General features: G+C 60.9%; 33 protein-coding genes and 1 riboswitch (1 of these 34 running past the window's edge). Of the genes, 21 read left to right on the top strand and 12 right to left on the bottom strand.

From position 1 onward, the window contains the following. A protein-coding gene (locus HK28_RS01150; RefSeq protein ID WP_086642763.1) for a glutathione S-transferase family protein crosses the window boundary here: on the bottom strand, nt 1–334 show its 5' portion. 320 nt of this gene lie to the left of the window's left edge; the window shows 334 of its 654 coding nt (coding positions 1–334); it begins with the start codon at nt 332–334; its stop codon lies off the left edge, out of view. After that, on the bottom strand, nt 327–1070 hold the full coding sequence (locus HK28_RS01155; protein WP_158093347.1) for a Rieske 2Fe-2S domain-containing protein: 744 nt from the start codon (nt 1068–1070) through the stop codon (nt 327–329). The genes HK28_RS01150 and HK28_RS01155 overlap by 8 nt, the downstream gene beginning before the upstream one ends. 464 nt (nt 1071–1534) lie before the next feature. On the opposite strand from HK28_RS01155, the gene HK28_RS01160 reads away from it, so the two are divergent. The 3 genes from HK28_RS01160 to HK28_RS01170 are packed head-to-tail and all read left to right on the top strand — an operon-like array spanning nt 1535 to nt 4125. After that, complete coding sequence (locus HK28_RS01160; protein WP_086642820.1) at nt 1535–2968, top strand: cytochrome ubiquinol oxidase subunit I; 1434 nt, start codon at nt 1535–1537, stop codon at nt 2966–2968. A 4-nt stretch (nt 2969–2972) separates the two neighbouring features. Beyond that, on the top strand, nt 2973–3992 hold the full coding sequence (gene cydB / locus HK28_RS01165) for a cytochrome d ubiquinol oxidase subunit II (protein WP_086642765.1): 1020 nt from the start codon (nt 2973–2975) through the stop codon (nt 3990–3992). Further along, a complete protein-coding gene (locus HK28_RS01170; RefSeq protein ID WP_084440458.1) occupies nt 3979–4125 on the top strand; it encodes a DUF2474 family protein in 147 nt (48 codons plus the stop codon). The genes cydB and HK28_RS01170 overlap by 14 nt, the downstream gene beginning before the upstream one ends. 247 nt (nt 4126–4372) lie before the next feature. Here the strand turns inward: HK28_RS01170 and HK28_RS01175 are convergent, their stop codons facing one another. Then, nucleotides 4373–5278 carry a LysR family transcriptional regulator gene (locus HK28_RS01175; RefSeq protein ID WP_086642766.1) on the bottom strand — a complete coding sequence of 302 codons (906 nt, stop codon included), beginning with the start codon at nt 5276–5278 and terminating at the stop codon, nt 4373–4375. Nucleotides 5279–5561: 283 nt separating this feature from the next. On the opposite strand from HK28_RS01175, the gene HK28_RS01180 reads away from it, so the two are divergent. The 6 genes from HK28_RS01180 to HK28_RS01205 all read left to right on the top strand — a co-directional run bounded on the left by HK28_RS01180 (nt 5562) and on the right by HK28_RS01205 (nt 13889). After that, on the top strand, nt 5562–6719 hold the full coding sequence (locus HK28_RS01180; protein ID WP_086642767.1) for an iron-containing alcohol dehydrogenase: 1158 nt from the start codon (nt 5562–5564) through the stop codon (nt 6717–6719). 24 nt (nt 6720–6743) lie between these two features. Next, nucleotides 6744–8120: an MFS transporter gene (locus HK28_RS01185; protein ID WP_086642768.1), complete on the top strand. Its 1377-nt coding sequence runs from the start codon at nt 6744–6746 to the stop codon at nt 8118–8120. A gap of 202 nt (nt 8121–8322) precedes the next feature. Then, on the top strand, nt 8323–9816 hold the full coding sequence (locus tag HK28_RS01190) for a CoA-acylating methylmalonate-semialdehyde dehydrogenase (RefSeq protein ID WP_086642769.1): 1494 nt from the start codon (nt 8323–8325) through the stop codon (nt 9814–9816). Between the two features lie 105 nt (nt 9817–9921). After that, nucleotides 9922–11268 carry an NAD(P)-dependent oxidoreductase gene (locus tag HK28_RS01195; RefSeq protein ID WP_086642770.1) on the top strand — a complete coding sequence of 449 codons (1347 nt, stop codon included), beginning with the start codon at nt 9922–9924 and terminating at the stop codon, nt 11266–11268. A 2-nt stretch (nt 11269–11270) separates the two neighbouring features. Then, nucleotides 11271–12539 carry an NAD-dependent dihydropyrimidine dehydrogenase subunit PreA gene (gene preA, locus HK28_RS01200; RefSeq protein ID WP_086642771.1) on the top strand — a complete coding sequence of 423 codons (1269 nt, stop codon included), beginning with the start codon at nt 11271–11273 and terminating at the stop codon, nt 12537–12539. A gap of 90 nt (nt 12540–12629) precedes the next feature. Next, complete coding sequence (locus tag HK28_RS01205; protein ID WP_086642772.1) at nt 12630–13889, top strand: Zn-dependent hydrolase; 1260 nt, start codon at nt 12630–12632, stop codon at nt 13887–13889. A gap of 77 nt (nt 13890–13966) precedes the next feature. Here the strand turns inward: HK28_RS01205 and HK28_RS01210 are convergent, their stop codons facing one another. Both HK28_RS01210 and HK28_RS01215 read right to left on the bottom strand, forming a co-directional pair. Then, a complete protein-coding gene (locus tag HK28_RS01210; protein ID WP_086642773.1) occupies nt 13967–15337 on the bottom strand; it encodes an NAD-dependent succinate-semialdehyde dehydrogenase in 1371 nt (456 codons plus the stop codon). A gap of 372 nt (nt 15338–15709) precedes the next feature. Then, nucleotides 15710–17113, bottom strand: a complete 1404-nt coding sequence (locus HK28_RS01215; protein ID WP_086642774.1) for a cytosine permease — start codon at nt 17111–17113, stop codon at nt 15710–15712. A 241-nt stretch (nt 17114–17354) separates the two neighbouring features. Between HK28_RS01215 and hutU the strand changes: the two genes are divergently transcribed. The 4 genes from hutU to HK28_RS01235 all read left to right on the top strand — a co-directional run bounded on the left by hutU (nt 17355) and on the right by HK28_RS01235 (nt 23493). Beyond that, nucleotides 17355–19088 carry a urocanate hydratase gene (hutU, locus tag HK28_RS01220; RefSeq protein WP_086642775.1) on the top strand — a complete coding sequence of 578 codons (1734 nt, stop codon included), beginning with the start codon at nt 17355–17357 and terminating at the stop codon, nt 19086–19088. A 3-nt stretch (nt 19089–19091) separates the two neighbouring features. Further along, the gene (gene hutH, locus HK28_RS01225) at nt 19092–20642 is read left to right on the top strand and encodes a histidine ammonia-lyase (RefSeq protein ID WP_086642776.1); all 1551 of its coding nucleotides are present in this window, start codon (nt 19092–19094) and stop codon (nt 20640–20642) included. A 309-nt stretch (nt 20643–20951) separates the two neighbouring features. Next, complete coding sequence (locus HK28_RS01230; protein ID WP_086642777.1) at nt 20952–22307, top strand: cytochrome P450; 1356 nt, start codon at nt 20952–20954, stop codon at nt 22305–22307. A gap of 37 nt (nt 22308–22344) precedes the next feature. After that, nucleotides 22345–23493, top strand: coding sequence for an alpha-hydroxy acid oxidase (locus HK28_RS01235; protein WP_086642778.1), 1149 nt, complete (start codon nt 22345–22347; stop codon nt 23491–23493). A 354-nt stretch (nt 23494–23847) separates the two neighbouring features. Here HK28_RS01235 and HK28_RS01240 read toward each other — a convergent pair whose 3' ends face one another. The 3 genes from HK28_RS01240 to HK28_RS01250 all read right to left on the bottom strand — a co-directional run bounded on the left by HK28_RS01240 (nt 23848) and on the right by HK28_RS01250 (nt 26510). Then, nucleotides 23848–24708: a hypothetical protein gene (locus HK28_RS01240; RefSeq protein ID WP_086642779.1), complete on the bottom strand. Its 861-nt coding sequence runs from the start codon at nt 24706–24708 to the stop codon at nt 23848–23850. Next, nucleotides 24705–25718, bottom strand: coding sequence for a ferritin-like domain-containing protein (locus HK28_RS01245; RefSeq protein ID WP_086642780.1), 1014 nt, complete (start codon nt 25716–25718; stop codon nt 24705–24707). Before HK28_RS01245 ends, HK28_RS01240 begins: the two co-directional genes overlap by 4 nt. A gap of 105 nt (nt 25719–25823) precedes the next feature. After that, a complete protein-coding gene (locus HK28_RS01250; RefSeq protein WP_086642821.1) occupies nt 25824–26510 on the bottom strand; it encodes an ATP-dependent Clp protease proteolytic subunit in 687 nt (228 codons plus the stop codon). Nucleotides 26511–26544: 34 nt separating this feature from the next. Here HK28_RS01250 and HK28_RS13640 point away from each other — a divergent pair, with 34 nt between their 5' ends. Next, entirely contained in the window at nt 26545–26727 is a 183-nt protein-coding gene (locus HK28_RS13640; protein WP_143217271.1) for a hypothetical protein, read from the top strand. 12 nt (nt 26728–26739) lie between these two features. Continuing rightward, on the top strand, nt 26740–27900 hold the full coding sequence (locus HK28_RS01255) for an OmpA family protein (RefSeq protein ID WP_086642781.1): 1161 nt from the start codon (nt 26740–26742) through the stop codon (nt 27898–27900). Nucleotides 27901–28298: 398 nt separating this feature from the next. Here the strand turns inward: HK28_RS01255 and HK28_RS01260 are convergent, their stop codons facing one another. Beyond that, complete coding sequence (locus HK28_RS01260) at nt 28299–30062, bottom strand: DEAD/DEAH box helicase (RefSeq protein WP_086642782.1); 1764 nt, start codon at nt 30060–30062, stop codon at nt 28299–28301. Between the two features lie 682 nt (nt 30063–30744). Here HK28_RS01260 and dapF point away from each other — a divergent pair. The 3 genes from dapF to ftsY all read left to right on the top strand — a co-directional run bounded on the left by dapF (nt 30745) and on the right by ftsY (nt 33945). Then, nucleotides 30745–31584: a diaminopimelate epimerase gene (gene dapF, locus HK28_RS01265; RefSeq protein ID WP_086642822.1), complete on the top strand. Its 840-nt coding sequence runs from the start codon at nt 30745–30747 to the stop codon at nt 31582–31584. Between the two features lie 149 nt (nt 31585–31733). After that, nucleotides 31734–32987, top strand: a complete 1254-nt coding sequence (mtaB, locus tag HK28_RS01270) for a tRNA (N(6)-L-threonylcarbamoyladenosine(37)-C(2))-methylthiotransferase MtaB (protein ID WP_086642823.1) — start codon at nt 31734–31736, stop codon at nt 32985–32987. A gap of 1 nt (nt 32988) precedes the next feature. Continuing rightward, nucleotides 32989–33945 carry a signal recognition particle-docking protein FtsY gene (ftsY, locus tag HK28_RS01275; RefSeq protein ID WP_086642783.1) on the top strand — a complete coding sequence of 319 codons (957 nt, stop codon included), beginning with the start codon at nt 32989–32991 and terminating at the stop codon, nt 33943–33945. A 33-nt stretch (nt 33946–33978) separates the two neighbouring features. Here the strand turns inward: ftsY and HK28_RS01280 are convergent, their stop codons facing one another. Next, a complete protein-coding gene (locus HK28_RS01280; protein ID WP_086642784.1) occupies nt 33979–35319 on the bottom strand; it encodes a cytosine permease in 1341 nt (446 codons plus the stop codon). A gap of 130 nt (nt 35320–35449) precedes the next feature. After that, the gene (locus HK28_RS01285; RefSeq protein WP_086642785.1) at nt 35450–36283 is read right to left on the bottom strand and encodes an SDR family oxidoreductase; all 834 of its coding nucleotides are present in this window, start codon (nt 36281–36283) and stop codon (nt 35450–35452) included. Between the two features lie 101 nt (nt 36284–36384). On the opposite strand from HK28_RS01285, the gene gmk reads away from it, so the two are divergent. The 3 genes from gmk (at nt 36385) to HK28_RS01300 (ending at nt 41370) form a co-directional block, all read left to right on the top strand. After that, nucleotides 36385–37044: a guanylate kinase gene (gmk, locus tag HK28_RS01290; protein ID WP_086642824.1), complete on the top strand. Its 660-nt coding sequence runs from the start codon at nt 36385–36387 to the stop codon at nt 37042–37044. 292 nt (nt 37045–37336) lie between these two features. Beyond that, nucleotides 37337–38770: a bifunctional D-glycero-beta-D-manno-heptose-7-phosphate kinase/D-glycero-beta-D-manno-heptose 1-phosphate adenylyltransferase HldE gene (gene hldE, locus HK28_RS01295; RefSeq protein WP_086642786.1), complete on the top strand. Its 1434-nt coding sequence runs from the start codon at nt 37337–37339 to the stop codon at nt 38768–38770. 212 nt (nt 38771–38982) lie between these two features. Continuing rightward, the gene (locus tag HK28_RS01300) at nt 38983–41370 is read left to right on the top strand and encodes a bifunctional diguanylate cyclase/phosphodiesterase (protein ID WP_086642787.1); all 2388 of its coding nucleotides are present in this window, start codon (nt 38983–38985) and stop codon (nt 41368–41370) included. Between the two features lie 671 nt (nt 41371–42041). Here HK28_RS01300 and thiC read toward each other — a convergent pair. Further along, on the bottom strand, nt 42042–43880 hold the full coding sequence (gene thiC, locus HK28_RS01305) for a phosphomethylpyrimidine synthase ThiC (protein ID WP_086642788.1): 1839 nt from the start codon (nt 43878–43880) through the stop codon (nt 42042–42044). 70 nt (nt 43881–43950) lie between these two features. Beyond that, nucleotides 43951–44109: riboswitch (TPP riboswitch) on the bottom strand. Nucleotides 44110–44348: the final 239 nt, after the last annotated feature.

Consider the following 44348-nt stretch of genomic DNA (forward strand, 5'->3'; position numbering starts at 1 on the left):
CGTATTCGGCGAAGCTCAGCCAGTGGGCGACGGATGCAGCCTCGCCCGTATCGACCGGAGCCCATCCGGAAGCGGGTCCCGCGAGGACCGCCACGGCTCGCAGCACCGCCATAGCGCCGCATATGGTGGGAAGGTCGTCCGTTCCGGTCACTCCCTGAAGTGCAGGCAAGCGCCCGGCGGGACTCAGCGCCCGAAAGGAGGGAGCGTCCTGCTCCCGCGCCATCGTCACGTCGATGGCGTGAAGCCGCGCGGTAAGGCCGCACAATGCCAGCGCAAGGCGGGCGCGGTAGCAATCCTCGTCCAGTTCGTCGTCGTACAGGACAAGATCAGACATGTTCGATCACGATGGCGTCTTTATGTTCCCGTTCCACGTTGTCGCGTAGTGTGCTTGCCCAGCGAGATGCGCGTTGAATCGTCGTCGTTGGCGCGTCTCCTTCTATCAGGACATAGAGGCGGGTTTCTTCTCGTCCGATAGCGTGCAGCACGACCACCATGGTCGCGGCGCCCGTCGCGTCGTCGTCCGGCGTTTCGGCGATATCGTGGACAGGCAGTTTCACCCAAGCGGTCCGATCGTCTGGGCCTATGCCGAGCGTAAGTGCGACGCTGCGCGTCGGTGCGTCGACGCGGATTGTGCGGACGGGCGTTGTCCGGTGTGCGGGTGACGTCAGGGCGGGTGGTGATTCCGGCGGCTCCACGCCGTCGACCCGGCACCAGATCAGTCCATCGCTTTCAATGGTCGGGAAGGTTGTCGTTCGGATTGTCGCCGCAGGCTTGAGGCCGGGGTGCGCAGGAATGGTCCTGCAGCGACCTTCGGCGTCGAAGCACCAGCCGTGATAGAGGCAGGCCAGCATGTCATCGCGCACGAAGCCGAGGCTGAGTCTCATGCCGCGATGCGGGCACCGATCATCGGAGGCCCTCACGTCGCCATGTGAATTCCGCCAGATCGCCAGTCGTTGCTCGCCGATCCGTGCTCCAGTGACGGAAGCTGGCGGCAGATCGAGCCCCAAAGCCACAGGACGCCAACCATGTGCGTCCACCTCTTCAGGGGCATCTTGTCCTTGCTCCGTCACGGCGGACGACTCCTCGGCCGAATTGTTCCCGTTATCATTCTGACATCGTTTCGCATGTGCGTGGAGGGAGAAAAAAGACTTCAATACTGACTGGCGAGTGTGACGTCTTTTTGTTAGAACATACCTAGTTAATAGTTACAGTTTTTTCGAAGCAGTGGTGATTGGTCAGGTAAGGGTTGGCTTCGTCGGGTCAAGTCTGGTTCGCTGTTTCAGGTGCGGCGGCAGGATAGTGCGTCGTGGTCGGCAAGATGCGTGACACGCGCTGAGAATCGCCAGAAACGCGTTTCTGGCGATTTCACTCAGGTTTTCTTTTGTTCGTTAGGAGTTGGGAGAGTTTCAGCGCCGACAGGACTGCCGATAGCAGCGGTCTTCCGAGCAGTGAAACGTAAGCGGCTGTCTGTGCGTTGAACGCGCAGACAGCTATCCCACGGTATGCGCCTTTGGGACGCGGAGAGTAAGTCATGTTGCAAAGCTCGCACGATCTGGCGCTATTGCTGGCTCGATTTCAATTCGCCTTCACCGTCGGCGTGCATATCGTCTTTCCCGCGTTTTCGATCGGACTGGCGGCTTATCTCGCGGTCCTTGAGGGACTATGGCTGCGAACCGGACGTTCGGTTTATCTTGATCTTTATCGCTATTGGGTAAAGGCGTTTTCCGTCGTTTTCGCCATGGGCGTCGTGTCGGGGCTCGTCATGGCGTACGAATTCGGAACCAACTGGGCGCCATTCTCCCGCAAGGCCGGTCCTATCACCGGCGTTCTTCTGTCTTACGAAGTGATGACGGCGTTCTTCCTGGAGGCCGGGTTCCTTGGCGTCATGCTGTTCGGCATGAACAAGGTCGGGCGGGGATTGCATTTTGCCGCGACGTGTCTGGTCTCCGTTGGCACCTTGATTTCCATGACCTGGATTCTGGCGTCGAACTCCTGGATGCAGACGCCGCAAGGATATGCAATCGACCCGACGACCGGAAGCTTCATGCCTGCTGACTGGCTGGCGATCATTTTCAATCCGTCATTCCCGTTTCGGCTGGCGCATATGGGTCTTGCCGCATTTCTGTCAGTCGCCTTCGTCGTCGGTGCGACGGGCGCCTGGCACATGCTGCGCGCTCGCCGGCAGGGAGAGCCTGTCGCAGAGCCGGTGAAAGTCATGTTCTCCATGGCCATGTGGATGGCCGCCATCGTCGCGCCGGTGCAGATGCTGGTCGGCGATGCGCATGGACTGAACACACTGAAATATCAGCCTGTGAAGATCGCAGCTATGGAGGGCGACTGGGTTTCTGAAGGCCGGGCGCCAGAGTTGCTGTTCGGCATCCCCAACATGAAGACGGAGCACACCGATTATGCGGTGGGGATTCCTCTGGTCGGTTCGCTGATCCTCACCCACAGCATCGACGGCAAGGTGCCAGGCATGAAGGATTTTCCGCGGGACCAGCGTCCGCCGTCTCCTGTCGTTTTCTTCTCGTTTCGCATCATGATCGCGCTGGCGGTGCTGATGGCTGGGCTGGGATTCTGGTCGCTGTTTATGCGTTGGCGCAAGCGTCTGTATGAGAGCGCCGCGCTCCATCGCGCAGCGGTCGCGATGGCCCCGGCAGGATTCATCGCGCTGCTTTGCGGCTGGGTGACGACGGAGGTTGGTCGCCAACCCTGGACGATCTATGGCTTGCTGCGGACCACGGACAGCGTGTCTCCCATAGTCCTGTCCAACATCGAACTGTCTCTGGCCGCTTTCGTGATCGTTTATGTTCTGGTTTTTGGCTCAGGCCTTGGAATTCTGATGCGAATACTCGGTAGGGCCCCGGAAACGGGAGAGCATGACGTCAACGAGACGTCGGCTGGCGAAATTCTGGGTGGACGGGCACAATCGGCGGCTGTCCGCGCCGTTACCGACGACGGAGTGTAAGGTCATGACAGGACTCGCATACTGGCTCCCCGTTGTCTGGGCCTGCATTCTTGGTTCCGCCATCATGATCTACGTGATCCTCGATGGCTTCGATCTAGGGATCGGCATTCTTTTTGCCGTAGAGCGCGACAGGCTGCGACGCGACGTGATGGTGCAGACCATCGCCCCTGTATGGGATGGCAACGAGACGTGGATGGTGCTGGGCGGCGCTGTGCTTTACGGCGTCTTTCCGGGCGCATATGCAACGTTGTTGCCTGCGCTTTACCTGCCGATCGTCCTGATGCTTCTGGCGTTAATTTTTCGAGGCGTTTCCTTCGAGTTTCGTATTTTGACGCGGGACGGGGGACGCGCTGCGCTGTGGGACATCGGCTTCATGGCCGGATCCGGCGTCGCCGCTTTTTGCCAGGGCTGCATACTCGCGGGCGTCATACAGGGCGTCACGGTTTCGGATGGTGCGTTTGCAGGCGGTCCGCTGGATTGGCTGACGCCGTTCAGCGTGCTGTGCGGCCTGTCCGTCGTGTGCGGCTATACCCTGCTCGGCGCAACTTGGCTGATCTGGCGCACCTCGGGGGACCTTGAAGTCTCCGTCCGGAAACTGGCTCCGGCGCTTGCGGCCAGTCTGTTCGTCGCTATCGTGGCGGTCAGCTTCTGGACGCCTATGCTGCACGCGCCATACCTCACACGGTGGACGGCTTGGCCGAATGTTCTTTACGTCGCGCCTGTTCCGGTTCTTGTCGTGGCCCTGGGGGCGCTGTTTCTTCTGGGTCTGCGCCGCGCGCATTCTCGCACGCCGTTTCTGTGCGTGCTCGGCTGGTTTTTTCTCTGCCTTTCCGGCCTCGCTATTACCGTGTGGCCCTACGCCGTGCCGCCGACGCTGACGCTGTGGAGCGTGTCTTCCCCACCGTCCAGTCAATTGTTCCAGCTTGTTGGAACGGCTGTGCTTCTGCCGATTATTCTGATCTATTCGGTTTATTCCTATCATGTGTTCCGTGGAAAGGTGACGGAAGCAGATGTCCATCACTGACTTGCATTACAGGGATGGAGCCGCGCCGCGCGGCTTCATTCGCCGCTTCGGCTGGTTCGTAGCGATCTGGGCTGCGAGCACGGTTGCGTTCATAAGTCTTGCGACGCTGCTGCGCTTGCTGGTGCCCCACTGAACTTCGGGTCAGGGGGAATGCTCTAAGTTATTATTTTATCGAGCATCTTCACCCGTTCAAACGAATTCGTCTGAACGGGATTTGCTTTGGGAGAGGCAAGCGGCGTTGCGGCGGGATACTGCACGGTGTCGCTGCCATTGTTCGACGTCGATGCACCGGCGCATAGTTTGGTCGGGCATAGCTGTTGGAACGAGACAACCCACGGGCAGGGCCGCTTCGCTGAACGCATTCAGAGTAACCACATGGGCTACTCACCGAGAAACACTGCGCGTGCTGCTTCGACTTCCGCGCGCAGGAGCTCGCAAATACGGCGGATGCGGGGAGCCTCCTGCTCGCCTGAGCGAGTAATCAGCCAGTAGGTTCGGGTCAGCGCGGCCTCATCCGGCAAAATTCTGACCAGTGCTGGGCGTTCCGCCGCTATGAAAGCGGGCAGGACGGCCAAGCATATCCCTGAACATGCGGCCTCCATCTGTGCATGAAGGCTGGAATTCTGGATACGCACCGATTTGAGCGGCACGCCGAGTTCCTCAAGGTAGTCCAGCCCGCGCGTGAACAGCAGTTCGTCGACATACCCGGCGAACACGTGCTGTGCGAGGTCCGTCGTCGTGCGGATCGGCGGGTTGCGCGCGAGGTACTCGGGAGAGCCGTAAACAAAGAGCCGGTAATCCGTGAGCGGCGTCGCAGAGAAACGTTCGCCCGGCGGCACATGCAGGGTGATGAGAATGTCGGCCTGATGTCGTGACAGGGTGACGATCTGCTGGATCGTCACCATTTCAACGGTCAGATTGGGATTGCTTTCGATAAGCGTGCCGATTCTGGACGCGAGAAAGAAATTGCCTATCCCCTCTAGCGCGCTGATCCTGACTGTTCCGGACAATCCGCCAGCCGGAGCGTTTTCAGCCAGCCGCCCGGCTTCACGGTTCATCGCTTCGACCGAAGCCAGAAGACGCTCGCCATGGCGCGTCAGCGCGTAGCCGCGTAGATGGCGCTCGAACAGGCTGACGCCCATGGCCTGTTCAAGAGACTGAATGTGTCTTCCAACCGTAGCGTGGTCGACGCCGAGGGTTCTGCCCGCGACAGAAAGCGAACCCGCACGGGCGACCGCATGGAAATACTGAAGGTCTCGCCAGTCCAGACCGCGCTTCATCGTCATCAACGCTCCGCGAGCGCCCCGGTAGCATGCTTCTCCCCGCGACGACGCAAACCGGCGTTCCGCGAAAAGATCAGGGGCGGGTTTTCCGGCTGGTAACGCCGGTTTTCGGCAGACAAAGCCACATCGCTCCCACGACCTTGGGGGCGACCTGTGCAGATTTGCACGGCCTGTGGGCGAAATCGCCTAATTTTACCGAGAGCGCGGCGACGGTAAGCGGGACGCAACAATAACGAGAAGAAAGGGGCGGGTTTCTCCCGCCCCCTTTCCTGAAAGGGAATGCCCGATGACGGCGTTATACCTTCCCTCTTTCACACGCCTCGGCGGCGGAGCGCTGGACGAACTTCCCGCCGCGCTGGCTCTGGCCGGCTTGAAAGCGCCATTTATCGTCACCGACCGCTTCATGGCGTCTTCGGGTTTGCTTGAGCGAGTCAAAGACCTGCTTCTAAAAGCTGGCTTCGACGCACGAGCCTTTGCTGACGCCGTGCCGGACCCCACGGTCGTGTCGGTCAACGCTGCGTTGGCGGCCCTGCGAGAGGGGCGTCACGACTGTGTTATCGGCCTGGGCGGGGGCAGCCCGATAGATACGGCGAAAATGGTGGCGGTTCTCGCTGTTCACGACACGACGCCTGCGGCCCTGAAGGCTCCATACGTCCAGGACGAGCCGGGTCTTCCCATTATCGCGATTCCGACCACCGCAGGAACAGGCTCCGAGGCCACGCGCGTCACCGTTATCACTGACGAGACGACCGATGAGAAGATGCTCTGCATGGGGGCTGCGTATCAGCCCCGCATCGCTATCGTCGATTATGAGCTGACGCTGTCCATGCCGCTGCGCCTGACCGCCGACACGGGTACTGACGCCTTCACGCACGCTCTGGAGGCTTACGTCTCGCGCAGGGCGAACCCCTTCACGGACGCTCTGGCGCTGACCGCCATGACGCGCATATGGGAGCATCTTCCCACCGCCTGCCGGGAGCCTGCGAACAGGGAAGCGCGCGCCGCGGTGATGCAGGGCGCCTTCGAGGCCGGGATGGCGTTCTCCAACGCATCGGTGGCGCTCGTCCACGGAATGAGTCGCCCGATCGGGGCGCATTTTCACGTTGCACACGGACTCTCCAACGCGATGTTGCTGCCGGAGATCACGGCGTGGTCTCTGCCGGGAGCTCCGGCGCGTTACGCGGCCTGCGCACGACTCTTGGGCGTGGCGTCGGCGCGTGCGCCGGATGTCGCGGCGGGCGAAGCTCTTGTCGCGGCGTTGCGTGCGCGAAACGAGGAAATAGGCGTGCCCAGCCCGAAAACGTTCGGTCTGGACGCCGCCCGTTGGGACAACCTGCTGCCGCTGATGGCCGAGCAGGCGCTCGCTTCGGGCTCTCCCGCCAATAATCCGCGCGTCCCGACTGCGAAAGAGATCGTCGATCTCTATCGCGTCGTCTGGGGTTGAAACGGATCGGCGACGGAGGCCGTCATGCAGAATGCAGATCAATCGTCGCGCAGTATGGCCGGACTTGTTCTGGCGTCGAGCGTCGGCACGGTCATCGAATGGTATGATTTCTTTCTTTACGGCAGTCTGGCGATATTTTTCGCAAAACTGTTCTACCCGCCGGGAGAGGGCGTCGCAGCGACGCTGATCAGCGTCGCGACCTTCGCTACGGGGTTTGCGGTCCGACCGCTCGGCAGTCTGGTCTTTGGACATATGGGTGATCGGCTCGGGCGAAAAGCCACGTTCCTCACCACGCTGTTGATTATGGGCTGTTCGACTGCAGCGATAGGGTTTCTCCCTACGTACGCAGTCGCCGGGTATCTGGCGCCTGTTTTGCTGATCCTGCTGCGGATCATTCAGGGGCTGGCGCTTGGCGGCGAATACGGCGGCGCCGCGACATATGTCGCGGAACACGCGCCGCCCGAAGAGCGCGGAAAATGGGCGAGCTATATTCAGGCTATGGCGTCCGGTGGATTCATCCTGTCTCTGGGCATGGTGCTGGCGTTACGGATCGGTCTGGGTGAGGCCGCCTTTGGCGCCTGGGGATGGCGGGTTCCCTTTCTCCTTTCGATCGTTCTGGTGGCGGTTTCCGTCCGCATACGTCTGCGTCTGTCGGAATCTCCGGTATTTGTGGAGATGCAAAAAACGCACAAGTTGTCGAAATCTCCGGTCAAGGACGCATTCACCATTCCCGGAAACGCCAGACGGATCGTTTTCTTTCTTTTCGGAGTGGCCTGCGCGCAGGCGGTGACTTTCTATACGGCGCAGTTTTACGCCCTGTATTTTCTCCAGAGCGCATTGCACGTGGCTTTTCTTCCGGCGACGCTGGCTATTGCTGCTGGTTCATTGCTCGGATTGCCGTTCTTCGTAATTTTCGGTCGTCTGTCCGATCGGGTAGGGCGAAAGAAACTCTCGCTTGCAGGTATGGCTGCGGCAGTTGTGCTGTACATTCCGCTGTTCGCTGGTTTGCGGTCGTCTGTCCTTTCCGACGGCGTCGCTTTCGTGCCTGCTGCGGCATGTGTTTTCGTGCTCGTCGTGATTGCGGCGTTGATCTACGGGCCATACGGAGCGTTCATTGTCGAATGCTTCCCCGCCAACGTGCGCTATACCTCTATTTCGATTCCGTACCATATCGGCAATGGCGTATTTGGCGGATTTCTTCCGTTGATATCGCTGAGTCTCATGAGTCGAACAGGAAATCTTTATGCCGGACTGCTCTATCCGATGGCGGTGTGCGCCATAGGCTTTGTCGTGACGCTTCTGTTCGTGCCGGAGACCTTGCCGCGCGGGGCAGGCGCGCGCAGGGTGGCGGCGCCCATATCAGATGCAGCCGCCTCCGTCCGGCCCGAAGCGTCTTTTTGAACGCCCGCATGATGGCTTCAATGGGAGGCCCCTGTATCGAGCCTGACGCTAAACAGGCGGAACGATATGGCGGACGTAGATGAAATTTCGTCCTGCGCCACGATAATGTTTTGATACGCGCGAAAATTACTGATCTCGAAAACGCCGAACGTCGTCTGCTGCTACGGCGTTCGGGTGTCGATGCAAACACAGGAGAGGCCCTATGAGCATAATTCCCCATGTGATCGCAGGTCGGAAGACCGAAGGAGTTGGCTCGCGGCGGGCCGACGTTTTCAATCCGGCGACGGGCGTCGTCGCGCGGCATGTCGTTCTTGGCGCGCAGGAGGATCTGGAGGCGGCGGTGACGGCGGCGAAGGCCGCCTTCCCGAAATGGGCTGAGACGCCGCCGCTTACGCGCGCTCGCATCCTTTTTCGCGTCCGGGACATGCTGGAAGCTCGTGCGGACGAATTTGCGGCGATCATCACCGCCGAGCATGGGAAGATTCTGTCCGACGCCAAGGGAGAGATCACGCGCGGCCTCGAGGTCGTGGAGTTTGCCACCGGCGCTCCGGAGCTGCTGAAAGGCGAGTTCACTGAGCAGGTCGGACGCGGCATAGACGCACATACCATGCGCCAGCCCTTGGGCGTCGTCGCGGGAATCACGCCGTTCAATTTTCCGGTGATGGTGCCGTTGTGGATGGCGCCGATGGCTATCGCCACAGGCAACTGCTTCATTCTGAAACCATCCGAGCGCGATCCGTCTGCGGCGGTTCTCCTCGCCGACGTTTTCAAGGAAGCCGGTCTTCCTGACGGCGTGTTTCAGGTGGTGCAGGGCGACAAGGATATGGTTAACGCCATCCTCGTTCACCCCGATATTCAGGCCGTCAGCTTTGTAGGATCGACGCCGATCGCGAAGCACGTCTATGCGACCGGAACGACGCACGGCAAGCGGGTGCAGGCGTTGGGCGGCGCGAAAAACCACGCGATCGTCATGCCCGATTGCGATCTCGACAGGACGGTCGATGCGCTGATCGGCGCGGCATACGGGTCTGCGGGCGAACGTTGCATGGCGATTTCCGTCGCGGTGGCGGTCGGACCGGTCGCAGACAGCCTGGTCGCGGGGCTCGCGGACAAGGTGCGGGCGCTTCGGATTGGCGAAGGGACGAATAACGACAACGAAATGGGGCCGCTGGTCACAGCCCAACATCTGGCGCGCGTGAACGGTCTGGTCGCCAGTGGGGCGGAGCAGGGGGCGGCCGTCGTCGTCGATGGGCGGGACCATGCCGTGCATGGCCACGAAAAGGGCTTTTTCATTGGAGGCACTCTCTTCGACAACGTGACAGCCGATATGACGATCTACCAGGAGGAAATCTTCGGCCCGGTTCTCTGCGTTATGCGCGCGCCCGATTTTGAGACGGCGTTGCGTCTGGTGAATGACAGCCCGTTCGGCAACGGCGCCGCCATCTTCACGCGGGACGGCGACACGGCCCGCGCCTTCACCCATCGGGTCAGGGCCGGAATGGTCGGCGTCAATGTGCCTATCCCCGTGCCAATGGCGTTCCATTCCTTCGGCGGGTGGAAGGACTCCCTGTTTGGAGATCATCACATGCACGGGCCGGAGGGCGTGCGCTTTTTCACGCGCATGAAGGCGGTTACGACACGCTGGCCGGATGGAGTGCGTGCGGGCGCCGAGTTCGTCATGCCCACTCACGGCTGACTTCTATGAAAGCGCTCGGCGGTTACTCCCGTCGGGCGTTTCTTTCCTTGCGCGTGCGTGTCGAATTCCTCCATGCTGTCGTTTTACGGATGAAACGGAGAGCGCATGGATCGATGGCCGGATATTGCGGCAGGGCGCGTGTCGCGGGAAATACTGGCGCTAAATTTCGCGGATGCACATCCGCCGCTGACCGACGCTCAGGCGGTTATAGAGGCTGACCGCTGTTACTTCTGTTACGATGCGCCCTGCATAGAAGCGTGTCCGACCGGCATCGACGTGCCAACTTTCATCAAAGGCATCGCGACCGGAAACCTTGCTGGCGCAGCGCGCACAATTCTGGAATCCAATATTCTCGGCGGTTCCTGCGCCAGGGTTTGCCCCACCGAAATTCTCTGTGAACAAAAATGCGTGCGTAACGCACAGGAAGAAAAACCGGTGCAGATCGGCGCCCTGCAACGCCGCGCGACCGACTGGCAAATGGCGAAGGGCGTGCAGCCGTTCACGCGCGCGGCCGCGACGGGGCGTCGTGTCGCGATTGTTGGAGCAGGTCCTGCGGGGCTCGCCTGCGCGCATCGCCTTGCGGTGCACGGGCATGAGGTGACGCTCTTCGATGCGAAGCCGAAGCTGGGCGGACTGAACGAATATGGTGTCGCGGCTTACAAAACGCCGGACGATTTCGCGCAGGACGAGGTGAATTTTGTCCTGTCCATAGGCGGCGTGACGCTGGCGCCGGATCGGGCGCTCGGGCGCGACTTCTCTATCGACACATTGCTGAACGACCATGATGCGGTCTTTCTCAGCCTCGGACAGGCCGGGGCTCGCAAGGCGGGCCTGACAGGCGAGGATTTGTCCGGAGTTATGAACGCCGTCGACTTCATCGAGTCCATTCGTACATCCGGGACAAAGGAGGATGTAGCCGTCGGCCGTCGTGTCGTCGTTATCGGTGGCGGCAACACTGCAATCGACGCGGCGGTGCAGGCGAAACGCCTTGGAGCGGAAGAGGTGACGCTGGTTTATCGCCGCGGACGGGAGACCATGTCGGCGACAGAGGTCGAGCAGGCGTGGGCGCAGACCAATGGGGTGACGATCCGCCACTGGGCGGCTCCAGCGCGGATAGAAGGAGTGGACGGGGCAGCGAGCGCAATTGCGTTCACACGGGGCCGTGTTCTGGACGGGCGCGCTGTTCATGATGGAGAGGAGTTCGTTCTGGAGGCCGACATGATTTTGAAAGCAGTCGGTCAGCACGTGGTGTTCGATCCACTTGAGGGCAGCGGCGTCGAAACGGAGGGCGGGCGGATACGTGTGGATGGATCAGGCCGGACCTCTCGCCCCGGGGTCTACGCTGGCGGCGATTGCACGGCAGGCGAAGATCTGACCGTTGCGGCGGTCAGGGACGGGCGGGACGCGGCGGAAGCCATTCATGCGGACCTTACGCAGAAGAAGGAGGTCTGAAGATGGCCGATCTTCGCAGCAACTTTATCGGAATCCGTTCGCCAAACCCGTTCTGGCTGGCGTCCGCGCCTCCGACCGACAAGGCGTATAACGTTCGTCGCGCCTTCGACGCCGGGTGGGGCGGCGTTGTGTGGAAGACGCTTGGCGAAGATCCGCCGGTCGTCAACGTCAGCAGCCGTTACGGCGCGTTGTCCTACCGGGGCGAGCGCATGTTCGGCCTGAACAATATCGAACTGATCAGCGACAGGCCTCTTGCAGTCAATCTAGCGGAAATAAAGGACGTCAAAAGAGATTACCCTGACCGCGCGGTTATCGTCAGCCTGATGGTGCCTTGTGTCGAGGAGAGCTGGAAAGCGATCTTGCCCCTGGTGGAGGAAACCGGAGCCGACGGATTGGAGCTGAATTTCGGCTGCCCACACGGAATGTCGGAGCGGAATATGGGCTCCGCCGTCGGGCAGGTTCCGGAATATGTCGAGATGGTCACGCGCTGGGTAAAACAGCACAGTCGGATGCCGACCATCGTCAAGCTGACGCCCAACGTAACGTCGATCCTCGCCCCCGCCCGTGCGGCCATGCGTGGGGGCGCGGATGCGGTGTCGCTGATCAACACGATCCAGTCCGTCGTCTCCGTCGATCTTGACGCGATGGCGCCGACTCCGGTCGTGGATGGTATGGGGACGCATGGAGGGTATTGCGGTCCCGCCGTCAAACCGATTGCGTTGCGGATGCTTGGAGAAGTCGCCCGCAGCCCGGATCTGGCAGGATTGCCGATCTCGGGCATCGGCGGAATTTCGACCTGGCGCGACGCAGCCGAATTTCTCGTCATGGGCGCGTCCAATCTGCAGGTCTGCACGGCGGCTATGCATTACGGATTTCGCGTGGTCGACGACATGAAAGACGGTCTGTCGAACTGGATGGACGAGAAAAATTTTACGTCTCTTTCAGAGGTGGTCGGGCGCGCCGTTCCGAATTTCGTCAACTGGAACCAGTTGAATCTGAAATTCAAAACACTGGCGCGTATTGATCAGGATCTGTGCGTTCAATGCGGGCTATGCCACATCGCCTGTGAGGATACTTCGCATCAGGCCATCGCCCGTTTACGCGTCGATGGTTCTCGCCGTTACGAGGTCATCGACGAGGAGTGCGTGGGCTGCAATCTTTGCGCCCATGTGTGCCCGGTCGATGACTGCATCACCATGGCGCCGCAGCCGACCGACGGCGTGTTGACATGGCCGAATCACCCGAACAACCCTATGTCGGGCGCGCACTAGGCTCTAGGGTTTCGGCAGGCGGGTTGGCTGGACTTCGCGCCTCGGGCTAAGCCCGAGGCGTTTTCTTTGTTACTCCATAAGGAGAAAGACGTGAGCGGTTTTGACGGCATTGGCGGCAACGTGACGGTGGATGGCGAAAAATTATGGTCCGACATTCTGGAGACGGCTCGCTTCGGAGCGACCCCGAAGGGCGGCATCCGGCGTTTGACGTTGACAGAGGAAGACCGGCAGGTTCGCGACTGGTTCGTCAGAACGTGCGAGGCTCTGGGCTGTGTCGTGACGTTCGATTCCATGGGCAATCAGTTCGCTCGGCGTCCGGGGACCGATCCTTCTTTGCCGCCTATCACTATGGGCAGCCATCTCGACACGCAGCCGACAGGCGGCAAGTTCGACGGCATTGTCGGCGTGTTGGGCGGCCTGGCCGTATTGCGCGCACTGCACGAGTCTGGGCGGGAGACGCGTCACCCTATCGAATTGATAAACTGGACAAACGAAGAGGGTTCCCGGTTCGCGCCTGCAATGCTCAGTTCAGGCGTGTTCGCTGGCGTTTTCACGGAAGAGGAGGCTTTGGCCAAGACCGACCGGGACGGCGTCCGTTTTGAGGATGCGCTGGTCGGCATCGGCTACCGTGGCGCGGAGCGTTGCGGCGATCATCCGGTCGCCGCGTATTTCGAATTGCATATTGAGCAGGGACCGATTCTCGAAGCGGAACGCAAAACCATAGGCGTCGTGACGGGCGTGCAGGGTATGCGGTGGTACGAGGTCACGGTGATCGGGCGCGACGGGCACGCGGGCGCCACGCCAATGGCGCTGCGGGCGGACGCGCTGGTGGGAACGGCAAAGTTGATCGAGGCGGTGCAATCCATCGCGTTGAAGCATGCTCCGGGCGCTGTGGGGACCGTCGGGCTGCTTGAGAACCGTCCTAACAGCCGTAACGTGGTGCCGGGAGAGGTGTTCTTCTCGGTCGATCTTCGCGATCCCGATGATGCGGTCATCGTGCGTATGGAAGAGGCGTTTCGATCGACTGCGGCTCAAGTCGCATCCGAATCCGGGCTGGAGATTACGATCGAGCTTGTCTGGGATTCTCCGGCGGTGCGTTTCGATCCGACCTGTATCGACGCGGTGCGTCGCGCAGCGGATTCTTTCGCCTATCCGGCGCGGGACATCGTCTCGGGCGCCGGGCACGATGCGGTGTACATGGCGGGTGTCACGCCCACGACCATGATTTTCATCCCCTGCGCGGGTGGCGTAAGCCACAACGAGGAAGAAAGCGCCGAAGCCGACGATGTCATGGCGGGAGCCAACGTTCTTCTTCGTGCGGTGCTGGATGCGGACGAGCGGCTGAACTGACGCCGGACTAGAGGCACCAAGGGGAACTTGGGGCCAAATCGTATGGGAGACGCCCTCTGGGGGGCGTCTCCTGTGCGTCAGGGCGTGCGTATCAGCTTGTGATTGACGAACTCTTCAATGCCGAATTCGGAAAGTTCTCTTCCGTAACCTGAGTTTCCGATGCCGCCGAATGGTAGATCGGGCGCGGTCCCTGTCACGTCGTTGATGAACACCATGCCCGTCTCGATGCGTTCGGCGATCTTTTTGCCGCGCGCGACATCGCTAGTGTGAACCGATCCACCGAGCCCGTAAGGTGAGTCGTTGGCGAGCGCAACGGCTTCGTCGTCGCCGCTTACAGGGTAAATTGAGGCGACCGGTCCGAAAATCTCCTCATAGAAGATTGGGTTGTCCTTGGTGATTCCTTTCAGGATCGCGGCTCCCATATAGAAGCCTTCCTGATCGAGTTGTTTCCCGCCAGTGACCAGTGTGGCGCCGTTTTCTACTGCTTTTTCGACCTGCGAGATCGCGCGTTTCATGGCGTCTTCGCTGCTCATCGGCCCGTGTGTGACGCCCTGTTCCAGTGGATCGCCATAGCGAAACTCTGAAATCGCCTGCTCCAGACGAATGGTGAATTCGTCGACGAGCGTTTCATGTACGAACATCCGTTTGGCGGCGGTGCAGACCTGTCCGTTGTTGCTCATCCGCGCTGCGACGGCGCGAGGGACCACTTCGTCGAGATTGGCGTCGTCGAGCACGATGAAGGCGTCGGAGCCGCCAAGCTCCATGGTGCTTTTCTTCAGCGCGCGCCCGGCTTGTCCTGCAACGGCGCTTCCTGCGCGCTCACTGCCGGTCAGGGCGACGCCACGCACTTCCGGGCGGGCGATAAGCGCTTCGGACTGGTCATTGGTAATGAACAGGTTTGTGTATGCACCCTCGGGCGCGCCCGCTTCGCGGAACAGCGTTTCGAACGCTTCGGCACATTGCGGGACGCCGGGTGCGTGCTTCACCATAACGACGTTGCCGGACATTAGATTGGGGCCTGCAACGCGCGCCAGTTGATAATACGGGAAGTTCCAGGGTTCCACGCAGTAAATTACGCCGAGCGGCTGGCTGATGACGGTCGCGTGACCTGTTTTGACGGGAAGCTCCTTAGGAGCGAGGAAAGTTTCTGCTTTTTCAGCGTAGTAAGCAAGGATGTCAGCGGAAACCTCGATCTCCCAGAGCGCCTCCGGAAGGATTTTTCCCATTTCCGTTGAAATAAGCCGTGCGTGCTTTTCCTTGTTCTGGCGCAGCAGATCCGCAGCTTTCTGCATGATTGCGCGACGCTCCCCAAAGGACAGCTTGCGCCATGAGCTTTCCCAAAGAGAGTGCGCTTTTTCGAGTTTCGAGAACATCTGCGCGTCGCTGTGGGTTTCGTACGTTTTTTCCGTCTTTCCAGTGGCTGGATTGATGGTGCGATACATGCTCATCACTCATTGCTCCGTCACGACGTGATCAGTCGTTTTGTTCGAGTGTCTGTATATGGGTGGATATAGACGCCCCGTGCAAGGGCGGGGTCGCATTATCGGCGCGTCGTTGGAGTCACCCTGCGCTTTTTGACAGCACGGCGACAGGCTAACCCTGAGTTGCTTGCAGAGGTAAGCCTGTTTACGACAGTGACTCTGCCATTGCGTTCACATGGTTGTGTCCGCACTGCCTACAATCATAACGTGCGAGCCCCGAGAAGTTGCCGGAGCAACTGGACGGACTTTTCTCTCGGGGGCTCCTGGCGGAGAGATCGTATTTCGTTCTGTCAGCCGCCTGCGTCGCAGGATTTCGCTCTGGTCACAAGCTTGTTTTTCTCAGATTTTTGCTGCGACTTCGGTAGTGGGGTGTTCCCGCAGAGAAGGCCAACGCCGTGCGACATACCAGTAGAGTGGCGTGGTGATCAGCAGGCCAACGCACCAGGACAGATCGACGCCATGGAACAGCTTCGCCATGGGGCCGATATACATTCCATTGGCGAGGAACGGGACTTGCACGAGAATCCCGACAAAATAGCAGAAAAAAGCGGGCTTGTTGTAATGGCCATAGCGCCCGCCATCGGGTTCGAAGAATGACGCGACGTCATAATCTCCCCGGTGGATCAGGTAGTAATCCGTCAGGTTGATGGAGGTCCACGGCACCATGACCGACATCAGAAGCTCGAGAAATTCGCTGTACGTTGAAAGAAAGCTCTTGGCCATGAAGAGGGCCATTGCGAGAGAGATCAGAAGGAGGATTAATGTGGTCGCCATGCGTGACCGGCTGGCGTGGCGCAGGTTGGGCGTGAAGGTTTGCACCACAGTGATGGTCGACAACGTGCCGCAGTAAATGTTCATCGCATTGGCGACGGAAATACCAAGGGAAAGAAGAACCAGAATCGGCACTGCGGCATGTCCGAGTTGAAGCCCGAGCGTCGATACGACCGAAGCTCCATGCGCGATGACGCCGATCATGGCTCCGACAGTCATGACCAGCAGAGATCCAAGAACGCAGCCCGAGAAACTTGCGATGAAAGCCTCACGTTCGCCTTTTGCGTCGGGCGGCAGATAGCGCGAGTAATCTGAGACATAGGGCGCGTAAGCGATCTGCCACAGCGCCGCGGTCGATATGGTTCCCAGAACTCCGCGTGTGCTCACCACGCCATCCTGTGCGCTGGCGATGACGTCCCAGCCACTTATGCCGATGGCGAACAGGCAGTAGAGAACCGCGAGCCCACAAAACAGGCTCATCAGTTTCGCCGAAACGTGAATCATACGGTAGCCGAACACGACCGGCAGCAGTGTCGCGATCGCGATGATCAATATGCCGCCCATGCGTCCGACGCCGGGCAGGATGAACTCCAGCCCTTCGCCCCCGAGGACGAGATTCGACGCTGCGAAGCCGATATACATGAGGACGATCAGGACCGTGATTGGCGCTGCGCCGATGGAGCCGAACTGACCACGGGTCTGCACCATCTGCGGCACGCCAAGGCGAGGCCCCTGCGCGGCATGGAGCGCCATGAACACGCCGCCGATCAGACTTCCGACCACCATGGAAACCAGCGCCGGAAGCAGCGGCAGCGCGTAGACTGTGGTGGCGAGCGCTCCTGTGACCAGTGTAAGCATCATCATGTTCGAGCCGAACCAGATGGTGAACAGGTCGCGAGGATGACCGTGCCGCTTGTCGAGAGGGATCGGATAGATCGTTTCCGCCTCGATCGCGGTCACCGTATCGGTCATCTGGCCTCCTTGGGGCGAACGGGCGCGGTGCATAACGCCCAAAATCGTATCGTAACCGGAAGGGGATCCGGCGCAGACAATATTCTGCCTATGCGTGAGTTAGGCTGAAATTGCGTGGCGCCCATTGTTCAGGCGCCGCAGGATCCATACCAACATGAAACGGATTGACAGGAAAAGACCTTGCTTCTACTGACTTGTCTATACAATTAAACTCTCATCTACTCAGCAATGAGGTCGCCCGATGACTGAGCCTCGCTTCTCCACACTCCCCCAGACTGCACCGGAAGACGGCGGCTCTGGCCGTACAGCCAACGACCGCGTGATTCGCGCGGATACAGGACCGACGCGCACGGCGAAGTCGTGGCAGACGGAAGCGGCGCTGCGCATGCTGATGAACAATCTCGATCCGGACGTGGCCGAAAAGCCGTCAGAGCTGGTTGTGTATGGTGGCATAGGCCGCGCGGCGCGCAACTGGTCGTGCTACGACAAGATCGTGGAAAGCCTGACGGCGCTTGAGGACGACCAGACGTTGCTGGTGCAGTCCGGCAAGCCGGTCGGCGTTTTCCGCACCCATGCGGACGCGCCGCGCGTGCTGATCGCCAACTCCAACATCGTCCCGCATTGGGCGAACTGGGACAAGTTCAACGAACTCGATCGGCTTGGCCTCATGATGTACGGCCAGATGACGGCGGGCTCCTGGATCTATATCGGCAGTCAGGGGATCGTTCAGGGCACATATGAAACTTTCGTTGAGATGGGCCGCCAGTATTACGGCGGAGATCTGACAGGACGGTGGATTCTTACCGGCGGTCTTGGCGGTATGAGCGGCGCTCAGCCGTTGGCGGCAGTCATGGCGGGCGCTTCCATGCTTGCGGTGGAGTGCGAGCCTTCGCGCATCGAAAAACGTCTACAGACGGGATATCTGGACCGTCGCGTCGACACGCTTGATGAAGCGCTGGAGATCATCGACGCGGCCTGCAAGAGTGGCAAGGCAGTGTCGGTCGGTCTGCTGGGCAATGCGGCCGAAGTCTTCCCGGAACTGGTGCGACGTGGCGTCCGCCCTGATGGCGTGACTGACCAGACCTCGGCCCATGATCCGCTGAACGGCTATCTGCCGGCCGGGTGGACGCTCGACCATGCCGCCAAGATGCGCGTGACGAACCCTGCCGAGGTTGAGAAAGTGGCGAAGGAGTCCATGAAGCTGCAGGTCGAGGCGATGGTGGCGTTCCACAAGATGGGCGTGCCGACCTTCGATTACGGAAACAATATCCGCCAGATGGCCTTGGAGGTCGGTTGCGAGGACGCCTTTGCATTCCCGGGTTTCGTGCCGGCGTATATCCGCCCGCTGTTCTGCAGGGGCGTCGGCCCGTTCCGCTGGGCCGCGCTGTCCGGCGACCCTGAGGATATCTACAAAACTGACGCCAAGGTGAAGGAACTGCTTCCCGACGACAGGCACTTGCACAACTGGCTCGACATGGCGCGGGAGAAGATCCAGTTTCAGGGTCTGCCGTCGCGAATTTGCTGGGTTGGGCTTGGAGACCGTCATCGTCTGGGCCTCGCCTTCAACGAAATGGTCGCCAGCGGTGAACTCAAGGGGCCAATCGTGATTGGGCGCGACCATCTGGACAGCGGCTCCGTCGCCAGCCCCAACCGTGAGACGGAAGCGATGCGCGATGGTTCGGACGCTGTGTCCGACTGGCCGCTGCTTAATGCACTGTTGAACACGGCGTCGGGCGCGACGTGGGTTTCCCTGCACCATGGCGGTGGCGTCGGGATGGGTTTCTCGCAACACTCCGGCATGGTCATCGTCGCCGATGGCACGCCGGACGCTGCGCGCAGGTTGGAACGTGTGCTGTGGAACGATCCGGCGACGGGCGTCATGCGCCACGCCGACGCGGGTTACGACATCGCCGTCGAGTGCGCTCGGGAAAAAGGCCTTGATTTGCCGATGGTCGCTCCGAATAAGGCTGTCTGAACTATGGAAAAAACCTCTCTGACGCTTGTTCCGGGATGCTTGTCCCTGAATGATATTCGCGCATTTCTGCAAAATCCTGCGCATGTCGTGCTGGCGGATGACGTCGCCGAGACGCTTGCCGAAGCCGCCCGTTCGGTGGACCGCATCGTCGCCCGGGGCGAGCCTGTTTACGGCGTCAACACAGGATTTGGAAAACTCGCGAAAACGCGCATTGCCGACGTTGATCTCAGCGCGCTGCAACGCAATCTTGTGCTGAGTCATGCGGCGGGCATCGGCGCGCCCATGGCCGATGACGCCGTGCGACTGATCATGCTTTTGAAGGCGAACGGTCTGGCACGCGGTTTTTCCGGCGTCAGGCCGGAGGTCGTGTCGCTGTTGCTGGATATGCTCAATGCGGGCGTCCTGCCTGTCATTCCCGAGAAAGGCTCGGTCGGGGCGTCAGGCGACCTCGCTCCGCTTGCGCATATGTCGGCTGTGATGATCGGAGAAGGGCATGCGACGCTGAATGGCCGGGTGCTTCCGGGTGCGCAGGCTCTGGCGGAAGCTGGTCTGACGCCCGTGGAGCTGGGACCGAAGGAGGGCCTAGCGCTTCTGAACGGCACGCAGGCCTCGACGGCGCTGGCGCTGGTCGGACTGTTCGCGGCCGAGACGTTGCTCCAGAGCGCTCTGGTCATCGGCGCCATGACGCTGGACGCGGCGCGCGGCACTGACGCGCCGTTCGACCCGCGCCTGCACGAATTGCGAGGGCAACGCGGGCAGATCGAATGCGCGGCAGTTTACCGCGCGTTGTTGTCCGGTTCCGCGATCCGCGCGTCCCACATTGAAGATGACGAACGGGTACAGGATCCATACTGCCTGCGGTGTCAGCCGCAGGTTATGGGCGCGTGCCTCGACAGCCTGCGTCACGCAGCTTCGGTTCTGTTGATCGAGGCCAATGCGGTTTCTGATAATCCGCTGCACTTTGCTGACACTGATGAAATGATCTCCGGCGGCAATTTTCATGCTGAACCCGTGGCCCTCGTCGCGGATTCTTTGGCCGTAGCGATCGCGGAGATCGGCGCATTGGCGGAGAGACGGCTGGCGCTGCTGGTCGATGCGCAGATGAGCGGGCTTCCTCCATTCCTCGTGAAAGAGAGCGGTCTGAACTCTGGCTTCATGATCGCGCAGGTTACTGCGGCTGCTCTGGCTTCGGAAAACAAGACCTTGGCGCATCCGGCCAGCGTGGACAGTCTGCCGACGTCGGCCAATCAGGAAGATCACGTAAGCATGGCGACGTTTGCGGCGCGCCGTCTGGGCGATATGGCCGATAACGTGCGCGTCATTCTCGCTATCGAATATCTTGCAAGCGCCCAGGGAATCGATTTCCTTGCGCCGCTTGCGTCGTCTGAACCGCTGGTTCGCGCTGTGGCTACGTTGCGGACGTCGGTGTCTTTCTATGAAAAGGATCGGCTGTTCACGCCAGATATCGAAGCGGCAGTCGCTTTGCTTGGTCAGCGGGCATTGCCGAAGGCGGTTGCGGGCGTTGCGTTGCCGACTGTCGATATGGCGGGCTAAAAGGGGATTACGGTTTTCGGGCGCATTTCAGTGCTTTGAAAAGTCCCCGAAATTGGTGATGTCCGTGAGATTACAGCCCGGCGTTATGCCGGGCTTTCGCTATGCAGCGTTGGCTCGGTAAGTCGCCCGCACGACGTGAGAGTTCATGAACATACTGCGTGTGCCGCTTTCGCTGACGAACGACAGTCATTCGCAGCCCTTTCGGTCAGGCAGCATATAAACCGCGGGCGGGCGTGGCGGACGAGGGGGCTTATTTTCCGTTTGACGTTCTCTGGTCGGAATGAGAAATTCCGTGCATTGTAATGCGCCATGTCCACGCCATTCACTCCGCCGATGCCATCGTTACCGCCTGATTCCATCAGTGGTTTTGGCATTCTGACCCGATTGCGCCGCAACGGTTTCTCGGCGTTCCCGGAGCGTTGTTTCCATGAGCCGGTGGTGTCATTGCGCGTTCCTGGAAAGTCGCTGGTGCTGGCCTCTGGCCCTGAGGCGATGAAGGCCCTTTTCATCGGGCAGGCTACGACGTTTCGGCGCTTGCGGGTGGGACGACGTGTGCTTGGTCCGATTGTCGGCGATGGCATTCTGGTTAGTGAAGGTGTTGTCTGGCGTGAGCGTCGCAAGGCCATGGCTCCGGCGTTCACACCACGGGCGGTCGCCGCGCTGACGCCGCATATCGCGTCATCTTCCGAAAAGGCCTTGCAAACACTGCGTGACGACAGCGTAGTTGACGTCTTTGCGTTCATGCAGGCTCTCGCATTGGATATTGCTGCAGTCACTATGTTTTCCATGGCGAGTGAGAGGTTCAATACCTCCCTTCGTGAGATGGTGACGTCCTTCATGACGGGAATTGGTCGCCCCCGTCCGGCCGATTTTCTTTTACCGCTGTCGGCGCCGACGTTCACCGACTGGCGCCGTGCGCGTTTCCGTAAGAGGTGGGTTCGGTTGGTCGAAGCCATTATCGCGGATCGACCACCTGCCGCAGTGGCCGGAAAACCACGAGATCTTTTTGATCTTCTGGTCGCGGCGGTCAGCGTTAACGGTGCTCCGCACGGGCCGGAAGTCATCGACGAGGTCGGGACGATGATTGTCGCAGGGCATGAAACGACCACGACCGCGCTGTTTTGGTCCGTATGGCTTCTGGCCCACGCTGATCATTGGCAGAATATGGCGGCGGATGAGGTCCTCAACGTTGATCTCTCTCCTAACAACGCCGCCGCAAATCTGGAGAATCTCCCTGTAGTAACGGCTATTGTGCGCGAAGCCTTGCGGCTGTTCCCTCCTGCTTTCATGACCGGAAGGGAAGCGGTGGAAGACACGGAACTGTGCGGACAAGCAGTCAAGCGCGGCGCAATGGTGCTTACGCCGTTCTGGATGCTGCATCGCTCTCCGGCGCTCTGGTCGCAGCCGAACGCATTCGACCCGGAGCGTTTTCTGCGTGGCCCCGAACCGGACAAATTCGCGTATCTACCATTTGGCGTTGGGCCGCATGTTTGTATCGGGGCGCAATTGGCCATGGCCGAAGCGGTCTTCGTCCTGGCGCGCCTGCTGCAGCGTTATCATGTGGCAGTCTGCGACGACCGCCCTGTCCTGCCTGTAGGCGTGCTTTCGACGCGCCCCTCGCGAGCGCCCGCGTTCAGGCTGACGCGACGACGTGTGAGCCGATAGAATCCTCATGAAAAACCGGAAATCAGAAAGACAGGTCATGGAATTCTCTGGTGTCGACGATATGCGGCGTTTAGCTAACCGCCGCCTTCCCAGACTTTTTCGCGATTATGTCGATGGCGGTTCATTTCAGGAGAAGACGCTGGAGGCTAACCGGGCGGCGTTTGGCCGTTGGACCATAACGCCCCGATGCCTGAGCGATGTTTCGCGCGTGGATCTTGAAACGGGTTGCCTTGGAGAACGTTGGGGCGCGCCATTTATGCTGGCCCCTCTGGGATTTGGCGGCATGATGTGGCCGGGCGGGGAGAGCTTTGCTGCTTCGGCCGCGGCGAGGGTCGGCATCCCGATGGGCGTGTCGACATTCTCCATAGCGTCCATAGAAGAGTTATCTCGCACAAATGATGCGAAGCTTTATTCGCAGATCTACGTTTTCCGGGACCGGGGTCTGACGCAGGATATGTTGGCGCGGGCGAAAGCATGCGGCGTCAGGACGATCATCCTTACCGTCGACACGCCGATCACCCCGTTGCGCCGCCGGGACGCACGCAACGGGTTCCGACGCCTGACGCGCCCGTCGCCTGCACTGTTGGCGTCCATGGCGTTGCATCCACGTTGGAGCCTTGGGATGGCGCGTGGCGGAAAGCCCAGGATTGGCAATCTTGAGCCTTACGATATGGGCGCGACCTTGCTGGAGCAGGCGGGGAATGCGGCGGGACAGATTGACCCGACGCTGACCTGGCGTGATCTCGACTGGCTGCGTGCGGAGTGGGCGGGGAAGCTGGTTGTGAAGGGTGTGATGGAAAGCGACGACGCGCGCGCCTGCATGTCGGCGGGCGCAGATGGTGTAGTCGTGTCCAATCATGGCGGCAGGCAGATGGATCCCGCGCCAGCCACCCTCGACGTCCTGCAGGATGTCGTCGAGGCCGTGGCGGGCAGGGGAGACGTCATTCTCGATAGCGGCGTCCGGTGCGGTGGCGATGTCGTCACTGCTCTGGCGCTGGGCGCGACATCTGTTGCAATCGGGCGGCCATGGGCCTGGGGGCTCGCCGCAGGTGGTCATGCAGGAGTCGTGGCGACCCTTGAAGGTCTCGCGAAGGAAATCTGCGACGTTATGGCTTTGGCCGGATTGACCTCGATTGCGGCTTTGCGGGATCGAGGGGCAGCGATATTGCGAGCGCGAGCGAACTGAAGCGCCATCCGGTCACGAAGGTTCGTGGATAAGGCCCTCGTCACGCATGAGGACGCCATGCCACAGATCGAGCCCCTCCCTCAGTGGGGATTGGTTGGGACCCGTCCGTAATGTGGGGGTAAGGTTTCGCGAGGGGGGGCTTTCGCGTGACTGAGCTTCTGAAGTCCGCTGTGTGGCGTTCCCGAAGAATGTTCAATTCTTGAAAATATTATTGATACTAGGGATATTCCAATCTCTGAACGTCGATGGTGCATTGTTTGCACCCAGAGGCAATATCAGCGCCGACTTCGGATATTCGAAAATACATTGATGCACGCACGAGAAGTTCATCTCTACGTGCATCACGGTGACGCCTTACGCCGGATGAGGCGTCTGGGGCGCCGGCTTATGTGGCCAAAACCGCAACCCCTGCAGCGCCAGGTTGGCGATTGCAGGCAGCAGGCGCGGCTGCATCAGATCCGGATCAAACGTGGCCATTCGGCGGGCATTTTCGCGATAACAATCCTCGACAAAGCTGCGGAACGCGAAGCCTTCCAGGAACACAGCGGTCTGCGTCACGGCGAAATCATGCCCGTCATTGGCGTCCTGTCCGCGCCGCACCATCCCGAGCAGCCGCTGCGCCGCTCGCGAGTAGAACTTCAAAGACTTGATGGTCCGCCGTATTCGGCCAAGGCCGCGCTGCCGCTCTCGCCAGGCCATATAGTTGACAAAGAATACGATGTGTCGCGTTTCTTCGAACATCAGCAGATCGAAGATCTCGAACAGGCCCTGTGGCAGAAACTCCGACTGGCGGGCAGTCTTGAAGGCGCCGAAGCCCAAAAACGCGTCAAGGCATTCTCCGAATCCGAAATCGATGAATGCGGTCTCAAGATCGGCGGGAAATTTTTCGATTGGTTGTTCCGTGGCGTTGATCCCGTAGCGATCAATCATCGTGCGGATCAGGCGAGCATGGCGGGTCTCTTCGAGCCCTTGCATCTCAACCGCATCCCGCACCAGTTGGTCGCGCACGAAGGGAGCGAACGCGTCGACGATCGCTCCCGCCCGGCGTTCGGTGTGATACACCTCCTGCCAGAACGGAATGCTGCGCAAGCGGGTCAGGTCGCGCTCGTTCAACTCCGGCCAGGGCAGAGTTTCCGGGTCGAACGACTGGTGTGTGGCGATGAACTGTTCACAGAACAGGCGTTTATGTGCGTCTGAGCCCGCCTTGATGCTCATGCGGGAACGACAACGCCGTCTGCTTCCGCCTTCGGCCTGCGACCTGCGAGTCGAAGCGCCCACAGACCCGCCTTGGCGAGGTTCGGCGCCAGTTTGGGCCGCAGGAGCCTGCGATCATATCCTGAAAAACGCTTGTCGTTTTCCTTGAGGCACAGGGCCATGAAGTCAGCCAGCGTCAGATCCTGACTGGTCATTTCCTGTGCGCCGGTCACCGTGAAGTTGTTGTCCTGCGTGTGCTCCTTCCCGTCGCTGTCAACCGAACGAGCGAGGCCGATGCGTTCGTAGACAAGGAAGAACCATACAGCGAGCACCTTCAGTTCGAACCACGGACGGCGCCACGCCGGACCGGTGGCGCGATACCACGCCAGCCAGTTCGCAAAGAGCAGGATATGACGACACTCTTCCTGCATAACCGGTTCGAACGTCTCGATCAGCTCTGCGGGAAAAAAGCCTGACGTCTGCGCGACCTTGAACAGCCCGAAAGCGAAGAAGCTGTCGACGCACTCGGAGAACCCGGTGACGAGATACGCCCATTCAGGATCGCTCGGCTCGATATAGGGCGGCTCCGGCGCCATTTCGATGCCATACGCCTCGACCAGCTTGCTGAGGACTTCCTTGTGCCGGTTCTCTTCCCACGCGTTGCGCGAGATCGCGTCCTTCATGTCAGGATCGTCGATCATGCTGGCGTAGGCGGCCATACGGAGGCGGGCCTTGCCTTCGGTTTGCACGGCGATGTCCCAGATCGGCAGCGACGTGACGCGCTTCAAAGTCTCCGGATCGAGCTTTGGCCAGTTGATTACCGAAGGCTTGTAGGGATTGAACGTGTCGCGGAACATCTGCGCGACAGCCTGCTTGTGTTCCTGAGAACCCGGTTTCAGTGGTCCCGGGACCGCCGAACTCCAGTGACGCGCGCGGTAATCCGCTTCCTGCACCGCAGCTTCGTTGGGCGGGGGCGGCAGATCGTCAAGATTGTCAGGGAGACGGCTGTAGATATCAGAAAGAGCATTCATGTCGCAGGCGCTCGGTATAGGCCCGCAAATCCGGGCGAAGGCCGATGGACTGCGAGCGATTGCAGGGCCATTCCGCGCGATACGCTCGCGCGGAATGAGCGTGCGTTAGTGGAGCTCGGAGAGCTTGGAAATGACCTTGGTCACGAGACCGTAGGAAATCGCCTCTTCGGCGGACATCCAGTAGTTCCGGTCCGTGTCTTTGCAGATCTTCTCATAAGACTGCCCGGTCTCGCGGGCGAAGAGGCGGTTCAGACGCTCGCGCATCTTCACGATCTCACGCGCTTCGATGTCGATGTCCGTCGCCGGGCCGCGCACGCCGCCCATCGGCTGGTGCAGCAGGAAGCGGGTGTTCGGCAGGCAGAAACGGCGATCCTTGTGGCCGGCGGCGAAGATCAGGGCGCCAGCGGACGCGACCCAGCCCGTGCCGATGATGTTCACCGGGGCGATCGAATCGACGAAACGAATCATGTCGTGAATCGTATCGCCGCTTTCGACATGGCCGCCGGGCGAGTTGACGTACACGTCGATCGGCTTGTCCGAGGCTCCGGCCAGCGCCAGCAGGCGTCCGGTGACGTCACGGGCGATCTTGTCGTTGATCCCGCCGAAGATCAGCACCTTGCGCTGATCAAACAGACGGCTCTCCAACTCGTTGATCGGTGACGATAGCGTCTTGTTGTCGTCCGGCTCCTTGACGTCCGGCCCCTGCGGCTCAGGGATGTCGGGCCCGTCCGGATCCTCATCGAATTGTGTGCGAGCAAGCCGCAGATCGTGGTCGTTCTTCATGGAGCCCATAGCGGAGGCCTCCTCTGAATGGAGATGCGAAGTCATGGCTACATCCTGCGCCGCTGCGCGTCCGCTGCCAAGAGGGGGCGGAGAGAGCAGGCGTTCGAAGCAGATGGGGGCGTTCCTTGATGATTGCGAGCCCCGTAAGCGGCTTAGCGGGCCTCTGCTCGAAAGCCGAGAGGGAATCGTTCGGCGTCGCCTCGCCAGAAACGATGGAACGGGCTAGACTGATCAGCAAATGAGGCTTCTTTCGCTCCGTCAGTTTATGCTCGTTTCGCCGCCCGCCGATATTGTCGGGCAGAGCGGGATTGCGCCGTCCACGCCAGCCGTCGGGCAGCCTTCACCTTTCTCGCGCATGGCGGCGAAAATTGCCGCAAGCTCGGTCTTCATGGCCGCGCTGGCCGGATGCCAACACCGGGACGTCGTCGATTCGACGCTGGAGTGGTATCAGCAGCATCAGGGCGGCGCGATCGCTCTGCAACGCCCGCCGCCGCCGGGGCAGGCTGCGCCGTATCCCAAGGTTGGATTGACGCCAACGTCCGGGCCGGATCTTCCGTCGCCCGCCCTCCGGCAGTCGCTTACCCAGCAACTTGTGCAGGCGCGTAATCTCAACCAGCGTACGGTCGCGCAGAATGGCTCGCTGACGCCGGTCATTCCTCCTCCGCCAGGTCAGTCGGCGGCGAAAACGTCTGGAACGAAGACGGATACAGGCGCCGCACAAGCAACAGGCAAGGCGACTGGAGCCGCTCCCGCCAAAGCGTCGCCGGGCGTGCCTGACGGGTCGTTGGGAGCCACTTTAGATGCTGCTGAGGCGCCGTCGTCGCCTCAGATATCAACGGCTGCGCCCTCAGCGTCTTCGTCTCAGGTTTCTGCATCCAAACCGGTGACTTCTCCAAAAGCAGAAACTGCGTCCGCCAAAACGTCGGAAGACGAGGCCGAAATCGCTATGCCCGAATTTCGGGAGCCGAAGGCGTCGGCTCAGGTCGGGCCTGTCGTATTGCCGGAAATTCCCAATGCCCCTCCAGCTCCCGCTGAATTTCCGGGGTTCGAAACGCCCGCCGATTCGAAGCTGGCGGACATCAAACGCCCTGATTACGACCTGTCGGATCCGGACGGGGTGCTGATCAGATTTCAGCCCGGTTCGGACCAACTCGCGACCGGGCAGGAGCCTGCGCTGAACAAATTGGTCGCCACGCGCGGGGGCACCACGCTCTTTGTGCGTGGCGCCGGCGATACGGTGTCCGTGGCTCCCGAAGATCAGGCGCGCGCTGTTGAGCTGGGATTGCTGCGCGCCCGAACGCTTGCTGATATTCTTGTCAAAAGAGGCGTACCAGGCTCTGCAGTCCGTATTTCAGGATCGGCGTTTGGAGCCGATGCCCATGTGAGCAAAAACGGCTGACGATTTTTCGATTGTAGAATGGCGTGGGGCGTCCCTGCTCCCGCTGCAGGTATGATTTGCGGTGTGTGCGATTATTGGGCAGCAGGCGTGAAGCCGCCATTTACGCCGCCCAGCGCATAGCCCGCCGTCGTGCAGGTCGAATGAGGGCTCTTTTTCGCGTCTACGCGCTTCAGGCTACTTGTTTGGAATGGGATTTTTTCAGTCAGCTGGTGTCCCTGCCCAAGCGGCGGCTTAACTCGACGCCGTCATCCGTTTCTACGAACTCGACTCACCGACGGGTTCGCATAGTCGTTCCTATAAACTGAACAGTGCCCACCGAACCGAGGTGGACACTATACTGAGGCGTCATGCGCCGCGTCTCTCGCCCATTCAAGTTTTCCGCTTGAATGGGCCGCATCTCAACGACGCTTGCGTGAAGACGGGCCTGCGGGACGATCACTGCGTCCTTTGCCGCCGCCGCCTTTGTATGCGGGCTTCTTGCCGGGCGAACGGCCACGAGCCGGAGGCGCTTCGTTGTCGGATGGCGCCTGAGCTGGTTCGATCTTGATCTCGTCATCGTCAGTCGCCGATGCGCATGACGCGAAGCGCTCAGCCTTGTCCGACGCGATTTCGACAAGCGTATATGTCGGCGCGATACGGATTGCGCCGATGTCCGGCTTCGTCACGCCGCCGAGGCGGCAAAGGAGCGGCACGAGCCATTTCGGGTCGGCGCGATCGGCGCGTCCCACGGACAGGCGGAACCATGAGCCCGATCCGTCGCGCTGCTCGGCGCGTCGGCGCGTCGGAGGACCGTCCGCATTGTCGCGTCGGGCGGCGGCGGGGGCGCGTTCGCGCGGGGATGGGGCGCCTGGCGCGATGGCGCGAATGCGCGCGGCTTCCGGCAGGCGGGAGTTCCACAATCCGATAAGGGCTGCGGCCAGTTGCTCAGGCGTCCGCTCGGTGACCAGCCGTTCGATAAGAGCGATCTGATCAGAGGGCGGTTTGCTGACGAGGACCGGATCGGCGAGCAGGCGCTCGACGTCGGCGGCGCGGATCGCGTCGGGGGTCGGCGCGGCGCTCCACGTGACCTCGACACCCGCCGCCTGAAACAAGCGATCGGCCTGACGTCTGCGCGCGGGCGTGGTGACCAGCACGCAAACGCCCTTGCGGCCGGCGCGACCCGTACGGCCGGAGCGGTGCAACAAGGTCGCTGGATTGCTGGGGAGGCTGGCGTGGATCACGAGGCCGAGGGTCGGCACGTCGATGCCGCGCGCGGCGACGTCGGTCGCGACGCAGACCTGCGCCTGCCCGTTGCGCAGACTTTCGATCGCGCGGCTGCGTTCGTTCTGGCCGAGTTCGCCGGAGATGGCGACCGAGGCGAAGCCGTGCTGGAGCAGGGCCGACTGCATCTGCCGCACGCCTTCACGGGTATGGCAGAAAACCATTGCGCAGGGGCTGCCAACCAGACGCAGGACGTTGATGATTGCGCCCGTCGTGTCGGTCTGGTCGGCCAGAACGGCGCGGTATTCGATATCTGAATGAGGAGCGTTGTCGCCAATCGTGTCGATCCGCAACGCGTCGCGCTGGTAACGCTTGGCCAGGCGGGCGATTTCGCGGGCGATGGTTGCGGAGAACAGGAAGCTGCGCTTCGTCTCCGGGCTCGCCTGCAACAGGGTCTCAAGCTCTTCGCGGAAGCCGAGATCGAGCATCTCGTCAGCCTCGTCGAGAACGACGACGCGCAAAGCCGAAAGGTTCAGGTTGCCGCGCGCCAGATGATCGCAAAGGCGGCCGGGGGTGCCGACGACGATCTGACAACCGGCGGCCAATGCGCTTGCCTCACGCCGAGGCTCCATGCCGCCGACGCAGGAGACGATGCGGGCGCCCGTCTGGGCGTAAAGCCAGGTCAGTTCGTTTTTGACCTGAAGCGCCAGTTCGCGCGTCGGCGCCACGACCAGAACAGCAGGCGTCGCAGCGTGAATGGCGCGTCCTTCGTCGTTGAGCAGTTCTTCCGCCATGGCGAGGCCGAAGGCGACGGTCTTGCCTGAACCGGTGCGCGCAGAGACGAGAAGATCGCGTCCGCGCGCCTCCGGCGCGAGCACGGCGGCCTGAACGGCGGTCGGCTCTTCATAGCCGCGTTCGGCGAGCGCGCGGGCGAGGGGGGCGGCGGAGTCCGGAAAAGGCATGACGGTAAAGGTTTCCTGAGCGGGATCGGATGGTGGGAATAAAGACTATCGCCGACGAACGCCAGCATTCACGACGTATGACGCTGCGGCCTGCCGGTAGTGCGCAGGCGCGCGGACGACGGCGTTCCTGACGATGGAGCGGTCGATTGTGGGAGCCGGTGGCGGTTTGAACCGCCGACAAAGACGAAACGCCGTGTCGGGTGACGTCACCGGAACGCTGGGGTTTAGCCCTCGTGCCGTGAATGTTCAAGTCATAGCTGCGTCGGATCGGGAGCCAGTCGTGCATTTGCGGTTCTGGTGTCGCCAGATTCCGCGTCGGTGCGTCGTCGTTGACGAAGGTCAAGTGCTCTTCCACTCCCCGGTAAGTGACGAGTTTCTGCGGCTTGGAGCTAAGGGTTTTCTGGTCAGCCTTATGTGGCCGGAAACTGGATTCGTTTCTCAGGCTCGCATATGTGGGATGACCTCAGCGCGGTGCTGACGCGGCGAAACAGCGCCGCCCGGAGCCTCTCAACGCGACACAGCTCCGTAATTTTGCGCCATATCGCCGATTAAAGGATGTCTGGACCGTGTGGTTCAGCGGCGAAGCTGGTGGTCATCGCTGCAACGGCTCAGTCCATGCCCGCTTGAAAATCCGCGTGAGGCAATCCTCGCAACCCGCAGGAGGATGCCTTATAAGGCCCGCATGCGCGCCGCTTTTCACAAGATGCATGGACTGGGGAACGATTTCGTCGTGGTTGACGAACGTGACCGATCGCTCGATCTGACGCCGCGGCGCATCGCCGCGCTGATGGACCGCAAACGCGGCATAGGGGCCGATCAGTTCGTGACGCTGTCCCGTCCTGACATTCAAGCGGAAGGCGGGAACACGGACGTGCATGTGCGTTTCTTCAACCCGGACGGCGGCGAGGCCGGTGCGTGCGGCAATGCCTCGCGTTGCGTCGCGGCGCTTCTGGCGCGCGAGAGCGACGCCCGATCGTTCACGTTGCGCACGCAGGCCGGTTTGCTGGCCGCTCGGGTGCTTGACGCGGGCGAGCGGGGCGAGGCGTATGTGACGGTCGATATGGGTCGCCCGAAGCTGGACTGGCGCGACGTGCCGTTGGCTCATGAAGCGGATACGCTCCGGCTGCCGCTGGCGGGAGAGCCTGCAGCGCTGTCGATGGGCAACCCGCATGCGACGTTCTTCGTCGACGATATCGCCGCGTCCTCCGCAGGGCCTGAGATCGAGATCCACGAGTTGTTCTCGCAACGCGTCAACGCGGGTTTCGCCCGCATCGACGCGCCGGATCGCATGCGCTTGCGGGTGTGGGAGCGCGGCGCCGGATTTACGTTGGCCTGCGGCTCAGGCGCGTGTGCTGCGGTGGTTAACGCGGCGCGACGCGGCCTTGGGGAGCGTCGCATGACGGTTGAGGCCGACGGTGGCGAATTGCTTATCGAGTGGGCGGACGACGATCATGTGCTGATGACCGGTCCGGCCGCCTTCGCCTTCGATGGCGTCGTCGATCTTGAGGCGTTCCCCCGATGAGCGCGCCTGAGCATTTGATGGAACGTCCAGCGGCGTCTTCGCCGGAACTCTCATCGGAATCCTCGCTGGAATCCGTCCCGGCTTTCGCGCCGGACTCCGCGCCCGGAGTTGCATCCGAATTTACGTCGCCGGAGCTGTCCTCTTTGCCCATGCCTTCGCCTGAGCGTGGCGTCGATATCCTGACGTTCGGCTGTCGCCTCAACACGTATGAGAGCGAAGTCATGCGCGGCCATGCCACAGGGCTCGACGATGTGATCATCGTCAACACCTGCGCCGTGACGGGCGAGGCTGAGCGGCAGGCGCGACAGGCCATTCGCCGCGCTCATCGCCAGCGTCCCGGCGCGCGCATTGTCGTCACAGGCTGCGCCGCACAGATCGACCCTGATCGTTGGTCCGCTCTGCCGGGTGTGACACGCGTGCTGGGGAACGAAGACAAGCTCAAGGCGGAAAGCTGGACGCCCGCAGCGCTCACGCAGGGGAACGCGGTTTCCGACATCATGGCCGCGCGGGAGACGGCCGGGCACCTGGTGACGGAGTTCGCAGGCCGCACGCGCGCCTTCGTCGAGGTGCAACAGGGCTGCGATCATCGCTGCACCTTCTGCATCATCCCGTTCGGTCGCGGGCCGTCGCGCTCCGCCCCGGTCGGGGCGGTCGTGGAGCAGGTGCGGGCGCTGGTGGCGTCGGGTTACCGTGAAGTCGTACTGACGGGCGTGGACATCACGTCATGGGGCGGAGACCTGCCGGGGACGCCGCGTCTCGGGCAGCTATGTCGTCGCCTGCTGGCGCTTGTGCCTGAACTGGAGCGGCTGCGGCTGTCTTCCGTCGATCCGGTGGAGATTGATGAGGATATATGGCGCCTGCTGGAGTCCGAGCCTCGCTTCATGCCTTATCTGCACCTTTCGTTGCAGGCGGGATCCGACATGATCCTCAAGCGCATGAAGCGGCGGCATCTGGTGGAGGACGCAGCCAGGGTCATCGAGCGCGCTCGATCGATTAGGCCGCGTATCGGCATCGGAGCCGATCTGATCGCTGGTTTTCCTACCGAAGACGACGCGCTGTTCGAAGAGACACTGGCGTTCGTCGAACAGGCGTCACTGCCGTTTTTGCATGTCTTCCCGTACAGCGCGCGTCCCGGCACGCCTGCCGCGCGGATGCCCGCCGTGCAGGTTGTCGAGCGGAAGGTGCGCGCCGCGCGTATCCGCGCTCTCGGCGAGGCGGCGGCGCAGGCGTATTACCGCAGCCTTATCGGGCAGGATTTGAGCGTGCTCATGGAGACGGCCGATTCCGGCCATAGCGAGGAGTTCGCGCCGGTACGGCTGACGAAGCTTTCCGAGATCGGACGCATAGAGCGCGTGCGCGCCGTAGCGGTTGACGCGGGCGGCGTCGTGGCGGAAACGATCTGACATGGCGCTCGGTTTTTTCTCACGGCTCAAGCAGGGCCTGTCTCGTTCCACCCAGAAACTCGGAGCGGTCTTCACGAAGCGCAAGCTCGACGAAGCGGCGCTGGAGGATCTTGAAGATCATCTGATCGCGGCCGACCTCGGCCCGGCGGTCGCGGGCCGCGTCATCGATTCGTTCCGCGCGACGCGGTTCGGGGCGGAGGTGACGGACGACGAAATTCGCGCTGCGCTGTCCGAGGAAATCGCTCGCGTGTTGCTGCCCGTTGCGATCCCTTTTGAGCCTGACCCGGCTCTCAAGCCGCATGTCGTGCTGATGGTCGGCGTCAACGGCACAGGCAAGACGACGACGATCGGCAAGATGGCTCGCTATTTCAGCGAGCAGGGCAAGAAGGTCCTGATGGTCGCGGGCGATACCTTCCGCGCCGCCGCCGTCGAACAGTTGCAGGTATGGGGTGAGCGCACCGGAACGCCGGTGATCGCCGGCAAACCGGGCGCCGACGCCGCAGGTCTGGCCTTTGAGGCGCTGCGCCGCGGTCGCGCGGAAGGCGCCGATCTGCTGCTGATCGACACTGCCGGGCGCCTGCACAATAAGGGCGCCCTCATGGAAGAACTCGCGAAGATCATCCGCGTGATGAAGAAATTCGACGAGACGGCGCCGCATTCGGTCATTCTGGTTCTGGACGCCACCACGGGGCAGAACGCGCTGGAGCAAGTCCGCGTATTCCGCGAACTGGTGAACGTCACGGGCCTGATCGTCACGAAGCTGGACGGTTCGGCGCGCGGTGGCGTGGTCGTGGCTCTGGCCGATGCGTTCAAGCTGCCTGTGCACGCCGTGGGCGTGGGCGAGAAGGCGGAGGACCTGCGTCCGTTCTCGGCGGAGGATTTCGCGCGCGGGCTGGTGGGCAAGGCGGAGGTGTCGACCGTCGCCGAGGTTTCCGAAGAAGCGCCGAGCGAGGACTGACGGCGGAACACGGAAGCCTTTGACGACGCGGCTTTAACGCGAGCTTGCGCTGCGCGTGCGGGCTGCCGCAGCGTACCAGAGCGCGGCGACAAAAAAGCCGACATAGTAGCCGATATCCGCGCCGCCCAGCCAACGCGCTATAGGCCCGGTATAGAGGCTGCTTGTGGAGAACAACAGAACCGTCAGCGCGGACGTCACGACGAAAATCGTCGCTCCATGCGTCCAGCCCGACGGTGCGTCCGGCTCATGCCCGTATGCGACGTTGGGATCGTTCTTTTTGACCAGATACCAGTCCGCGAGTACGATCCCCGCCCAAGGCGCTATCCAGTACATCGTCACCAGCAGGTAGTCCGTGTAGAGCGACGCGTAACGTCCGGCGCCCGCGACAGCCAGCACGTAGCCGAGCGAGGCAGTGATGATCGCCGCCGCGACGCGCGGGACATGAATGCCAGCCGAAATCAGGCTGTAGCTGGCAGTATTGTCGTTGAAAGAATTTCCAGTGATCGACGACAGCGCGATGGCGGCGAGCGCAAGCGGTCCAAGCGGTCCCATTGCATGCTGAAGACTGGCGATCACTGCGGTCGGCGAGGGTTCCGCGATGCTCGCTGCGGTTAGCAATCCGAGGATCTGGAACGGTACGGCGGAGGTCAGCAACCCGGCGAGAGCGAGGGGCACTACACGTTTCGGGTTGGCGTCCACCGGCAAATATCGTGTGTAGTCGGACGAGTAGGTCGCCCATGACAGGTTGAAACTGACGAGAATCCCGACGGCGAGCAGAAATGTGGCGAAGCCGACAGAATGTTCCGCATGGATTACTGATCCGCCGTTTGCCGCGAAAGTCAGGCCGATCAGGGCGAATACCGCCAGCAGCAGCGCCCCCAGATATTTCTGAAGCGCCTGAACGACGTGATGTCCGTAAACCGAGGCGATCATCTGCACGCCGGCCAGCACGCCGAGCGCGAGCCAGAACGGCGCAGAAAGACCGAACACGGCGAGCAACGCGATCAGCGCGGCGGCGGCGGGCACGTTGTTCACCGCATCCCAGCCGACGCAATAGAGCCAGTTGAGAAACGACGGCGGCCTTACGCCCAGCGTTCCGAGCGCTCGGCGCGAAGCCTCCATCTGGGTGAGGCCCGTGGGCGGTCCGATCGCCGCGGCCAGCGCGACCGGCAATGCGCCGATCGCATTGCCGAGCAGGATCGCAAGCACGCCGGTCCGAAAATCCAGCCCAAGGCTGACCAGCAGGGCGCCGGTGACCCAGCCTCCCGGCCCCAGATTGGGGGAGAAATGGCTCCAGAACACGCGGTCCATCGGCATTGTCTTGCGTGAGAGCGGGGCGGGTTCGCGCACGGAAGCCGCCGACAGATCTTCCATCAGGGCGTGAGCGTTACGCTGCGAGGGCGGTGTCAATGGCGAGGTTCCGTTGATGGGGATGCGACGGCCGGCGAATCGCCTTCGTAACGTTAATACGGAGCGCGGGCGGCGTATATGCGGTCAGCCCGCCTCAGGAAGGGTCGCCTGCCCGGCACAATGTCCCGGCGGCGCCGACAGGCTGATTGAGGTAATATTTTTCAGCGAGACTGATCGGCAGCATGTCCATCAGACGCGAGCCAGCGACGAGCCAGCGTGGAAAGACAATTCTCCGCTTGTTGCGGTTCAGTCCGTTCATGATGCGGTCGGCGGCGTGTTGAACCTGCGTCAGTCCGGGCATGTGAAATTCGTTCACGTTCGCCATGGGCGTTGAGATGAAGCCGCACACGACGGACGACAGCAGCACGCCCTCGCGGCGCAGATTGCCGCCTGTCGCCACCATGAAGCGGTCTACGGCGGCCTTGGTCGCGCAATAGGACGGCGTGCCGGGAAACGACACGACGCCCGCGACGGAGGAGATGGCGCAGATGCGGCCGCGAAGGCCGTCGTCCGCACGCGGTTGGGAGCGGATAATGTCGATCGCGGGCATCACCGTGTTGATCACGCCCAGGAGATTGGTCTCGATCATCACCCGGACCTGCCGTTCGGATTCCAGCGAAGCAGCGCCGCCAGTGGTCGGACAGTTCGATAGGCGTGTGACCCCGCCCGTCACGCCTGCGCAGGCGATCACCAGATCCAACTGCCTACACCCCGACACCAGCGCCTTCATCGCCGTCGCGTCGCGGACATCGATGCGGCGCCCCTCGCACCGGGCGCCGAGCGCTTCAGCGCGCGCGACGGTATCTTGCAGACGGATAGCGTCGTGGTCGACGAGGTGAAGTGTCGCGCCGGGCTTCGCCTGCTTCAACGCGAGCGCGCGGCCAAGGCCCGACGCCGCGCCGGTGATCAGAAGCGAGGTCCGTTTCATAGTCGCGCTATTAACCCGACGCTGATAGAAGGGCGCAAGTGACTGGCGCAGCGTGTTGGGATCATTAGACCATGACGAGCAACCACCCCGGCGAATATCCGATGCGAAGGAGTGCGCCGCCAGTCCGCGTAGCCAGTCCGGCAGTGGCGCGGCGGGGCGTCTGTTTCGTCATTTCTGCGCCGTCCGGTGCGGGCAAGTCGACCATCGCGAACGCACTCCGCGCTGCAGAGCCTCGTCTCAGTGATTCTGTCTCCGTCACCACGAGGGCGCCTCGCCCCGGAGAGGTCGATGGGGTGCATTACCATTTTCGCAGTATGGAAGAGTTCCGGCGAATGGCCGACGCCGGGGAACTGCTGGAATGGGCGACGGTGTTCGGTCGTGGTTACGGAACGCCGCGCGAGCCGGTGGAGCGTGCACTGGCTGAGGGGCGCGACATGGTGTTCGACATCGACTGGCAGGGGCATCGCCAGATTCGTGCGGCGCTGCCTGACGACGTCATCAGCCTGTTCGTGTTGCCGCCGTCTTTGGCGGAACTTGAGCGTCGACTGCATTCGCGCGGGTCTGACGCGGAGGACGAGATCGGTCGCCGCATGGCTGCGGCCCGCGACGAGATTTCCCACTGGCGCGAATTCGACCACGTTATCGTCAATACGGATCTTGATCGTGCGCTCCTTGAAGCCCGCGCGGTGTTGATATCCGCGCGGTTAAAAACTCTTCGGCAGACAGGGCTTGAAAGCTTCGTCGACGGATTCTTTGTGTAACGCGTCACGCGCAATTCAGGTTGCGTCATAGTTTATTCAGCTATCGGAGACCATGATTGCAGGAGCGGCTGGTTCCATTCTTGCATCAACCTTATTGGTTATGCAGATTTCGGCGGACGTCTGGCGTGGATGAACGCTGTTTCGCTTACGGATTTCATCTGAGAAAATATTGAAGACTGAAGAACGCGTTGCGATAAAAGCGTCATCAGTATCAGCGTTTGGCGACAAGGGCCGTCACATGCAAACGGTCGTCTGAACGGGCGACGCTTGAAACATCGGATTTGCTGAAGTCATGGATTTTTCCGCGATCACTGTCCTCTGCATTGGCGACGTGATGCTCGATCGCTTCCTTTATGGCGAAATGGAGCGAATTTCGCCTGAGGCGCCAGTGCCAGTACTGTTGCTGAAAGAGCGCCGGGAGATGCCAGGGGGCGCGGGCAATGTCGTCAGCAACGTGATCTCGCTGGGCGGCAAGGCGGTTCTCGTCGGGTTGGTTGGAAACGACGATGCCGCCACCACCCTGCGCGACCGACTCCGTCATGGCGAGCAGATCACTGACGCGTTGGTGACGACTGCGCATCGGCCGACCATTTGCAAGACCCGATATATCGCGACCCACCAGCAAGTCGTGCGCGCTGATGAAGAGAGCAGGCTACCGTTGCAGCCTGAGGAGGCCGAAGCATTGCAGCGGGCGATCGATGTGCGTTTGACCGAAGCGGATGTCGTCATTCTTTCGGACTACGGCAAGGGCGTGTGCGATCCGCTTGTCGTGCGTCACCTGATGGAGGGGGCGAGAAACAGGGGCGTGCCTGTATTCGTCGATCCTAAATCTTCTGATTTTAGCCGTTACCATGGAGCGACCTGCATCACTCCCAATGCTCGGGAACTCGCGGCGGCGGCTGGAGCAAACGCCGGAGATGACGCCGAGGTGGAAGCGGCCGCGCGACTTGTCATGGCGCAGGCCGGAGCGAAAGCGATTCTCGCGACGCGTTCAGAGAAAGGCATGATGCTGGTGCCGAGAGACGGGCAGGCTGTAGGCGCGCCGGCCCGGGCGCGCGAAGTCTTCGACGTTTCCGGCGCTGGCGATACGGTCATCGCGACTATGGCTCTGGCCGTGGCGTCCGGTATGCCGTGGGAACAGGCGATGCGGGTGGCCAACGCCGCCGCCGGGGTTGTAGTCGGCAAGTTGGGGACGGCTACCGCAGATATCGCCGAGGTGCTCGGCGAATTGCGAGCCCAGGATATGTCGTCGCCTGTCGGTCATCTGCTGTCGCAGGAGCAGGCGGCGCGTCAGGTCGTGCGCTGGAAGGAGCAGGGGCTGACCGTTGGTTTCACCAACGGATGCTTCGATATCCTCCACCCGGGGCATATCAGCCTGCTGGCTGCGGCGCGCGCCGAATGCGACCGGCTGATCGTGGCGTTGAATGACGACGCCAGCGTGCGACGGCTTAAGGGGGAGACGCGCCCTATAAATGCCCTGACAGACCGGGCCATCGTCATTGCCGCGCTGCGCTCTGTCGATGCGGTGGTTTCTTTTGCCGAAGACACGCCTCTGGAGATAATCCGTAAGCTCATGCCGGACGTGTTGGTCAAGGGGGCGGACTACACGCCTGAGCAGGTGGTCGGCGCCGGTGACGTGATTGCGGCGGGAGGCCGACTGGTTCTGGTGGATCTGCGAGCCGGTCACTCCACGACCGCGACTGTGCGGCGTATCGCAGGGGATTGATGTTCGAGGCGGAAGGTGAAGTAATCCTCAGAACGGCCTTAGATTTTGCAAGTAATCTTTGAAAGTCATGGCGATTTCAGAGAGGTCTGATTTCGCCCGATGCAGCCTGATCCGTTTCTTGCAGCGTTTTATGACGTCGTTAAGACATCGACGCCTAAGTTCAGTCAGGCGCAGATGGCTGGCGCTTCGTAAATATCTCGAGAAGCGGACTCATGGAGCGACTCTTTACATTTCTGCTTAATGAGCAGCATGTGCGATCGCATCTGACGGTGCTCGCGCTCGCCATCCTTGGCGGGTTTCTTTCGGTTCGTTGTCTTTCGGTTTCGCGTTGGCCAAGGCTGATTCGCATATTTGTGTTCGGCGCTGTTGTTTCGACGTCGGAATTGGCGACTTTCTTCGATACTTTATGGTCGACCTACCCGAGTCTGTGGGGCCGTTTACCGGAGCCTGTTACGTTGCTCGCAGGTGCGATCACGTTCCTGTCGGCGGCAGTCTCGGGGTATCTTTATCTTTGCCAGCGTCGAAGTATCAGAAACGTCATTCTTGCAGGGTGTTTGCTTGCCTTTGGAATGTCCTGCTCTACTTTCGCTGTTCTCGTTTCCATAGTGCAACCGTTCACGCTCGCGTACGATCTCTCAGCCGTGATGGCGGTGATGATTGTCGGCTCGACTCTGTGCGGATTTGCGTTCTGGGAACTGGGAAGCAGTATCGCCGCTCGACCCGTGCTGGTGTCGAGCCTGTTGCTCGCGGTCACGTTGACGGAACTCCCGCTGGGATCGATGGGATCGGTCCTACCTTTCGGAGACTGGATGTCCGCCAGCCAGACGCCGGACAGCGCGGCGTTCTCGCCCATCGCGGTCATTGGCCTGTCGGAATTTCTGGCGGTCATGTTTCTCGTTTTCCTCGCTTCGCTTCTTGATATCCGGGTCGCTGGCGCGCAGCAGCGGGAAAGCGACCGAATGCGACATCTGGCCGACGGCACGTTCGAAGGGATTCTCATTCATCGGGGATCGAACATCATCGACGCCAACGAACGAATACTCGAGATGACCGGACTCGACATTGAAACGGCAAAAAAACGCACAATCGAAGAGCTGTTCGTAGAGCCTCCGTCCGTCGAGATCCTGAACAATGAAAAAGCCGAACCCGGAATCGTGTCGGCGCCACAGCAACTGGAACTCGTGAGTGCGACAGGACGACATGTCGCGGTCGAAATTCTCTCCAGATCTGTTCCGTATGTTGACGGGCAAGCGTCTGTTCTCGCTGTGCGTGACATTACGGAGCGAAAAGCGGCAGAGGAGCACATTCGATTTTTGGCGTTGCACGACTCCTTGACGTCCCTGCCAAATCGACGAGGCCTTGAGCTCGTATTGACGCAAGTTTTGAGCCAGACCCGCGTTGCAGGAGGACAATCAGCAGTTCTGTGCCTTGATTTGGATGGTTTTAAGGCTGTTAACGATACGCTTGGTCATCACGCAGGCGACATGCTTCTGAAGCAGGTTGCTCATCGGTTTCAGGCTGAGTTGAGGGATGGAGATTACATCGCTCGGTTGGGTGGGGACGAATTTGTCATAGTTCTCAGAACAGTTGAGGAAATTTCGGATGCTGTTGCACTCGCGCGCAGGATCATCGCGTGCTTGTGGAGACCCTTTGAACTGAGTGGGCACGACGCCTACGTGGGTGTCAGTATTGGCGTCGCTGTGAGTCCACGTGACGGCGATACGGCTGTTTCCATCCTGAAATCGGCAGATATAGCTATGTATCAGGCGAAGCAGGGAGGGAAAGGGCAAGCTTGTGAGTTCGCTTCGGGTATGGACGCCGCGCTTCGTGAGCGCCACGATATCGAACTGGACCTGCGAGCGGCCTTAAGTCGAGAGGAGCTGGTCATTCATTATCAACCCTTGTTTGATATTTCTGGTGTTATCACAGGATTTGAAGCGTTGGCGCGTTGGCCACACTCCACCCGAGGAATGATACCACCAGATCGTTTTATTCCGCTGGCAGAGGAAACTGGGTTGATTGTCCCTCTCGGCGAGTGGGTACTTAGAACGGCATGCAGCGCGGCTGCGAAATGGCGTTCTGACATCAGTATCGCGGTCAACCTCTCTCCGATTCAATTTCAGCGAGTCGATTTGGTTGAAATGGTTACCCGAGTCCTCGCGGAAACGGGGCTCGATCCCGAGCGACTGGAACTGGAGGTCACGGAAAGCCTGTTAATGGAAGATACGGCTAAAGCACTCGAGTTGGTCAGAGACTTGCGAAATCATGGGGTTCGAGTGGCGTTGGACGATTTCGGCACCGGCTATTCAAGCTTGGCTTATTTGCATAATTTTCCATTCGACAAGGTAAAGGTAGATCGAAGCTTCATCGGAAAAATCAGCAACGATCCGAACGCCTGGACCATTGTAGAGGCAATTATTCTGATGAGTCATAAACTCAACCTGCGTGTGACGGCAGAAGGAATCGAAACAGGGGCACAGCTTTCCCTTCTTACAGAACGTGGCTGCGACGAAATGCAGGGCTTTCTACTCGGACGGCCGATGCCGGAGGAAGAAGCCTCGGTCATAGCGAGAGATCATCGTATTGTTGCGCCTGTTTAACCGGCTTACTGGTGACGGGTGCTCATGTTAGGTATGTGCCGCTATTCAAGCGTCAATGTTCATTGTGCTTTTACCGAGGTGTGTCAGTTCGCGGTGGGCGCAATGTTGATTGTGTAAATTTTGAATTTCCCAAAATTGGAAAAGCATTTCGTCGGTGCGCAAAACTTTTCGGCTGAAAGGGAACGCCGGTGAAAGGCGAAGTGCTTCCGCCGTGACCTGGGGAGTTGGGCATGATGATGACCTGCGTGGGCGGCGGCGGAGCATTTTCGTATGACGGTGGAGAGATCGGACGACTGCCCGCAGTATAATCCCAATGAGATTTGTTCATTGCGGGGTCGGTTGAGTAATCTTGGGCTAGCGCATAGCCTAGTGAGTACGCCGCCAAAAACGCGCCAAAAATAACTTTCCGCATGCTCTGCATCTCATCCATGTAGCTGGATGCAAAGTGCCGCGTATTCGTTAAGAAATGACGTTCCTTGCGCAGATCGAGGAGGCCCGCACGGAATTCGGGCTGGCCCACCCGTGGAATTGGCAGGGCATGTTTTCACATTCTCCCGACTTTTACGCGGCGTTTGAGACCGCCCACATATTCGAGCAGTAACCGATGGCGCGCTAATTAAGGCTGATGCGGGTGACGCAGTCAGCGCGAGACTGCGTCACCTCGGCCCTATTTACTCAGCAGGCACGTAGACCGTATTGCCGGCATCACGGAACTCCCGGCTCTTTTGCTCCATACCAGCCAGACGCTGAGCGTCGTCACGAATATCCTGACTGATACGCATCGAACAGAATTTAGGCCCGCACATGGAGCAGAAATGGGCTGTCTTGTGCGCCTCCTTCGGCAACGTCTCGTCATGATACGCGCGCGCCGTATCAGGGTCGAGCGACAGCTTGAACTGGTCTTCCCATCGGAAAGAGAAACGCGCGCGGCTCAGAGCGTCGTCGCGCAGCTTCGCCGCCGGGTGGCCTTTCGCCAGGTCGGCGGCGTGTGCGGCGATGCGATAGGTGATGACGCCGACTTTGACGTCGTCGCGGTTCGGCAAACCAAGGTGCTCTTTTGGCGTGACGTAGCAGAGCATTGACGTGCCGAACCAGCCGATCATCGCGGCGCCGATGGCGGAGGTGATGTGGTCATAACCCGGCGCGATGTCCGTCGTTAGCGGGCCAAGCGTGTAGAATGGCGCTTCATCACATTCGCGCAGTTGCTTGTCCATGTTCTCCTTGATCTTGTGCATCGGCACATGGCCTGGGCCTTCGATCATCACCTGACAGCCCTTCGCCCAAGCGATCTTGGTCAACTCGCCTAGTGTCTCCAGTTCAGCGAATTGGGCTGCGTCATTGGCGTCGGCGATGGAGCCCGGACGCAGGCCGTCTCCAAGGGAGAACGAGACGTCATACTTGCGCATGATGTCGCAGATTTCCTCGAAGTGCTCGTAAAGGAAGCTCTCACGATGCTCCATCAGGCACCAACTGGCCATGATCGACCCACCGCGCGACACGATGCCCGTCACGCGCTCGGCGGTCAGCGGGACATGGGCGAGTCTGACGCCTGCATGGATGGTGAAGTAATCGACGCCTTGCTCGGCCTGCTCGATCAGCGTGTCGCGGAAAACTTCCCAGTTGAGAGCGGACACGTCACCGCCGACCTTTTCAAGGGCCTGATACAGCGGAACTGTGCCGATCGGAGTCGGTGAGTTGCGGAGGATCCAGTCGCGAATGTTGTGGATATTACGGCCGGTCGACAGGTCCATGACGGTGTCGGCGCCCCAGCGGATCGACCAGACGAGTTTTTCAACCTCTTCCGCGGCTGATGAGGTGACGGCTGAATTGCCGATATTGGCGTTCACTTTCACCAGGAAGTTACGGCCAATGATGACCGGCTCCAGTTCCGGGTGATTGATGTTCGCCGGGATGATGGCGCGGCCGCGTGCGATCTCGTCACGGACGAATTCGGGCGTTACGAATTCGGGAATGACTGCGCCGAAATCCTCGCCGTCGCGGCGACGGGCGTTAGCGCCTTCAGCTGCTTTGACGCGCCCGAGGTTTTCCCGGTGCGCGACGTAGATCATCTCCTCGGTGATGACGCCTGCGCGCGCGAACTCGTACTGCGTTACCCGTTTCGCCTGCCCGGCTTCGAGCACGGCATGCGGCGCGGGGCAGGGAGCGACAAGGCGATCGCCCGTGGCCCCGCCGTTGTCTTCGGGTTTGACCGCGCGCGGCACGGCTGCGGAAAATCCGCGTCTGGCCAGCCACTCGGCCCGCACCTTCGGAAGGCCCTGACGCACGTCGATCACGGCGTCCAAATCGGTGTACGGGCCGGACGTATCGTAAATACGCAGCGGGGCCTCGTTGGCCGAGGCGTCAAGCGCGATTTCACGGAAAGGAACGCGGATGTCCGGACGGCCTTCCGGGCTGGAATAGACCTTGCGCGAGCCCCAGATGGGACCTGTGGTCACTTCGCCGGGGCTGGGGGCCGCCGATTGCGGGGAGGGCGGGGCGATATGATTCATGAGAAGCGTCCTCGATGCGAACGAGGAACGGGCACCGGTCGAAAGCTTCCACGAATCCGAACAAGTCGGAGCCACTCGACCAGACCAGTCCCTCCGCCGGTATTAACCGGATCAGGTTCCCCGGACGGCCTCCTTATTGGGGCGTCCGGCAGGGTCGTCACGCGGCAACGTGTCAGACACGCGCCCAATGACCTCTCAGTTCCTTGCCAGAACCCCCCTTGGTGCTCGTGATCACACTCTCTAAGGTCGGTGCTTGTCAACATCAGCTTATATTGGGTCGCGATATGCGGCGTGTTATCACGCGAAATTGCACTCGTCGGGAAGTGACTTTCGGGGCGGCTTGGTGAGGCGTTGTCGGGCTGCGCGATGGAGAGGGCTGAGACGGAGCGGCCTTAATATGCCCAGATCAAAAATCCTCCCCCTAGGTTCAGGACCTATTAATGTATTGAATTGAGCGAGAGGTTGTGA

The sequence above is a fragment of the Acetobacter sp. DsW_063 genome (assembly GCF_002153745.1).
In the GTDB taxonomy this organism is placed as follows: domain Bacteria; phylum Pseudomonadota; class Alphaproteobacteria; order Acetobacterales; family Acetobacteraceae; genus Acetobacter.

Bases quoted from the DNA above. Each gene is read 5' to 3' on its own strand.
- cydB (WP_086642765.1), top strand. From the start codon at position 2,973: ATGACAGGACTCGCATACTGGCTCCCCGTTGTCTGGGCCTGCATTCTT.
- HK28_RS01170 (WP_084440458.1), top strand. From the start codon at position 3,979: ATGTCCATCACTGACTTGCATTACAGGGATGGAGCCGCGCCGCGCGGC.
- HK28_RS01175 (WP_086642766.1), bottom strand. From the start codon at position 5,278: ATGACGATGAAGCGCGGTCTGGACTGGCGAGACCTTCAGTATTTCCAT.
- HK28_RS01180 (WP_086642767.1), top strand. From the start codon at position 5,562: ATGACGGCGTTATACCTTCCCTCTTTCACACGCCTCGGCGGCGGAGCG.
- HK28_RS01185 (WP_086642768.1), top strand. From the start codon at position 6,744: ATGCAGAATGCAGATCAATCGTCGCGCAGTATGGCCGGACTTGTTCTG.
- HK28_RS01190 (WP_086642769.1), top strand. From the start codon at position 8,323: ATGAGCATAATTCCCCATGTGATCGCAGGTCGGAAGACCGAAGGAGTT.
- HK28_RS01195 (WP_086642770.1), top strand. From the start codon at position 9,922: ATGGATCGATGGCCGGATATTGCGGCAGGGCGCGTGTCGCGGGAAATA.
- preA (WP_086642771.1), top strand. From the start codon at position 11,271: ATGGCCGATCTTCGCAGCAACTTTATCGGAATCCGTTCGCCAAACCCG.
- HK28_RS01210 (WP_086642773.1), bottom strand. From the start codon at position 15,337: ATGAGCATGTATCGCACCATCAATCCAGCCACTGGAAAGACGGAAAAA.
- HK28_RS01215 (WP_086642774.1), bottom strand. From the start codon at position 17,113: ATGACCGATACGGTGACCGCGATCGAGGCGGAAACGATCTATCCGATC.
- hutU (WP_086642775.1), top strand. From the start codon at position 17,355: ATGACTGAGCCTCGCTTCTCCACACTCCCCCAGACTGCACCGGAAGAC.
- hutH (WP_086642776.1), top strand. From the start codon at position 19,092: ATGGAAAAAACCTCTCTGACGCTTGTTCCGGGATGCTTGTCCCTGAAT.
- HK28_RS01230 (WP_086642777.1), top strand. From the start codon at position 20,952: ATGTCCACGCCATTCACTCCGCCGATGCCATCGTTACCGCCTGATTCC.
- HK28_RS01235 (WP_086642778.1), top strand. From the start codon at position 22,345: ATGGAATTCTCTGGTGTCGACGATATGCGGCGTTTAGCTAACCGCCGC.
- HK28_RS01240 (WP_086642779.1), bottom strand. From the start codon at position 24,708: ATGAGCATCAAGGCGGGCTCAGACGCACATAAACGCCTGTTCTGTGAA.
- HK28_RS01245 (WP_086642780.1), bottom strand. From the start codon at position 25,718: ATGAATGCTCTTTCTGATATCTACAGCCGTCTCCCTGACAATCTTGAC.
- HK28_RS01250 (WP_086642821.1), bottom strand. From the start codon at position 26,510: ATGGGCTCCATGAAGAACGACCACGATCTGCGGCTTGCTCGCACACAA.
- HK28_RS13640 (WP_143217271.1), top strand. From the start codon at position 26,545: ATGGCTACATCCTGCGCCGCTGCGCGTCCGCTGCCAAGAGGGGGCGGA.
- HK28_RS01255 (WP_086642781.1), top strand. From the start codon at position 26,740: ATGAGGCTTCTTTCGCTCCGTCAGTTTATGCTCGTTTCGCCGCCCGCC.
- HK28_RS01260 (WP_086642782.1), bottom strand. From the start codon at position 30,062: ATGCCTTTTCCGGACTCCGCCGCCCCCCTCGCCCGCGCGCTCGCCGAA.
- dapF (WP_086642822.1), top strand. From the start codon at position 30,745: ATGCGCGCCGCTTTTCACAAGATGCATGGACTGGGGAACGATTTCGTC.
- mtaB (WP_086642823.1), top strand. From the start codon at position 31,734: ATGCCTTCGCCTGAGCGTGGCGTCGATATCCTGACGTTCGGCTGTCGC.
- ftsY (WP_086642783.1), top strand. From the start codon at position 32,989: ATGGCGCTCGGTTTTTTCTCACGGCTCAAGCAGGGCCTGTCTCGTTCC.
- HK28_RS01280 (WP_086642784.1), bottom strand. From the start codon at position 35,319: ATGGAAGATCTGTCGGCGGCTTCCGTGCGCGAACCCGCCCCGCTCTCA.
- HK28_RS01285 (WP_086642785.1), bottom strand. From the start codon at position 36,283: ATGAAACGGACCTCGCTTCTGATCACCGGCGCGGCGTCGGGCCTTGGC.
- gmk (WP_086642824.1), top strand. From the start codon at position 36,385: ATGCGAAGGAGTGCGCCGCCAGTCCGCGTAGCCAGTCCGGCAGTGGCG.
- hldE (WP_086642786.1), top strand. From the start codon at position 37,337: ATGGATTTTTCCGCGATCACTGTCCTCTGCATTGGCGACGTGATGCTC.
- HK28_RS01300 (WP_086642787.1), top strand. From the start codon at position 38,983: ATGGAGCGACTCTTTACATTTCTGCTTAATGAGCAGCATGTGCGATCG.
- thiC (WP_086642788.1), bottom strand. From the start codon at position 43,880: ATGAATCATATCGCCCCGCCCTCCCCGCAATCGGCGGCCCCCAGCCCC.